At 72.8% G+C, this 55,754-nt stretch carries 50 protein-coding genes (2 of these 50 only partly in view); 6 read left to right on the plus strand and 44 right to left on the minus strand.

From position 1 onward, the window contains the following. The 5 genes in view from ACZ4MF_RS25530 to ACZ4MF_RS25550 are tightly spaced (each overlapping or abutting the next) and all read right to left on the minus strand, a layout consistent with a single transcriptional unit that may run on beyond the window. Positions 1 to 138, minus strand: the start of a protein-coding gene (locus tag ACZ4MF_RS25530; protein ID WP_467494249.1) for a condensation domain-containing protein. It extends 3,000 nt beyond the left edge of the window; the window shows 138 of its 3,138 coding nt (coding positions 1-138); the start codon lies at positions 136 to 138; the stop codon falls past the left edge of the window. Continuing rightward, positions 135 to 1,265 (minus strand): MupA/Atu3671 family FMN-dependent luciferase-like monooxygenase, encoded by a 1,131-nt coding sequence (locus ACZ4MF_RS25535; protein WP_467494250.1) that lies wholly within the window; start codon positions 1,263 to 1,265, stop codon positions 135 to 137. Before ACZ4MF_RS25535 ends, ACZ4MF_RS25530 begins: the two co-directional genes overlap by 4 nt. Continuing rightward, complete coding sequence (locus ACZ4MF_RS25540) at positions 1,258 to 4,239, minus strand: type I polyketide synthase (RefSeq protein ID WP_467494251.1); 2,982 nt, start codon at positions 4,237 to 4,239, stop codon at positions 1,258 to 1,260. The genes ACZ4MF_RS25535 and ACZ4MF_RS25540 overlap by 8 nt, the downstream gene beginning before the upstream one ends. Further along, positions 4,236 to 7,406, minus strand: a complete 3,171-nt coding sequence (locus tag ACZ4MF_RS25545) for a non-ribosomal peptide synthetase (RefSeq protein ID WP_467494252.1) — start codon at positions 7,404 to 7,406, stop codon at positions 4,236 to 4,238. Before ACZ4MF_RS25545 ends, ACZ4MF_RS25540 begins: the two co-directional genes overlap by 4 nt. Then, entirely contained in the window at positions 7,403 to 7,672 is a 270-nt protein-coding gene (locus ACZ4MF_RS25550; protein ID WP_467494253.1) for a phosphopantetheine-binding protein, read from the minus strand. The genes ACZ4MF_RS25545 and ACZ4MF_RS25550 overlap by 4 nt, the downstream gene beginning before the upstream one ends. 233 nt (positions 7,673 to 7,905) lie before the next feature. On the opposite strand from ACZ4MF_RS25550, the gene ACZ4MF_RS25555 reads away from it, so the two are divergent. Then, a complete protein-coding gene (locus tag ACZ4MF_RS25555; protein WP_467494254.1) occupies positions 7,906 to 11,031 on the plus strand; it encodes a non-ribosomal peptide synthetase in 3,126 nt (1,041 codons plus the stop codon). Between the two features lie 54 nt (positions 11,032 to 11,085). Continuing rightward, a complete protein-coding gene (locus tag ACZ4MF_RS25560) occupies positions 11,086 to 11,781 on the plus strand; it encodes a thioesterase II family protein (protein ID WP_467494255.1) in 696 nt (231 codons plus the stop codon). Positions 11,782 to 11,847: 66 nt separating this feature from the next. On the opposite strand, the gene ahcY is transcribed toward ACZ4MF_RS25560, so the two are convergent. The 10 genes from ahcY to ACZ4MF_RS25610 all read right to left on the minus strand — a co-directional run bounded on the left by ahcY (position 11,848) and on the right by ACZ4MF_RS25610 (position 22,841). Continuing rightward, positions 11,848 to 13,257, minus strand: coding sequence for an adenosylhomocysteinase (gene ahcY, locus ACZ4MF_RS25565; RefSeq protein ID WP_467494256.1), 1,410 nt, complete (start codon positions 13,255 to 13,257; stop codon positions 11,848 to 11,850). Continuing rightward, positions 13,235 to 14,149, minus strand: coding sequence for a methylenetetrahydrofolate reductase [NAD(P)H] (gene metF, locus ACZ4MF_RS25570; RefSeq protein WP_467494257.1), 915 nt, complete (start codon positions 14,147 to 14,149; stop codon positions 13,235 to 13,237). The genes ahcY and metF overlap by 23 nt, the downstream gene beginning before the upstream one ends. Next, positions 14,146 to 17,610: a methionine synthase gene (gene metH / locus ACZ4MF_RS25575; RefSeq protein WP_467494258.1), complete on the minus strand. Its 3,465-nt coding sequence runs from the start codon at positions 17,608 to 17,610 to the stop codon at positions 14,146 to 14,148. Before metH ends, metF begins: the two co-directional genes overlap by 4 nt. Further along, a complete protein-coding gene (locus ACZ4MF_RS25580; RefSeq protein WP_467494259.1) occupies positions 17,607 to 18,608 on the minus strand; it encodes a carbohydrate kinase family protein in 1,002 nt (333 codons plus the stop codon). The genes metH and ACZ4MF_RS25580 overlap by 4 nt, the downstream gene beginning before the upstream one ends. Positions 18,609 to 18,714: 106 nt before the next feature. Further along, positions 18,715 to 19,923, minus strand: a complete 1,209-nt coding sequence (gene metK / locus ACZ4MF_RS25585) for a methionine adenosyltransferase (RefSeq protein WP_467494260.1) — start codon at positions 19,921 to 19,923, stop codon at positions 18,715 to 18,717. A 74-nt stretch (positions 19,924 to 19,997) separates the two neighbouring features. Continuing rightward, positions 19,998 to 20,177, minus strand: coding sequence for a hypothetical protein (locus ACZ4MF_RS25590; protein ID WP_467494261.1), 180 nt, complete (start codon positions 20,175 to 20,177; stop codon positions 19,998 to 20,000). A 58-nt stretch (positions 20,178 to 20,235) separates the two neighbouring features. Beyond that, complete coding sequence (locus tag ACZ4MF_RS25595; RefSeq protein WP_467494262.1) at positions 20,236 to 21,147, minus strand: alpha/beta hydrolase; 912 nt, start codon at positions 21,145 to 21,147, stop codon at positions 20,236 to 20,238. Between the two features lie 44 nt (positions 21,148 to 21,191). Then, positions 21,192 to 21,341: a hypothetical protein gene (locus ACZ4MF_RS25600; RefSeq protein ID WP_467494263.1), complete on the minus strand. Its 150-nt coding sequence runs from the start codon at positions 21,339 to 21,341 to the stop codon at positions 21,192 to 21,194. Further along, complete coding sequence (locus ACZ4MF_RS25605) at positions 21,338 to 21,595, minus strand: acyl-CoA carboxylase epsilon subunit (protein WP_467494264.1); 258 nt, start codon at positions 21,593 to 21,595, stop codon at positions 21,338 to 21,340. The genes ACZ4MF_RS25600 and ACZ4MF_RS25605 overlap by 4 nt, the downstream gene beginning before the upstream one ends. Before the next feature lie 148 nt (positions 21,596 to 21,743). After that, a complete protein-coding gene (locus tag ACZ4MF_RS25610) occupies positions 21,744 to 22,841 on the minus strand; it encodes an NAD(P)/FAD-dependent oxidoreductase (protein ID WP_467494265.1) in 1,098 nt (365 codons plus the stop codon). Between the two features lie 196 nt (positions 22,842 to 23,037). Here ACZ4MF_RS25610 and ACZ4MF_RS25615 point away from each other — a divergent pair, with 196 nt between their 5' ends. After that, on the plus strand, positions 23,038 to 23,493 hold the full coding sequence (locus tag ACZ4MF_RS25615) for a MarR family winged helix-turn-helix transcriptional regulator (RefSeq protein ID WP_467494391.1): 456 nt from the start codon (positions 23,038 to 23,040) through the stop codon (positions 23,491 to 23,493). Positions 23,494 to 23,500: 7 nt separating this feature from the next. Here ACZ4MF_RS25615 and ACZ4MF_RS25620 read toward each other — a convergent pair whose 3' ends face one another. From ACZ4MF_RS25620 to ACZ4MF_RS25730, 23 genes are all read right to left on the minus strand, one after another. After that, on the minus strand, positions 23,501 to 24,625 hold the full coding sequence (locus ACZ4MF_RS25620) for an acyl-CoA dehydrogenase family protein (protein ID WP_467494266.1): 1,125 nt from the start codon (positions 24,623 to 24,625) through the stop codon (positions 23,501 to 23,503). Next, a complete protein-coding gene (locus tag ACZ4MF_RS25625; protein ID WP_467494267.1) occupies positions 24,622 to 25,254 on the minus strand; it encodes an antibiotic biosynthesis monooxygenase in 633 nt (210 codons plus the stop codon). The genes ACZ4MF_RS25620 and ACZ4MF_RS25625 overlap by 4 nt, the downstream gene beginning before the upstream one ends. A 14-nt stretch (positions 25,255 to 25,268) precedes the next feature. Beyond that, entirely contained in the window at positions 25,269 to 25,850 is a 582-nt protein-coding gene (locus ACZ4MF_RS25630) for an NADPH-dependent FMN reductase (protein ID WP_356030354.1), read from the minus strand. A 100-nt stretch (positions 25,851 to 25,950) separates the two neighbouring features. Next, positions 25,951 to 26,739: an SDR family oxidoreductase gene (locus tag ACZ4MF_RS25635; RefSeq protein WP_467494268.1), complete on the minus strand. Its 789-nt coding sequence runs from the start codon at positions 26,737 to 26,739 to the stop codon at positions 25,951 to 25,953. Between the two features lies 1 nt (position 26,740). Further along, the gene (locus tag ACZ4MF_RS25640; protein WP_467494269.1) at positions 26,741 to 27,415 is read right to left on the minus strand and encodes an antibiotic biosynthesis monooxygenase; all 675 of its coding nucleotides are present in this window, start codon (positions 27,413 to 27,415) and stop codon (positions 26,741 to 26,743) included. Positions 27,416 to 27,425: 10 nt separating this feature from the next. Beyond that, the gene (locus ACZ4MF_RS25645; RefSeq protein ID WP_356030358.1) at positions 27,426 to 28,196 is read right to left on the minus strand and encodes an SDR family NAD(P)-dependent oxidoreductase; all 771 of its coding nucleotides are present in this window, start codon (positions 28,194 to 28,196) and stop codon (positions 27,426 to 27,428) included. A gap of 209 nt (positions 28,197 to 28,405) precedes the next feature. Next, positions 28,406 to 29,347 (minus strand): LLM class flavin-dependent oxidoreductase, encoded by a 942-nt coding sequence (locus tag ACZ4MF_RS25650; protein WP_467494270.1) that lies wholly within the window; start codon positions 29,345 to 29,347, stop codon positions 28,406 to 28,408. A gap of 50 nt (positions 29,348 to 29,397) precedes the next feature. Continuing rightward, complete coding sequence (locus tag ACZ4MF_RS25655; RefSeq protein WP_467494271.1) at positions 29,398 to 30,066, minus strand: hypothetical protein; 669 nt, start codon at positions 30,064 to 30,066, stop codon at positions 29,398 to 29,400. 42 nt (positions 30,067 to 30,108) lie between these two features. Then, positions 30,109 to 31,134 (minus strand): methyltransferase, encoded by a 1,026-nt coding sequence (locus ACZ4MF_RS25660; RefSeq protein ID WP_467494272.1) that lies wholly within the window; start codon positions 31,132 to 31,134, stop codon positions 30,109 to 30,111. Positions 31,135 to 31,186: 52 nt separating this feature from the next. Next, complete coding sequence (locus ACZ4MF_RS25665) at positions 31,187 to 32,410, minus strand: MFS transporter (RefSeq protein ID WP_467494273.1); 1,224 nt, start codon at positions 32,408 to 32,410, stop codon at positions 31,187 to 31,189. Continuing rightward, entirely contained in the window at positions 32,407 to 33,174 is a 768-nt protein-coding gene (locus ACZ4MF_RS25670; RefSeq protein WP_467494274.1) for an SDR family oxidoreductase, read from the minus strand. The genes ACZ4MF_RS25665 and ACZ4MF_RS25670 overlap by 4 nt, the downstream gene beginning before the upstream one ends. Positions 33,175 to 33,214: 40 nt before the next feature. Then, positions 33,215 to 35,203, minus strand: a complete 1,989-nt coding sequence (locus ACZ4MF_RS25675) for an SDR family oxidoreductase (RefSeq protein WP_467494275.1) — start codon at positions 35,201 to 35,203, stop codon at positions 33,215 to 33,217. Then, positions 35,200 to 36,681, minus strand: a complete 1,482-nt coding sequence (locus ACZ4MF_RS25680) for an FAD-dependent monooxygenase (RefSeq protein ID WP_467494276.1) — start codon at positions 36,679 to 36,681, stop codon at positions 35,200 to 35,202. The genes ACZ4MF_RS25675 and ACZ4MF_RS25680 overlap by 4 nt, the downstream gene beginning before the upstream one ends. Continuing rightward, entirely contained in the window at positions 36,636 to 37,520 is an 885-nt protein-coding gene (locus ACZ4MF_RS25685; protein WP_467494277.1) for a 4'-phosphopantetheinyl transferase family protein, read from the minus strand. The genes ACZ4MF_RS25680 and ACZ4MF_RS25685 overlap by 46 nt, the downstream gene beginning before the upstream one ends. After that, a complete protein-coding gene (locus ACZ4MF_RS25690; RefSeq protein ID WP_467494278.1) occupies positions 37,501 to 38,442 on the minus strand; it encodes an aromatase/cyclase in 942 nt (313 codons plus the stop codon). Before ACZ4MF_RS25690 ends, ACZ4MF_RS25685 begins: the two co-directional genes overlap by 20 nt. A 20-nt stretch (positions 38,443 to 38,462) precedes the next feature. Continuing rightward, the gene (gene fabG, locus ACZ4MF_RS25695) at positions 38,463 to 39,248 is read right to left on the minus strand and encodes a 3-oxoacyl-ACP reductase FabG (protein WP_467494279.1); all 786 of its coding nucleotides are present in this window, start codon (positions 39,246 to 39,248) and stop codon (positions 38,463 to 38,465) included. Between the two features lie 101 nt (positions 39,249 to 39,349). Then, positions 39,350 to 39,613, minus strand: coding sequence for an acyl carrier protein (locus tag ACZ4MF_RS25700; RefSeq protein WP_467494280.1), 264 nt, complete (start codon positions 39,611 to 39,613; stop codon positions 39,350 to 39,352). Between the two features lie 57 nt (positions 39,614 to 39,670). Continuing rightward, complete coding sequence (locus ACZ4MF_RS25705) at positions 39,671 to 40,885, minus strand: ketosynthase chain-length factor (protein WP_467494281.1); 1,215 nt, start codon at positions 40,883 to 40,885, stop codon at positions 39,671 to 39,673. Beyond that, entirely contained in the window at positions 40,882 to 42,153 is a 1,272-nt protein-coding gene (locus tag ACZ4MF_RS25710) for a beta-ketoacyl-[acyl-carrier-protein] synthase family protein (RefSeq protein WP_356030378.1), read from the minus strand. Before ACZ4MF_RS25710 ends, ACZ4MF_RS25705 begins: the two co-directional genes overlap by 4 nt. Beyond that, on the minus strand, positions 42,150 to 42,479 hold the full coding sequence (locus tag ACZ4MF_RS25715) for a TcmI family type II polyketide cyclase (protein WP_467494282.1): 330 nt from the start codon (positions 42,477 to 42,479) through the stop codon (positions 42,150 to 42,152). The genes ACZ4MF_RS25710 and ACZ4MF_RS25715 overlap by 4 nt, the downstream gene beginning before the upstream one ends. Before the next feature lie 214 nt (positions 42,480 to 42,693). Further along, positions 42,694 to 44,277 (minus strand): acyl-CoA carboxylase subunit beta, encoded by a 1,584-nt coding sequence (locus tag ACZ4MF_RS25720; protein ID WP_467494283.1) that lies wholly within the window; start codon positions 44,275 to 44,277, stop codon positions 42,694 to 42,696. Positions 44,278 to 44,312: 35 nt separating this feature from the next. Continuing rightward, a complete protein-coding gene (locus tag ACZ4MF_RS25725; protein WP_467494284.1) occupies positions 44,313 to 44,972 on the minus strand; it encodes a TetR/AcrR family transcriptional regulator in 660 nt (219 codons plus the stop codon). Further along, positions 44,875 to 46,230, minus strand: coding sequence for an MFS transporter (locus ACZ4MF_RS25730; RefSeq protein WP_467494285.1), 1,356 nt, complete (start codon positions 46,228 to 46,230; stop codon positions 44,875 to 44,877). Before ACZ4MF_RS25730 ends, ACZ4MF_RS25725 begins: the two co-directional genes overlap by 98 nt. A gap of 312 nt (positions 46,231 to 46,542) precedes the next feature. Between ACZ4MF_RS25730 and ACZ4MF_RS25735 the strand changes: the two genes are divergently transcribed. After that, positions 46,543 to 47,421, plus strand: coding sequence for a hypothetical protein (locus ACZ4MF_RS25735; protein ID WP_467494286.1), 879 nt, complete (start codon positions 46,543 to 46,545; stop codon positions 47,419 to 47,421). A 289-nt stretch (positions 47,422 to 47,710) separates the two neighbouring features. Here ACZ4MF_RS25735 and ACZ4MF_RS25740 read toward each other — a convergent pair whose 3' ends face one another. The 4 genes from ACZ4MF_RS25740 to ACZ4MF_RS25755 form a co-directional block, all read right to left on the minus strand. After that, a complete protein-coding gene (locus ACZ4MF_RS25740) occupies positions 47,711 to 49,480 on the minus strand; it encodes an acetyl/propionyl/methylcrotonyl-CoA carboxylase subunit alpha (RefSeq protein ID WP_467494287.1) in 1,770 nt (589 codons plus the stop codon). Between the two features lie 71 nt (positions 49,481 to 49,551). After that, entirely contained in the window at positions 49,552 to 50,544 is a 993-nt protein-coding gene (locus tag ACZ4MF_RS25745) for an aldo/keto reductase (protein ID WP_356030388.1), read from the minus strand. Positions 50,545 to 50,657: 113 nt separating this feature from the next. Continuing rightward, positions 50,658 to 51,590 carry an NAD-dependent epimerase/dehydratase family protein gene (locus ACZ4MF_RS25750; protein ID WP_467494288.1) on the minus strand — a complete coding sequence of 311 codons (933 nt, stop codon included), beginning with the start codon at positions 51,588 to 51,590 and terminating at the stop codon, positions 50,658 to 50,660. Between the two features lie 25 nt (positions 51,591 to 51,615). After that, positions 51,616 to 52,539 carry a ScbA/BarX family gamma-butyrolactone biosynthesis protein gene (locus tag ACZ4MF_RS25755; RefSeq protein WP_467494289.1) on the minus strand — a complete coding sequence of 308 codons (924 nt, stop codon included), beginning with the start codon at positions 52,537 to 52,539 and terminating at the stop codon, positions 51,616 to 51,618. 467 nt (positions 52,540 to 53,006) lie between these two features. Here ACZ4MF_RS25755 and ACZ4MF_RS25760 point away from each other — a divergent pair, with 467 nt between their 5' ends. Beyond that, positions 53,007 to 53,777: a response regulator transcription factor gene (locus tag ACZ4MF_RS25760; RefSeq protein WP_356030391.1), complete on the plus strand. Its 771-nt coding sequence runs from the start codon at positions 53,007 to 53,009 to the stop codon at positions 53,775 to 53,777. Between the two features lie 175 nt (positions 53,778 to 53,952). Beyond that, positions 53,953 to 54,606, plus strand: coding sequence for a ScbR family autoregulator-binding transcription factor (locus tag ACZ4MF_RS25765; protein ID WP_467494290.1), 654 nt, complete (start codon positions 53,953 to 53,955; stop codon positions 54,604 to 54,606). Positions 54,607 to 54,653: 47 nt separating this feature from the next. On the opposite strand, the gene ACZ4MF_RS25770 is transcribed toward ACZ4MF_RS25765, so the two are convergent. Together ACZ4MF_RS25770 and ACZ4MF_RS25775 are read right to left on the minus strand one after the other, a co-directional pair. Further along, on the minus strand, positions 54,654 to 55,268 hold the full coding sequence (locus ACZ4MF_RS25770) for a TetR family transcriptional regulator (protein WP_467494291.1): 615 nt from the start codon (positions 55,266 to 55,268) through the stop codon (positions 54,654 to 54,656). A gap of 283 nt (positions 55,269 to 55,551) precedes the next feature. Continuing rightward, on the minus strand, positions 55,552 to 55,754 hold the 3' portion of the coding sequence (locus ACZ4MF_RS25775; RefSeq protein ID WP_467494292.1) for a hypothetical protein. It continues 184 nt past the right edge of the window; only the last 203 of its 387 coding nucleotides appear in the window; its start codon lies off the right edge, out of view; the stop codon is at positions 55,552 to 55,554.

The following is a 55,754-nucleotide window of genomic DNA, read 5'->3' on the forward strand; positions in this document are numbered from 1 at the left end:
GAAGCGGTCGCGGGGGCCGGGCCGGGGGCGCAGCGCGGGGCCGTCGGCGGCGGCCAGCCGGCCGGCGAGCGCGGCCCGCTGCTGGGGGCTGAGGCGGGCGAGGCGGGCGGCCAGGCGCTGGTCCGTGGGCGCGCTCATGCGGTGGTCTCCAGGGCCGGGGCGGTGATGTGCAGCAGGGCGGGCAGGGCCTGAAGGACGTCCGCGGCGGGCAGCCCGAAGTCGATCAGGCAGCCCACCTCGTCGGCGCCGGCCGCGGCCAGCTCGGCGAGGACCGCGCGGGCCTTGGCCGGGGTGCCGAGCAGCGAGGGCCCGGTGAGGAAGTCCAGGTAGGCGCTCTCCAGGAGCACCTCCTCGTCGGTGCCGGCCGTCTGGTTGCGGAAGGACCGCAGGTAGGCGTGCATCGCGGGGCGCAGATGGTCCTCCAGGCCGGGGCGGTCGCTGACGTAGGCGTGGGCCATGACGACGACGTCTCCGGTTCCGGGGTGGCCGGCGTCCTGCCAGGCCTGGCGGTAGCGGGCGATGTTCTCGCGCAGGGCGGCCAGGGTCTGGCCGAGCAGGGCGGTCATCACGCCGTAGCCGGCGCGGGCGGCGTCCAGGAAGGTCTGCGGGGTGCCGGTGGCGGTCAGCCACACCGGCAGCTCCTCCTGGACGGGCCGGGGCCGGGTGGCGACCTCGGTGGTGGTGCCAGCGGTGGAGACGAACGGCAGGGCCGCGCCCCGCCACAGCGCGCGGACCTCCTCGATGGTGCGGGCCGTGGTCGCGCGGCGCCCGGCGTAGTCCTCGCGGGCCAGGACGAAGTCGTCCGGGTGCCAGCCGCTGGCGAAGGAGATGCCGGCGCGGCCGCCGGAGAGGCCGTCGACGACGGCCCAGTCCTCGGCGATACGGGCCGCGTGGTGGAGCGGGGCGGCGACGCTGCCCGCACGGATGCGCAGGTTGCGGGTGGTGGCGGCGACGGCGGCGGCGAGTACGGCGGGGTTGGGCGAGAACCCGCCGAAGTCGACGAAGTGGCGTTCCGGCAGCCACACCGCGTGCGCTCCGGCGGCGTCCGCGGCGGCCGCCGCCCGGAGCACGAACGTGTAGTACGCGGCGGCGTCGGCGTGGTCGGCGCTGGCGAAGAAGTAGAGGCTGCGGCGCAGCCGTTCGGGGATCTCGGGCGGGCCGGACTCGGTCGCGGGGCCTTCGGCCCGGCGGGCCCGCAGGCCCGCGCCGAGGCGGCGGCGCTGTTCCGGGGTGAGCGCGTCGAGGCGCTTGGCGAGGTCACTCATGATCGCTGGTTCCGTCCTCGCTCTCGATCTCCTCCAGCAGCCGCAGCAGCGCATCGTCGTCGCGCTGGGCGACCAGTTCCTCGACGCGGGCGCTGAACCCGGCCAGGGAGGAGTGCTCGTACAGGTCCTGGAGCCGGATCTCCACCAGCAGGGCGTCGTTGACGACGCTGACCAGGTTGGCGGCGTGCAGGGAGGTGCCGCCGAGGTCGAAGAAGTTGTCGTCGGGGCGCAGGTCCCGCACGCCGAAGGCGTCCTGCCAGATGGTGCGGATCTCCCCGGCGGTGGTCGCCTGCGCGTCCTGCCGGTCGGCCGGTGCGGCCGGGTCCGGGATCGGCTCGGGTGCGGACCCGGGGGCGTCGACCCAGTGGCGGTCGTCGGCGAACGGGTAGGCGGGCAGGGCGAGGACGTTCGCGGGCGGCGGCGGGCCGGTGAGGGTGTGGCCCGCGGTCCACAGCGCGGCGAGGGCCTCGCGCCACCGGGCGTTCTCGTCCGCGGCCGGTCCGCCGGACGCGTCGACGACGAGGACGTCCTGGCCGGCGGCACGGGCGGCGCGGCGGACCTCGGCGGTCCCGGCGCGGGCCCGGTGCAGGCCGAGGACGGTGTCCGGCGCCGCGTCGAGCAGCGTGCGCACGGCGTCGGCGAAGCGGACGGGCTTGCGCAACTGGCTTCCCCAGTAGGCCGGGTCGACCGCCTGGGCGTCGGTGAGCGGCGCGCCGGTGAGGCCGGAGACGATCGGCACGCCCGGTGCGCTGAGGCTCAGCGTGGCCACGAACTCCTCGAACTCGGCGGCGGCCCGGGCCATCGACCGGGAGTGGAAGGCACGGCCGGCCGGCAACCGCGTGGTACGCACCCCGGCCCGGCGGCAGCGCTCCTCGAACGCGGCGACGGCGTCGGCGGGGCCCCCGCACACGGTGTTGGCGGGCCCGTTGAGGACACAGACGTCGACCTCCAGTCCCTCGGCGAGGTGTACGGCCCTTTGCTCGTCGGCGCGCACCGCGGTCATGGCGCCGGGCTGCGCGGCGGCCATCAGGCGGCCGCGGCGCACGATCGCGGCGGCGGCGTCGGCGACGGTGAACACTCCGGCGTGCGTCGCGGCGGTCAGCTCGCCGACGCTGTGTCCGAGCAGCAGCCCGGGGACGAGGCCGTACCGGGCGGCGTGGCGCAGACCGGCCAGGCCGAGGACGAAGAGCAGGGGCTGGACGACCGCGGTGTCGCGCAGGCGTACGTCGTCGGCGGCCCAGCCGGGGGCGTCGGCGAGGCCGGGTCCCCCGGCCGCGCGGACCGCGGCGGCGAGCTCGGCGAGATCGGCGGCGAACCGCCCGTCCGCCGCGGCGAGCCCGGCCCCCGCGCCGGCCAGGTCGACGCCCTGGCCCGGCAGCACGACGGCGAGCAGCGGCTCGGCCGCGGCCTGACGGCCGCCACCGCCGTCGGCGGCGAGCGCCGTCAGGCCCGCGAGAAGCCGCTCGCGGGCGTCCGCGGGATCGGCGGGCAGGGCGAGCGCCCAGCGCTCCGGGAGGGCCCGGCGCCGGTGCCACAGGACGCCGGACAGTGTCCCGGCCGGTACGTCGGCGCCGGGTCCGGCGCACCAGGCGGCGAGGTCGGCGGCCTTGGCGCGCAGGGACCGCGGGTCCGCGGCGGAGAGCACGACGGTGTGCGGGGCCGGCGGTGTGTCGGGGGCGCTGTCGGCTTCGGGTGCGGCGGTGAGCAGCACATGGCAGTTGGTGCCGCCGAGTCCGAAGGAGCTGACGGCGGCGGTGCGGGGGGCGGCGTCGGGCCAGGGCCGGGACCGGCGCGGCACGGTGAAGTCCGGGTCGCCGAGGTCGGCGTCGGGGCCGTCGCCGGGCTGGGACGGGGTGGGCGGCAGCACGCCCGTCTGCACGGCCAGGATCGCCTTGGCGAGGCCGATGACGCCGGCCGCGGTGTCGCAGTGGCCGATGTTCGGCTTGACCGAGCTGAGTACCAGCGGGCGCCCGCCGCGCCGGCCGTAGACCTCGGCGAGCGCGGCGAGTTCCACCTGGTCGCCGAGGACCGTGCCGGTGCCGTGCGTCTCGACGTAGGCGACGTCGCCGGGTTCGAGTCCGGCGACGGCGAGCGCCTCGCGCAGCACCTCGGCCTGGCCCTGGGGGCTGGGTGCGGTCAGGCTCATGCGGGCGGCGCCGTCGTTGTTGACGGCGCTGCCCACGAGGTGGGCGCGGGCCCGCTCGCCGGTGCCGGGCAGATCGCTCGCGCGGCGCAGGACGACGACACCCGCTCCGCTGGCGGGCACGGTGCCGGCGGCGCCGCGGGTGAAGGCCCGGCAGCGGCCGTCGGCGGAGGTGATGCCGCCCTCGACGAACTCGTAGGTGGGCTCGGCCGCGGGGTGGACCGTGGCGCCGCCCGCGATGGCGATGTCGCACTCGTGGGTGAGGAGGCTGCGGATGGCCTGGTGCACGGCGACCAGGGAGGTGGAGCAGGCGGTCTGCACGGTGACGGCGGGGCCGGTGAGGCCGAGGCGGTAGGCGAGGCCGGTGGCGAGGAAGTCCCGCGAGTTGCCGAGGGCGAGCTGCTCGGCCCCGAGGGCGCGCACCGTCTTCTCGTCCTTCAGGACGTGATCGCGGTAGTACGTCTCGCTGCCGCAGCCGAGGAACACACCGACGCGGTCGGTGGTGCGCGCGGGGTCGACCCCGGCGTCCTCCAGGGCCTCCCAGGCCAGTTCGGTCAGGACGCGGTGCTGGGGGTCGATCGCGGCGGCCTCGGTGGGCAGCAGGCCGAAGAGCCCGGCGTCGAACCGGTCGAACCGGTCGATCTGGCCCGCGCGCAGGCGCCCGTCGGGGTCGGGGCCGGGCAGGGCCACGACGCCGCCGACGACGCCGTCCCAGAACGCGCCGGGGCCGGAGCTGCCCGTCACCCGCAGGGCGAGGCCGGTGACGGCGACCGCCTCCGGGGTGCCGGAGTCCTCGTACGGGTGGGTGTCGTGGTCGGGGGACTCGCTCACGCTTCCTCCTGGGGGGCGGGCCGGCCGACCGGCTGGGTGATGACGGCCGCGAGGCGGCGTGGGGTCGGGTTGCGGAAAATGTGCTTGAGCCGGGAGCCGGGGAAGCCGCTGGAGCGCTGGAGGGCGTTCAGCCGGACCGCGAGCAGCGAATTGCCGCCCAGCTCGAAGAAGTTGTCGTCCCGGCCGACCGGGACGCCGAGCAGTTGCTGCCACAGCTCGGCGATGCGCTCGGGCACCTCCGGCTCGCCCGCGTCGTCGGCGGGCCGCGCGGGGGCGGCTTCGTGCTCCGGCGGCGTGCCGGTGGCGCGGGGCGGTGCGGGTGCGGGCAGGCGTGCCGCGTCGAGCTTGCCGTTGACCGTCAGCGGCAGCGCGGCCACCGGTGTGAGGGTGGCGGGCACCATGTAGTCGGGCAGCCGCTCGGCGAGCCATCGGCGCAGCTCCGGCAGGTCCGCGTCGCCGACGGCGGGGACGAGGTAGGCGTCGATCCGTGCGGTGGCGGCGTCGTGCGCGTCGCGGACCACGGCGGCGGCGCCGCTCACCGCCGGGTGGGCGAGCAACGCGCCGCTGATCTCGCCGAGTTCGATGCGGTGGCCGCGGATCTTGACCTGGTCGTCGAGGCGGCCGAGGTGTTCGAGCTGTCCGTCGGGCAGCAGCCGGCCGCGGTCGCCGGAGCGGTACAGGACCTCTTCGTCGATGCCGACGGCGGCGCCGGTCAGGAAGCGTTCGGCGGTCAGCTCGGGGCGGTCGAGGTATCCGGCGCTGACACCGTCGCCGGCCACGTGGATCTCGCCCGGCACCCCGGGCGCGACCGGACGGCCCGCCTCGTCGAGGACGTACAGGCGCCAGCCCGGCAGGGCCGGCCCGACCGAGCGGGTGCCGGCGAGGGCGTCCGCGCGGGACAGGTCGCGCCAGGTGCAGTGCACCGTGGTCTCGGTGATGCCGTACATGTTGACCACCCGGCACGCCCGCTGCGGGTAGCGGTCCAGCCAGGGCAGCAGCATCCGTGCGTCGAGCGGTTCACCGCCGAAGATCAGCAGGCGTACGGCGAGCGGCTGCGGCGCGGCCGCGTCGGCGGCGAGCAGTTGCGCGAAGGCGGAGGGCGTCTGGTTGAGGACGGTGACGCCCTCGGCGGCCAACAGCGCGTGGAACGCCTCCGGGTCGCGGGCCGTCTCCTGCGGTACGACGACGAGGTGACCGCCGGTCAGCAGGCAGCCCCAGATCTCCCAGACGGAGAAGTCGAAGGCGAAGGAGTGGAAGAGCGACCAGACGTCGTCCGCGCCGAGGCCGAAGCCCTCGGGGCCCGCGGTGGCGGCGAGCAGCGCGGCGACGTTGCGGTGGCGCACCAGGACGCCCTTGGGGGTGCCGGTGGAGCCCGAGGTGTGGATGACGTACGCCACCCGCTGCGCGTCCGGTGCCGGCAGCGGGGTGTCGGCGCTGCGGGGGGCGGCATCGACGGGGAGCAGTTTCAGGCGCTCCGGGAGCGGGGCGGGTGCGCCGTCGGTCACGGCGGCGGCGATCTCGGTGTCCTCGGCGATGAAGGCGAGCCGTTCGGCCGGATAGTCCGGGTTGAGCGGTACGTAGGCCGCGCCGGCCTTGAGGACGGCGAGCAGCGCGACGACGAGGTCGGCGCCGCGGCGCAGGCTGACGCCGACCCGGTCCCCCGCGCGGACCCCGGACTCGGCCAGGGAGCGGGCCAGGGACGTTGCGCGGTCGTCGAGTTGACGGTACGTCAGGCGTTGTTGGGGGCCGCAGCTGACGGCCGGGCGGTCCGGCTGCCGGGCGGCCTGGGCGGCGAACAGCGCCGCGAGGTCGCCCTCGGCGGGCGCCGGTGCGGGGACGGCGGGCGGCGCACCGTCCGCGCGGGGATGCCGGGGGAGGTCGGGGAGGGTGGGGAGGCGGTGCACGGGGGCGTCGGGGGATTCGGCCATGGCGACGAGAGTGGCCTCCAGTTGGCGGCAGAAGCGTTCGGCCGCGGCGCCGTCCACCTCGGACGCGCGGTAGCGGAGCAGGCCGCGCCGGTCGCCGCCCAGGTCCTCGCGCAGGTAGAGGGCGAGGGGGAACTGGGCGGGCCCGAAGCCGGGGTCGGGCAGCGGGGTCGCCCGCACGCCGGTGCCCGGGCCGCCGTCGAACGGTGGCAGGGTGCGGCATGCGACGACGACCAGGCTGAACCCTGCGCGCTCGGTGGCGGGCAGGACGGCGGAGAGCGGCAGATCGGCGTCCCGGTAGGCGGTCATGGCCCGCCGGTGGGTGCGGCGTACGTAGTCGGCGACGCTCGGCGGTCCGCTCTCCTCGGCGTCCTCGGTGTCGACGGGGACCGGCACGGTGGCGTTGAAGTAGCCGACGGCGCCGGCGTGCCGGGAGGCGCGGCGGGAGACGACGGTGCCGAGCACGGGCCGTGCGGTGCCGCTGTTGCGGCTCAGGACCAGTCCGGCGGCGGCCAGCGTCAGCGACAGGCGGGTGACGCCGAGACGGGTGGCGAGCGCGCCCGCGGCGTCCCACACCACGTCGCCGATCCGCAGCGGCACGGCCTGCGCGTCCGGCGCGTCGCCCGGACCGTGCGCCGTACGCGCCCAGTCCATGGGGACGCGGACCCCGGCGGTGGCCAGGTCACCGGCGAGCTCGGCGGCGCGCTCGCGGCGGGCCGCGGGCAGCTCCTGCCGGGTCTGCGCCCATGCGGCGAAGGACTGCTCGGGCAGGGGCGGGCGGTCACCGAGCAGCCACCGGGCGACGACCTCCATCGAGGTCTCGTCCACGACGAGGTGATGAGCCGTCAGGCACAGGTGGGCGACGTGCGGGGTGTGCCGTACGAGGACGGCCCGCACCAGGGGGCCGTCGTCGAGGTCGAACGGGCGGGTGGCCTCGCGGCGCATCCGGGCCCGGGCCAGCGGTCCGTCGGGATCGTAGGGGCCGTCGGTCACGAAGAGGCGCGCACGGCGGCGGGCCGGCACCAGCTCCGGGCCCCGCTCGCCGTCGGCCACCCGGCAGTCGAGCACCGGGTGGGCGGCGAGCAGGGCGTCGAACCGGGCGCGCAGCGCGTCCGCGTCGAGCGGCCCCTCGACCCGCACGAAGAGCGCGCAGACATAGGTGGACGCGGCCTGCGCGGCACGGTCGGCCAGGTACAGGTCGACCTGCCCGGGGGTGAGGGGCAGTGACACCGCGGCGGTCACGACGCGGCGGGGCCGAGGGACCGCGCGAGGGCGGCGGCGTCCGGCGCGTCCAGAACGTCCAGGTACTCGATCTCGCGACCGGTCAGCGCGGCGAGCCGGTCCGCGAGGAGGACCGCCTTGAGGGAATCCCCGCCGTTGGCGATAAAGCTCGCCTGCAGGTCGGCTTCCGGCCCCAGGAAATCCTTCCAGATTTCCTGGACATCTACCTCTGGACGCCCGCCGTGACCACCATCGGAAGCGATATCGGATATTCCGTCAACGGACATCTAAGAACCCCTGTCGATCGGCTCGGACCTGGTGCGGACCTCGGTTGTAGCACACCGTGGACACGCTCTTCGATTCTTTTGCCGGGGGCAATGCGAAAATCGTCAGACGCAGGTCAATCAATGTCATATCCCGGATAATTCCCGGCCCGCGCGGCGCAGACTATCCATTTCCTGAATCCCCTGCTGCACAATCGGAATTCAGGGTCTCCGCACCGCAGAGGACAGGACGCCGCATGCAGAATCCCGCGACTCCCGGGCAGCTCCGCTTCTTCGTGCTCGACATGCAACAGCCCCGGCCGGCGATCGTGCACCGCCTGGCCGTGTCCGGCGCGCACGGCGCGGTGGACGCCGACCGGCTGGCCGGCGCCGTGCGTGCGGTGCTCCTCGCCCAGCCCGCGCTGCGCGTCTCCCTGCACATGACGGCCGACGGCCTGGTGCAGCGCGTCCATCCGGTGGCCGACGTACCGTTCGACGTCCGGCCGCTGCCGGCCGACGACGGGGCGGCCGACCGGGTGGTGGCCGGACAACTGGACGCTCTGGGCGCCCCGTTCGACCACGCCGGGGCGCCGCTGTGCCGGGTCGTGCTGCTGCACCGCGCCGACCGCGCGCATCTGCTCTTCGCGGTCCATCACGGCGTCTTCGACGACGGCTCCGCCCCGGCCCTCCTCGCCTCGCTGACCACCGCCCACGGCCTCGGCCCCGAGCAGCTGCCCGCCGCGCAGTCGCCCTCCTTCGACCTGTCCGGGCACCACCTCGCGACCTTGCGGGACTTCTGGACCACGACGCTCAAGGACGCGCCCGACAACTGCACCCTGCCGCAGCTCACGCCGGGGGCGGACCGCACCCGCGCCGAGGTCGCGACCCGGCTGCCCGACGACCTCACCGACCGGATGCGGCGCCGCACGGCGCTGACCGGAGCCAGCCCGTTCACCCAGGTCATGAGCGCCTTCGCCTGGGTCGCGGGCTGGTACGGCGGCACCGACGACGTGGTGATCGCCACGGTCAGCGGCGCGCACCGGGACGCCCAGGGCGTCTCCGTGGTCGGGTGTCTGCAGAACACGGTCCCGGTCCGCGTCGACCTCGCCGGCGCCACCACCGAGGACCTGCTGGAGCGCACCCTGGACGCGCTCTCCGACGCCGTCGACCACGCCGAACTGCCCATCGAGGACATCCTGGCGGCGACCGGAGCCCCGCGGCACCCCGACGGCAAGCCGTTCACCCAACTGATCTGCACCCAGGGCGAGTTGGCCACCGAGGCGGTGGACGCGAGCGGGCTGCGCTGGCTGCTGGAGCCGCCCGCCTCGGACCAGGTCGAGTACGACCTGAGCGTGACGTTGCTGCACGCCCCCGACGGGGCACAGCACCTCGTCGTCGCCCACCCCGAGAGCGCGCTCGACGCCCGCGTGGCCGAGCGGTTCCTCTCGCATCTCGTCGCCGCCCTCGACGCGCTCGGTGCCGACGAGCACCGGCCGCTGACCGAGCACGACCTGCTCACCCCCGCGGAACGCGCCGAGCTGGCCGGGCTGTCCGCCCCCGCCCCGGCCGCCACCGGGATGCCGGTGCACCGCCTCGTCGAGGCCCGCGCCGCCGCCCGCCCGTCCGCCGTCGCCGTGCGCACGGGCGAACGGGAGCTGGACCACGCCGAGGTGACCGCCCGTGCCCAGGGCCTCGCCGCCGCGCTCATCGAGGCCGGCGTCCGGCCCGGCGACCGCGTCGGGATCCACCTCGACCGCTCCCCCGACCTGGTGACCGCGATCCTGGCGACCTGGTGGGCGGGCGCCGCCTATGTGCCGCTCGACCCGGACCACCCCGCCGAGCGGTTGCGCTACGTCCTTCACGACGCCGAACCCGCCGCGCTCATCGCCACCGCCCCGCTGCTGCCCGGCATACCCACCGTGGCCCCCGACGCCCGTGCGGCGGCGCCCGCCGCCTGGCCGCGGACCGCGGCCGACGCACCCGCGTACGTGATGTACACCTCGGGGTCGACCGGCCGCCCCAAGGGTGCCGTGGTCCGCCACGACAGCCTGTGCGCCCTCTTCGCCGCCCTCGACACGCAGTTCGCGGGCGGGCCGTCCGTCGTGCTGGCCGCCACCGGGTACGCGTTCGACATCAGCCTCGTCGAGCTGGTGTGGCCCCTGACCTGCGGTCGCACCCTTCATCTGACCAGTCACCGCACCGTGGTGCAGGACCTGCCCGACCCGGCCGGCGCGTTCTACCAGTGCACCCCTTCGGCCGCCCGGCTGCACACCGCGTCCCCGCAGGGCCGCCGCTTCCTGTCCCGCCTCGGGGCGCTGCTGCTCGGCGGCGAGCCCTTGGACGCGGACCTCGCCGCCGACCTGGCCGGCCTCGTCCCCGGCCCCGTCCTCAACGGCTACGGTCCGACCGAGGCGACCGTCTACACGACGTTCTGGCGCGTCGTGCCGCACGCGCCCGTCCGCATCGGCCTGCCGCTGCCGGGCGTGCGCTGCCACGTCGTCGACCCGCACGGGCGCGACCTGCCGCCCGGCTGCCCCGGCGAACTGCTGATCTCCGGCACCGGTGTCGGCGACGGCTACTGGCGCCGCCCGGAGCTGACCGCCGAGCGCTTCCCCGTCCTGCCGGGGGCCAGGGGCGCCACCGGCTACCGCAGCGGCGACCTGGTCTCCTTCTCCCCCGGCGCCGGCCTCGCCTTCCTGCGCCGCGCCGACCAGCAGGTCAAGGTCCTCGGCCAGCGCGTCGAGACCGGCGAGATCGAGGCGACGCTGCGCCGTCAGACCGGCGTGCGGGACGCCGCCGTCGCGCTGCTCCCGGACCGAACCGGGGTGGTGGCCTTCGTCGTCCCGGACGGGGCCGAGGGCGTCGAGAGCGGCCTCGTCCCCCGCGCCCTGCCCGCCGAGGCCGTGTCCGGACTGCGGCGTGAGACCGCGCGGTGGCTGACCGGGGCCATGCTGCCCACCGCCTGGTTCGCCGTCGCGGAGCTGCCCCGCTCCCCCAACGGCAAGCTCGACCGGCAGGCCCTCGCCGGCTGGGCCGCGGACTCCGCCCCCGCCCCGCACCCGGCGGCGCCGGTGACGGGCAGCGCCGCGCAGGCCGTGACCGAGGTGTGGGAGCGGATCCTCGGCGCCCCGGTCACCGACGCCGGCGCCACCTTCTTCGCCCTGGGCGGCACCTCGTCCGGCGTCCTGCGCGCCCTCGCCCAACTCCGGCCCCGCTACCCGAGGTTGCACGTCGCCGATCTCTTCCGGCACACCACCGTGCGCGGCCTCGCCGACTTCCTCGACCACCTGGACGCCCCGGCCGACGCCCCGCCGGCCGACACCGGCCGGGGAGCCCGCCGCGCCCGCGCCCTCAGCCGGTGGGCAGGAGCGGGCCGGCGCTGATCGCCGGCCCTCGCCACACCCGCGCCACGCAGTCCGTCCCCCTGGAGGAGCACGATGCCCCTGTCCCTGATGTGCCTGCCCTACGCCGGAGCGGGGGCCGGCGTCTTCCGGCCCTGGCAGGACGACCCCGAGCTGCCGTTCCGGGTCGTGCCGGTCCAGTTGCCGGGGCGCGACGAGTGGTTCGTCGAGGACCCCTGCTCCTCGATGCCGGAGGCGGCCCGGGTGTGCGCCGACCAGATACGCCGCTCCGCCGCCGACGGGCCGTACGCCGTCTTCGGGCACAGCTTCGGTGCCCTGCTCGCCTACGAGACGGTCCGGCTGCTGGCCGCCGAGGGGGCACCGCTCCCCGAGCGGCTCGTCGTCAGCGGCGCGGCGGCGCCGGGGCTGCCGCGTCCCCGTATGGACGGCGCCCTCCTGGACGACGAGGCCTTCGTCGCGAGGCTGCGCCACCTGGTCGGCTACGACCACGACGCCTGGCACGAGCCGGAACTGCGCGAGCTGCTGCTGCCCGCCCTCCGCGCCGACCTGGAGATCCAGGACGGCTACGTCCCCTCTCCCGGCCCGGCGCTCAAGGTCCCGGTGACGGTGCTGCGGGGCACCGAGGACTCCCTGGTCGGGCGCGCGGACGCGGCCCGCTGGGCGGAGTGCGCCGCCGCGGGCGCCGATCTCGTGGACGTTCCGGGCGGGCACATGTACTTCACCGAGGACTGGGCGCTGTTGTGGAAGACGCTGGGGTCGGTGCTGATCTGACGCCGGAAACGACGAAAGGCGCCCCGCCGGGAGGCGGGGCGCCTTTCGCTGTCGTGCGGTGGGTGCTCAGTAGCGGTAGTGGTCCGGCTTGTACGGGCCCTCGACCGGTACGCCGATGTAGTCGGCCTGTTCCGGGCGCAGGGTGGTGAGCTTGACGCCGAGGGCGTCGAGGTGGAGGCGGGCGACCTTCTCGTCGAGGTGCTTGGGCAGGGTGTGCACGCCCACGGGGTAGTCACCGGCCTTGGTGTAGAGCTCGATCTGGGCCAGGGTCTGGTCCGCGAAGGAGTTGGACATCACGAACGACGGGTGACCGGTGGCGTTGCCCAGGTTGAGCAGGCGGCCCTCGGACAGCACGATCACGGTCTTGCCGTCCGGGAAGGTCCAGGTGTGGACCTGCGGCTTGACCTCGTCCTTGACGATGCCGGGGGTGGCGGCGAGGCCGGCCATGTCGATCTCGTTGTCGAAGTGGCCGATGTTCCCGACGATGGCCTGGTGCTTCATCCTGGCGATGTCGGACGCCATGATGATGTCCTTGTTGCCGGTGGTGGTGACGAAGATGTCGGCGCTCTCGATCACCTCGTCGAGGGTCGTCACCTGGTAGCCGTCCATCGCCGCCTGGAGCGCGCAGATCGGGTCGATCTCGGTGACGATCACGCGGGCGCCCTGGCCGCGCAGCGACTCCGCGCAGCCCTTGCCCACGTCGCCGTAGCCGCACACGACCGCGGTCTTGCCGCCGATCAGGACGTCCGTGGCGCGGTTGATGCCGTCGACCAGCGAGTGGCGGCAGCCGTACTTGTTGTCGAACTTCGACTTGGTCACCGCGTCGTTGACGTTGATCGCGGGGAACAGGAGTGCGCCCTCGCGGTGCATCTCGTAGAGGCGGTGGACGCCGGTGGTGGTCTCCTCGGTGACGCCGCGGATGCCGGCGGCGATGGCCGACCAGTCCAGCGTGGTGTTCTGAAGCAGGGAGCGGACGACGGCGAGTTCCTCGCCCGCGGCCTCGGGGAGGTTGCCGGTCTTCTGGTACTCGACGCCCTTGTGGACGAGCAGGGTGGCGTCACCGCCGTCGTCGAGAATCATGTTGGGGCCGTCGCCGTCGGGCCACGTCAGGGCCTGCTCGGTGCACCACCAGTACTCCTGCAGCGTCTCGCCCTTCCAGGCGAAGACGGGGATGCCGGCGGCGGCGATCGCGGCGGCGGCGTGGTCCTGCGTGGAGTAGATGTTGCAGGACACCCAGCGGACCTGCGCGCCGAGCGCGACGAGGGTCTCGATGAGGACCGCGGTCTGTACGGTCATGTGCAGCGAGCCGGTGATCCGGGCACCGGCCAGCGGCTGGGCGTCGGCGTACTCACGGCGGATCGCCATCAGGCCGGGCATCTCGTGCTCGGCCAGGGTGATCTCCTTGCGGCCGAACTCCGTGAGTCCCATGTCGGCGACCTTGTAGTCGGTGAAGTCAGCGTTCGGCTGAGAGGACATGCTCGGCGCTCCTAGTGCTGTGGGTGTGCTGGATGTTCTGGTGGATCTCAAGCGTCGCGAGGGACTTGTTGAGCGTGATGTAGTGCAGGCCGGGCGCACCCTCGTCGAGCAGCCGGGCGGCCATGGCGGTGGCGTGGTCGACACCGATGCGGTGCCCGGCGGCCGGGTCGTCCTTCGCCGCCTCCAGGCGGTGGGCCAGGTCCTCGGGGAAGCAGGCGCCGCTGAGCTGCGCGAAGCGGCTGATCTGCCGGACGTCGGTGGCAGGCATGATCTCGGGGATGACCGGGGTGTCGCAGCCGGCCGCGGCGACCCGGTCCCGCAGCCGCAGGTAGTCCTCCGGGTCGAAGAACATCTGGGTGATCGCGTAGTCCGCGCCCGCCCGGCACTTGGCGACGAAGTGCCTGATGTCGCTCTCCCAGTCGGGCGAGCGCGGGTGGCGCTCGGGGAACGCCGCCACGCCGATGCCGAAGTCGCCCAACCCCCGTACGAGGGAGACGAGTTCATGGGCGTGGGTGAGGCCTTCCGGGTGCGGGACCCAGGGTGCGTTCGGGTCACCCGGCGGATCGCCGCGCAGCGCGAGGACGTCCCGGACGCCCGCGTCCGCGTACTGGCCGACGATGTGGCGCAGTTCGGCGACCGAGTGCCCCACGGCCGTCAGATGGGCGACGGGCCGCAGGGTCGTCTGCGTGGCGATGCGCTTGGTCACCTCGACCGTACGGTCCCGCGACGAGCCGCCCGCGCCGTACGTCACGGACACGAACGTCGGCGACAGCGGCTCGATACGGCGGATCGCGTTCCACAGGGTGCGGGCGCCCGCCTCCGTCTGCGGGGGGAAGAACTCGAAGGAGAAGGAACGGGCCCCGCTCGCGAGGACGTCGCGCACCGTGCTCATCGGCGGCCTCCCGCGTTGAAGTAGCTCGCTTCCGGGTGGTGGACGACGATGGCGTCCGTGGACTGTTCGGGGTGCAGCTGGTACTCCTCGGAGAGGTGGACCCCGATCCGCTCGGGCCCCAGCAGTGCGGCGATCTTGGCCCGGTCCTCCAGGTCGGGGCAGGCCGGGTAGCCGAGCGAGTAGCGGCAGCCCTGGTACTCGGTGCGCAGCATGCCGTCGATGCCGGCCGGGTCGGCGCCGCCGATACCCCACTGCGCGCGGACCCGGGCGTGCCAGTACTCGGCCAGGGCCTCCGCCAACTGCACGGACAGGCCGTGCAGTTCGAGGTAGTCACGGTAGGAGTCGGCGGCGAACAGCTCGGCGGTGGCCTCGCCGATCCTGGATCCCACGGTGACCATCTGGAGGGCCAGGACATCGGTCTCGCCGGACTCCTCGGGGCGGAAGAAGTCGGCCAGGCACAGGCGGCGGCCCCGCTGCTGGCGGGGGAAGGTGAAGCGGGTCCGTTCGCCGCCGTCCTCGTCCAGGACGATCAGGTCGTCGCCCTTGGACACACAGGGGAAGTAGCCGTGGACCACGGCCGCCTCCAGCAGGCCGTCCGTCTGCAGCCGGTCCAGCCAGCCGCGCAGCCGCGGCCGGCCCTCCGCCTCGATCGTCTCCTGGTCCTTCAGGCCCCACTGGCCCTTGAACAGGGCCGTCTCGTCCAGCCAGGACGCGTACTCGGCGAGCTGGATGCCCTTGACGACCCTCGTCCCGAAGAACGGGGGCTCGGGCACCGGGTTGTCGACCGCCACGTCGCTGCGCCCGGCCGGCTCCGGCTCCCGCACCTCGATCAGCGGCGTCTGGCTTCTCGGCACACGGCGCTGCTTGAGCTCGGGCAGACGCGCGCCGGGCACCCCGCGCTTGACCGCGATCAGGGCGTCCATCAGGCGCAGCCCCTCGAACGCGTCGCGGGCGTAGCGGACCTCGCCCTCGTAGATCTCGTGCAGGTCCTGCTCGACGTAGGCGCGGGTCAGGGCGGCCCCGCCCAGGATCACCGGGAAGCGCTCGGCGAGCCCGCGGCCGTTGAGCTCCTCCAGGTTCTCCTTCATGATCACGGTGGACTTGACCAGGAGGCCGGACATGCCGATCACGTCGGCCCGGTGCTCCTCGGCGGCCTCCAGGATCGCGGAGACGGGCTGCTTGATGCCCAGGTTGACCACGTTGTAGCCGTTGTTGGACAGGATGATGTCGACCAGGTTCTTGCCGATGTCATGGACGTCGCCGCGCACCGTGGCCAGCACGATGGTGCCCTTGCCCGCCCCTCCTTGGCCGTCGGCCACCTTCTCCATGTGCGGCTCCAGGTAGGTCACCGCGCTCTTCATCACCTCGGCGGACTGCAGCACGAACGGCAGCTGCATCCGGCCGGAGCCGAACAGCTCACCGACGACCTTCATGCCGTCCAGGAGCGTGTCGTTGACGATGTCCAGGGCGGGCCGCGTGCCGAGGGCGTCGTCGAGGTCGGCCTCCAGGCCGTTCTTCTCGCCGTCGATGATGCGCCGCTTGAGCCGTTCCTCCAGCGGCAGCGCCGCCAGTTCCTCGGCCTTGCCCGCCTTCAGCGACTTCGCGGTGGCGCCCTCGAAGAGCTGCATCAGCTTCTGCAGCGGGTCGTAGCCCTCCGCGCGCCGGTCGTAGATCAGGTCCAGGGCGGTGGTGACCTGCTCCTCGTCGAACCGCGCGATCGGCAGGATCTTGGCGGCGTGCACGATCGCCGAGTCCAGACCCGCCTTGACGCACTCGTCCAGGAACACCGAGTTGAGCACGATGCGGGCGGCCGGGTTCAGACCGAAGGAGATGTTCGACAGGCCCAGGGTGGTCTGCACATCGGGGTGGCGGCGCTTGAGCTCGCGGATCGCCTCGATGGTGGCGATGCCGTCCTTGCGGGACTCCTCCTGACCGGTGCAGATGGTGAAGGTCAGGGTGTCGATGAGGATGTCCGACTCACGGATGCCCCAGTTCCCGGTCAGGTCGGCGATCAGCCGCTCGGCGATCTCCACCTTCTTCTCGGGGGTGCGGGCCTGCCCTTCCTCGTCGATGGTCAGCGCGATCAGCGCGGCGCCGTGTTCCCGGGCCAGCTCGGTGACCTTCGCGAAGCGGGACTCCGGGCCGTCGCCGTCCTCGTAGTTGACGGAGTTGATGACCGCACGGCCGCCGAGCTTCTCCAGCCCGGCCCGGATCACGTCGACCTCGGTGGAGTCCAGGACGATGGGCAGCGTGGAGGCGGTGGCGAGGCGTCCTGCGAGCTCGTTCATGTCCGCGACGCCGTCGCGGCCCACGTAGTCCACGCACAGGTCGAGCAGGTGCGCGCCCTCGCGGATCTGCTCCCGCGCCAGCTCCACGCAGTCGTCCCAGCGGGCCTCCAGCATCGCCTCGCGGAACTTCTTCGACCCGTTCGCGTTCGTCCGCTCGCCGATCGCCAGGTACGACGTGTCCTGCCGGAACGGCACCGTCTGGTAGAGCGAGGCGGCGCCCGGCTCCGGCTGCGGTTCGCGGGCGGGCGGCGTCAGCCCGCGGACCCGCTCCACCACGGCACGCAGATGCTCCGGCGTCGTACCGCAGCAGCCGCCCACCAGGGACAGACCGTACTCGCGCACGAACGTCTCCTGCGCGTCCGCCAGCTCCGCCGCGGTCAGCGGGTAGTGGGCGCCGTCCTTGGTGAGGACCGGCAGGCCGGCGTTCGGCATCGCCGAGAGCGGGATGCGGGAGTGGCGGGAGAGATGGCGCAGGTGCTCGCTCATCTCGGCCGGGCCGGTCGCGCAGTTCAGGCCGATCATGTCGATGCCGAGCGGCTCCAGGGCGGTCAGGGCCGCGCCGATCTCCGAACCCAGGAGCATCGTGCCGGTCGTCTCCACGGTGACCGAGCAGATCAGCGGAACGTCCTTGCCCAGCGCGTCCAGCGCCCGGCGGGCGCCGATGACCGACGCCTTGGTCTGCAGCAGATCCTGCGTCGTCTCCACCAGCAGGGCGTCCGCGCCACCGGCGAGCAGGCCCTCGGCATTGCGTTGGTAGGCGTCGCGCAGCGTGGTGTACGGGGCGTGGCCCAGCGTCGGCAGCTTGGTGCCCGGCCCCATCGAGCCGAGCACCCAGCGCTGCCGGCCGGTCGCCGCGGTGAACTCGTCGGCGACCTCGCGCGCCACCCGTGCGCCCGCCTCCGACAGTTCGAAGACCCGGTCGACGATGTCGTACTCGCCGAGCGCCGCGTGGTTGGCACCGAAGGTGTTCGTCTCGACGCAGTCCACGCCCACCGCGAAATACGCCTCGTGGACGGAGCGCACGATGTCGGGGCGGGTGACGTTGAGGATCTCGTTGCACCCCTCCAGGTTCCGGAAGTCCTCCAGGGTGGGATCCTGCGCCTGCAGCATGGTGCCCATCGCACCGTCGGCCACCACGACTCGGGTGGCCAGGGCTTCGCGGAGGTCTGTCATGGCGTGCCGTCCAGGGCTTCCAGGGTGTGCAGAGCGGGGGCCAGTTCGCCGGCCGCGGCCGCGCCGTAGGCGCGTTCGGCCGTGGCCAGCAGGTCGTGCCGGTCCACGCGGTAGGTCTGCGAGCCGACCGTCGACAGGGCCGCCGACGCCACCACGCAGCCCAGGCGGGCCGCGGCGGGCAGCGGCAGGTCGTGGCCGAGCGCGGCGAGGAAACCGGCCCGGAAGGCGTCGCCCACCCCGGTCGGGTCGGTGATCGGCGCGTCGGGGACGGCGTCCACGATGAGCGGGGCGTGCCCCGCGCGGTCGATGCGCACTCCGGCGCCGCCCAGGGTGGTGACCCAGGCGCCGACCCGGGCGAGGACGTCGCCCCGGTCCCAGCCGGCGCGTTCGAGGAGCAGGGCGGCCTCGTACTCGTTGGTGAACAGCCAGCGGGCGCCGTCCACCAGATCGCGCACCTGTGGGCCGTCGAGGCGGGCGAGCTGCTGGGAGGGGTCGGCGGCGAAGGAGAGGCCGAGGTCACGGCACTCGCGGGTGTGGCGGAGCATCGCCTCCGGGTCGTCGGGGCCGACGAGGACCAGGTCGGGGCGCGGCCGCCCGTGGAAGGACCGCGCCAGGTCGATGTCGCGGGCCTCCTGCATCGCGCCCGCGTAGAAGGCGGCGATCTGGTTGGCGTCCTCGTCGGTGATGCACATGAAGCGGGCGGTGCCGCGCTCGGCCGAGACGTGGACGGCGCCGGTGTCGACGCCGTGCTCCTTGAGCCAGACCTCGTACTCGGCGAAGTCGGCGCCGACGGCCCCGACGAGCAGCGGGTCGAGGCCGAGGCAGCCGAGGCCGAAGCAGATGTTGGCGGCGACCCCGCCCCGGCGCACGTCGAGCGCGTCGACCAGGAAGGACAGGGAGACATGGGCGAGTTGGTCGGGGATGAGCTGGTCCGCGAACCGCCCGGGGAAGACCATCAGATGGTCCGTGGCAATGGATCCTGTCACCGCGATACGCACATGAACTCCTGAACTCCTGAACGTCTTTCGGGTGGCGGGCGCCGGACGGGCCGGGCCCCGCCACCCTCGGGACGCGTGATTCCTGGGGGTGGATTCGGACAGGGCGTCAGATGCCCGCGGCGGCCCGGAGCGCCTGGGCCCGGTCGGTGCGCTCCCAGGTGAAGTCGGGCAGCTCGCGGCCGAAGTGGCCGTACGCCGCCGTCTGGGAGTAGATCGGGCGGAGCAGGTCGAGGTCACGGATGATCGCGGCGGGGCGCAGATCGAAGACCTGGGCGATGGCCTGCTCGATGGACTCCTGGGGGGCCTTCCCGGTGCCGAAGGTCTCGACGAACAGCCCGACGGGCTCGGCCTTGCCGATGGCGTACGCGACCTGCACCTCGCAGCGGGAGGCCAGGCCCGCGGCGACCACGTTCTTGGCGACCCAGCGCATCGCGTACGCCGCCGAACGGTCCACCTTGGACGGGTCCTTGCCCGAGAAGGCGCCGCCGCCGTGCCGGGCGTAGCCGCCGTAGGTGTCGATGATGATCTTGCGTCCGGTCAGGCCGGCGTCGCCCATCGGGCCGCCGATCTCGAAGCGGCCGGTCGGGTTGACCAGCAGGCGGTAGCCCTCGGTCTCCAGCTTGATGCCGTCCTCGGCGAGCGCGGCGAGGACGTGCTCGACGACGTGTTCGCGCACGTCCGGGACCAGCAGCCCGTCCAGGTCGATGTCCGGGGCGTGCTGCGAGGAGACGACGACGGTGTCCAGGCGGACCGGCCGGCTGCCCAGGTACTCGATGGTGACCTGGGTCTTGCCGTCGGGGCGCAGGTAGGGGACGGTGCCGTCCTTGCGGACCTCGGTGAGGCGCCGCGACAGGCGGTGCGCCAGCTCGATCGGCAGCGGCATCAGGGTCGGCGTCTCGTCGGTGGCGTAGCCGAACATGATGCCCTGGTCGCCGGCGCCCTGGGCGGCCAGTTCGTCGCCGGTGCCCTCGACGCGGGACTCGTAGGCGGTGTCGACGCCCTGCGCGATGTCCGGCGACTGGGCGCCGATGGACACCGACACACCGCAGGAGGCGCCGTCGAAGCCCTTCGCGGAGGAGTCGTAGCCGATCTCCAGGATCTTGTCGCGGACGAGCGTGGCGATGTCCGCGTACGCGGTGGTCGTCACCTCGCCGGCGATGTGCACCTGACCGGTCGTGATCAGGGTCTCCACGGCGACGCGCGCGGCCGGGTCCTGGGCGAGCAGGGCGTCCAGGACGGTGTCGCTGATCTGGTCGGCGATCTTGTCGGGATGGCCCTCGGTCACGGACTCCGAGGTGAACAGACGGCGGGACATGTCTCTCCAGGAAGGTGGGTGGTGGCGGTGGATCGGTGGGTGGGTGCGTGCCGGACGGGGCACGGACACGGCTCTCAGTCGGTGCCGCGGAAGATCGACGGGTCCGGAGCCTCGTGCTCCTCCCCCGCGAGCAGTGCGGGCCGTACGACCGCTCCGGCGAGGGAGCGGGCGCGGGCGCGGGCGGGACCGGTCTGTGCCAGGACGTGCTCGGTGTCTTCAAGAGGCTCAAGAGTGTCAAGCGTGTCGATGCTCATCTCTGCCTGTCTCCGGGTGACTTCGGCGGCTTCGGCGGTACGTGTCCCCGATCGGGGCTCACGCCGCGGGGACCGGTCGGCTCACCGGCCGGGCGGGCTCCGCGTCCTTGGCGAGCAGACAGTCCTCCAGGAAGCCGAGGGCCTTGAGGTGGTAGGTGCGGGCCGCCCAGCCGAGGCTCAGGTTGTGCCCGGCGTCCGGCTGGTGGGCGATCACGGTGGTGGGGGCGGCCAGCGGGCGGCGCAGGGCGGCCAGGGCGTCGTCGTCGAACAGCCACCACTGCTCCTGCTCGGCGAAGGTGAACCGGACCGGGACCCGTACCCGGCGGGCGATCCGCGGGTACATGCCGGGCCACAACGGCCCCTCGCACGCCTCCAGTTCGGGCACCGGCGACACGAGGTGGCGGCCCTGCCGGAAGGCGTCCGGCGGGTAGAGCCGCAACGAACCCCAGTGGCGGCGCCAGTCACCGTGGCCGTGCCGGCCCGGCAGCTGGTCGGTGCGTACGGCGAGGCGGCTGCCGAGGCCGGAGATGTCCAGGCCGATCAGGCCCTGGCCGCGCTCCTCGGCGGCCGCGGCCAGGGCGAGCTTGCCGCCGTTGGAGTGGGCCACGAGGAAGATGCCCGCGCCGGTGTCATGGGTGGCGGCGAAGTGGGCGAGGCCGTCGTGCAGGGTCGCCGCCTGCTCCGCCAGGCGCTGGCCGCGCGGCAGGTGGGGCGCCGAACTGCCGTAGCCGGGGCGGTCGACGGACAGGACCGTGTAGCCGAGGCCGGCGCCGAGGGAGAGCAGCGACAGTCCGGGGCGGGCCCGGCTGTCGAAGTAGCCGGCCCGCATGCCGCCGCCGTGCACCGCGACCACGACGGCCCGGGGCCGGCCGGAGGGCGGCTCGGCGATCAGTGCCGACAGCGGGATCCCGGCGGCGTCGAGGGTGATCTCGCGGGCCCGGACGGCATCGGTGGTGGGCAGCTGGGCCATGGGATCAACAACTCCGGGCGGTAGGTGGTCCCCGGGTGCCGCCCTCATCTCCTGACCGTCGCCAGGCACCGGGCGAGGCGGCGGCGGACCAGGCGGCGGACGAAGTGGCCGACGGGGGCGCCGGGTTCACCGGGGTGCGGCAGTGCGGCGCGCGCGGCGCAGGCCGGGGGTGCGCTGACGTCGGTCGCGCTCATCGTCGGTGTGCGTCGTCGCGCCAGCTACGCGGTGTGCCGGCGCGGGTGCGCCGTTCGAGGCGCCGCCAGAGTGCGGTGCGGCGTGCGGGCTCGGGGCCCTCGGCGTGCTCCTGCTCCGGGCCGACGGCGGCCGCGCGGGCGAGCAGCACGGCGGTGAGCGCGGCGAGTTCGGTCGCGTCGGGGCTGCCCTTCTCGATGCGCAGGACGGGGCCGGTGAGGTCCATGGTGTCCGGGGTGTCCGTGGACGGTGGCATGGGCGTCGTCTCCGTGGTCGTGGGAACGGGTCGGGAAACGCGAACGCCGCACGAACTCGCCGGTCCCGACGGGGGATGGAGGAACCGGCGAGCTCGCGCGGCGAGCTCGGGTGGTGCGGTGGTGCGGTGGAGCGGGGCGGTCGCCGGATCAGGCGGCCGTGGGGCCCAGCTGGCCGACGAAGCGGCCGGTGAACAGGTCCTGGCCCTTGAACTGGGAGACCATCTCGGCCGGGGCGACGAACGGGCCCTCGGGCGAGGGGAGCTGGCCGACGCCGCCCTCGCTGCCGAGCGGCAGGAGGATCATCGGGAAGCCCAGCGGCTGGTAGGTCTCCGTCGGCTCCTCGCCCTTGATCTGGGCGATGATGTTCTTGGCGACGACCTCGGCGTGCTGCATCGCGTAGCCGGCCATCTTGGCCTCGGCGACGTCGGTGATGTCGCCGACCGCGTAGACGTGGTCGTGGCCCTTGACGTTGAGCTTCTCGGTCACGGGGACCTGGCCCTGCTCGGTGAGGGCGGTGAGCTTGCCGTCGGCGAGGTAGTCGTTGTTGATGGTCGTGCCGAAGGCGCGGTACCAGACGTCGGCGGTGATCTCGTCACCGGCGGTCGTGGTGACGGTGAAGGAACCGGCCTGGCCGGAGGCGGTGGCCGGCTCGGCCGTCAGGCCGGTGCCGAGGCGGACCTCGATGCCCAGGGCGGCGAGCTGGCCGTGCAGGTCCTCGACGACCTCGGGCTTGAAGCCGGGGAGCAGCTCCTCGGCCGGGTCGACGATGGTCACCTTCTTGTCCGGCCAGACCTGCTTGATCTCACCGGCGAGTTCGAGGCCGACCGGGCCGGCGCCGAGGATGAGGACGTTGTCCGCCTGGAGCAGCTCCTTGTGCGAGGCACGGAAGTCCGCGAGCGCCTCCTCCACGGTGGCGGCGGCGGGGTTGGCCGGGTAGGCGTAGCTGGAGCCGGTGGCCAGGACCACGTAGTCGGCCGCGACGTGCTTGCCCGAGGCCAGGGTGACGCCGGTGGGGTCCACCGAGACGGCGCGGTCCTGGATGACCTGGCCCTCGGTGAGCAGCGTCTTGAACGGGAAGAACATGTTGGGCGCCCACTCGGGCTGGGCCAGTGCGCGCAGCGACCCCGCCACGTTGGCGAAGGCGTCACGCGGGTCGATCAGGACGACCTCGGCCTCGGACTGAAGGGCCTTGGCCACCGCGGCGCCCCCGTAGCCTCCGCCGACAACGGCGACTTTACGACTCATGATTCACGCTCCACAAACCAAAGAAATTGCGTCGGGCACTGCTCAAAAACGCTAGTGATTCGTACTGCGAACCACAATGCAGAAGAAGTTCAGGAACTACATATCCCCGTTAAGAACTGGAAGTTCTTGCTACGAACTTTCGATATTCGGGTGCTACGCTGCATCCGTGGCCAAGCGTGAAGACGACGACGGCACGATGGGGCTCGCGGCCGCACTGGTGCGGTCGTCGTTCCTGGTCAACGCCGTGTATGCCCAGGTGAGCCGTGAGCACGGCCTGACGCCGCAACAGGGTCAGCTGCTGTGCGTGTTGATGGCGCAGCCGTACGGAATGAGCGAGCTGTGCTCGATGCTCGGACTCGCCAAATCGAGTCTGACCGGTCTGGTGGACCGCACCGAGAACAACGGCCTGGTACGGCGCGAGAGCGATCCGCACGACAGCCGCGCGGTGCGCGCGGCACTCACCGCGCGCGGCGCACGCCTCGCCGACCGCTTCTACACCGACGCCTGCCGGCGCATCGGGCAGCTGCCGGCCGGTCTCGACGCCGAAGGACGGGACGCCCTCGCCGCGCTGCTCGGCCGCGTCGTGCGGGACAACGACGGCCCCGTGGTCTTCGTCGAACCCGGCCACGGGGCTGCCGCGGTCCGCGGCTGAGGCGCCCTCAGGCCGCGATCAGCCGCTGCGTGTAGGCGAGCGCGGCCGGCTCGAACTGCAGGGCGGCGTGCGAGCCCGCCGCGTGGACGTCCCGCCAGATGCGCTGCATCGGGTGGGAGGTGGCCTGCCCGCGGGTCCCGGTCACGTGGAACAGCCGGTCCACCGCGCCGACGAGCAGCTCCACCGCGAGCGTGGCGTCACGGTGGTTGCGCACGGCCGCGCCGCCCTCGGCGAGCCCGCCCCCGTCGGCGGTCCCGGCGACCCGCGCGAGCAGCAGCGCCGCCGCGTCGATCTCGCCCGCCGCGCGGGTGTAGGCGATACGGGCCGTGTCCCGGGCCGCCGCCCGGGCCCCGCTCGGCTGCTTGCCCAAGTGCTGCTCGACCAGGCGCAGCGCGGCGCGGGCCGCGCCGAGGACGGGCGCCGCGAAGGTCAGCCCGTTCACCGCGAACAGCGGTGCCGCATGCGCCGGGGACCCGGCCGGCTCCGGCAGGCTGCCCTGGCGCATGTCGTCCCAGACGAACGAGCGGTACCGCGGCACGAACGCCCGCTCCACCAGCAGGGTGTGGCTGCCGGTGGCGCGCATGCCGAGCGTCGACCAGGACTCCTCGTGCGTGAAGGAGTCCCTGGGCACCGCGAACACCCGGATCGAGCGGTCGCCCTCGCGCGGCGGCGCCGAGCTGAGCAGCGCCCAGTCGGCGAACTCGACGCCGCTGACGTAGAGCCACCTGCCGGACAGCGACCAGCCGCCGTCCACCTCCTCGGCCTCGACGCCGGCCGCGACCATCGAGCTCACGAGGCGGGTGCCGGGGCCCTTCGCCCAGACCTCCTCGCGGCCCTCCTCCGGCAGGAAGGCGCTGAAGCGCCCGTTGTACGCCCACAGGGAGGCGAGCCAGGCGGCGGACGTGCAGCCCTCGCCGATCGCGGCGACGGCCCGTGTCACCGCCTCGAACGTGGCCCCGGTGCCGCCCTGCCCCGCCGGGGCGAAGGCGCTGGTGAACCCGGCCGCGGCCAGGGCCTCGACGGTGTCCCGGGCGAGGCGCCCGGCCGCGTCCGCGCTCTCGGCGCCGCGGCCCGCCGCACCGGCCGCGGTGTCGAGCGCCCCGGCGTCGTGCCATGCCGACCCGCCGCTCACACCCGCTCCCTGATGTACTCGATCTCGCTGAAGTAGAGCTCGGCCCGCACGCCGTCCAGGTCGTCGAGGGCGGACGGCTCCTTGGGCCGCGCGAGGAAGGCGCGGAAGCTCTCCTCGTCCTCCCACTGCGCGTACTTGATGACGTGCTCGCCGGACAGACCCCGGTGCACGGCGTGCGACACATGGCCCGGGGTGGTCGCCAGCTCCTCGGGGTCGTACGTCATCTCCTTGAGGACCTGCGTCTGGTCCTCGGGCGCCGACGTGACCACGATGACCACGGTGAAGCGCGGCTCGTCGAGGCTGATGCGGGGCTCGGGGTGCCAGGTGTGGACGACCTCGCAGGGGATGTTGTCCAGGCGGGAGACGCTCAGGGCGCCGCCGAGGCGGCCCTTGGTGGCCCGCTCGCTCATGAACGCGTCGTAGGCCTCCTCGCTCTCCCACTGCGCGTAGTTGACCACCGAGCGGCCGTCGAGCCCCCGGTGGAAGTTGCCCGAGACCAGGCCCGGCTGAACGTTCGCCGGCGGCAGGCTGCGCCACTGGTCGAACAGCACCTGCTGCCCGTCGGGGCCCTCGGTGTGAAAGATGTTGAACAGCGTGAAGTAGCCGTCCTCCACCCTGATGAGACTCATGACTCTCCCTGGTTTCAGGCGACGTAGGGACGCGCGGTGCGGGCGTCCTTGAGGGCACAGGCCCACCACTGGAGCTTTTCGAGCATGGCCTTGGCCGGGACGGCGGCGTCGGGCGCGCGCAGCACGCCGTCGTCGCCGATGTGCTGCCACACGCCGTGGAAGCTGACCGTGTCGCGGATCGTGGCCGCGTGCAGCTCCGCGAAGACCAGGCGCAACTGCTCGACGGCCCGCAGCCCGCCGGACAGACCGCCGTAGGAGACGAACGCGACCGGCTTGGCCTGCCATTCGGCGCGGTGCCAGTCGATCAGGTTCTTCATCGGGGCGGTGAAGCTGTGGTTGTACTCCGGCGTGACCACGACGTACGCGTCCGCCGCGTCGAGGCGTGCGGCGACGGAGGCGAGCAGCTCGGCGGACTCGCCCCCGGGCTCCTGCGTCAGCGACAACGGCAGCTCCACGTCGGCCAGATCGAGGACGTCGACGTCGTACATCGCGCAGGCCTCGGCCTCCTCGACGAACCAGCGCGCGACGGCCGGACCGGTGCGGCCCACACGGGACGAACCGATGATCACGGCAAGGCGCAGTGTTTCCTCGGACATGTTTTTCCTTCCTGTGAGCCCGAACCGGATACGGCGAGGGCAGCGGCGGCACGGGTACGGGGCGGGGCAGGCGCCCCGCACCCGTGCGGACGGCCCGTCGTCAGGCGTGGGCGCCGTGGCGGATGGCGCGCATCTGGGCCACCCACACGTCGGCGTCCTCGGCCCGCTGCCGGAAGGAGTCGGCCGAACCCTGGTGCGTGAAGACGTGGATCCGGTTCTCCTCGATCGCCTCGAGGGCGGCCTTGGCCACCTGCTCGGGCTCAAGGACCTCGGAGACCTCCTTCAGCTTGGCCAGCTGCTCGTTGCTGCTGACGCTGGCGGCCAGCATCGGGGTGTTGACCGCCTGGGGCATCAGACACGAGACGCCGAGACCGCGGTGGCCGTACTCGACGGCGAGGTACTCGGCGAACGCGACGGCGCCCATCTTGGCGACGGAGTACGGCGCCGCGCCGAACGCGGTGAGCACCCCGCAGGCCGCGATCGTCTGCACCAGGTGCCCCCGGCCGGCCTCCAGCATGGCCGGGACCACGGCGCGGGCCGCCCACACGTGCGACATCATGTTGACGTCGAGGGCGCGCTTCCAGTCCTCGTCCGATGCGTCGTGGCTGCCCGTCACGGTCAGCCCGGCGTTGGAGACGAAGATGTCGACGGAGCCGAACCGCTCCCGGGCGCGGTCGACCAGGGCCTGGATCGACGCCTCGTCGGCGACGTCGGCCACCACCGCGAGCGCCTGGGCGCCGATGCCGGCGGCGACCTTCTCGGCGCCCTCGGCGTCGATGTCGGAGACGACGACGCCCCGGGCGCCGGCGGCGGCCAGGGCCTCGGCGATCGCCTTGCCGATGCCGCTCGCGGCGCCGGTGACGACGGCGACACTGCCTTCGATCTTCATGTCACACGCTCCCGAACGGGTTGGTCATCACGTAACGCCACTCGCCCCGGGCGTTCTTCTTCAGGACGTCGAGGCCACGTCCGGTGCCGGTCATCTCGGGCTTCGAGGGCACCGTGATGCTCCAGTCGACGACGAGCGCTGCGGTGTCGCCGACGACGTAGCTCTCGGCGACCTTGGCCGACAGCTGCGGGTCCAGCTTGAGGAACTCGACGACGGCGGCGCGGTGTTCGTCGCCGCTGACGGCCTTGCCGGGCTCCCAGACGGCCGCGGCGCCCGGCGCGTAGACCGCCATGATCGCGTCGATGTCGCGGGCGGCGTAGGCGTCCAGGTACTTCTGGTTCATCTCGGCCGGGTCGGCGGCCTCGGCCTGCTCCGGGGCACCGGCGAGCGTCAACTGCCGTACCTCCAGCTCCTTCTGGAGGTAGGCGTCGCGGCCGGCCAGGAACTCCTTCATGTACGGCTGCCCGAGGTGGCGGGCCAGGTCCTTGCGGGTCGCCCAGATCTCGTAGAACACGAAGAGGTTCGGGTCCTGCGCGTCCTGGTTGATCCAACTGCCCAGGCAGCCGGGCTCGGTGCGGGAGCGCTCGGCGAAGGAGACGAGCAGCGCGCCCAGCTCCGCCGCCTTCTCCGGCTTGGCGTGGGCGAAGCCCACCGCCGACTGGATCTCGTTCTGCATGATGGGCTCCTCAGCCGAGAAGGGTGCCGCCGGTGGCGTCCACGAACGAACCGGTCATCCAACGGGCCTCGTCCGAGGCGACGAACGCGACGATGTCGGCGACCTCGTCCACCTGGCCGACCCGGTCGAAGGCCGACAGCGCGGACATCTGCTTGACGGCCTCGGGGTCCTCGAACACCGGGTCGCCGTTGTTGGTGACGCCCGGGGCGACCGTGTTGATGGTGATGTTGCGGGGCGCCAGGACCGGCGCCATGTGCAGGGTGATCTGCTCCAGGGCACCCTTGCTCATCGCGTACGCGATCTGGATCGGGAACGCGGAGTGGGTGACGCCGGACGACACGTTGACGATGTGGCCGCCGTCGGGGATCAGCTCAAGGGCCTTCTGGATGAGGAGGAAGGGCGCCTTGGCGTTGATGTTGTAGCAGTTGTCGAGGATCTCCTCGGTGACCGCGGCGGGGCCGGCGCCCGCGAAGCCGGTGGCGGCGGCGTTGTTGATCAGGATGTCGAGCCGGTCCGAGCCGGTGAGCTCGACCAGGCCCGCCCGGGTGCCGTCCAGGAGCTGCTCGATCGCGCCCGGCGTGCCGAGGCTGGCCTGCACGGTGAAGGCGCGGCCGCCGGCCTCCTCGATGAGCGCCACGGTCTCCTTCGCCGCGGTCTCGTTGCCGGAGTAGTTCACCGCGACGACGGCACCGTCCTGCGCGAGCCGCAGGGCGATGGCACGCCCGATGCCCCGGCTGGCGCCGGTGACGAGCGCCGTCTTGTTCTCAAGCCTGCTGGTCATGGAAAGTCCTTCGAGAGGTGGAGAAAGGTCGTTGGGTGGTGTGTGCCGGGCCGGGGGGCCGAGCGCACCGCTGGACGCGCCGCGACGGGCCGCCGTGCGTCTGCGGCGCCGTCGTGGCTGGCCGCGCCCACGCGGCGGAGCCGCATATCGATGGAGCCCCGCGCCCCTCGGGGGCGCGGTCGAACCGCAGCGGACTTCGCCGGCCGCGCTCAGCCGGCGTGCCTGGCGACGGCCTCGCGTACGGCCGGGGCGATCTCGCCGGCCCAGTGGCCGAGGGAGGTCGGGTCCGGGGTTCCGCCGCGGGGCGAGAAGAGCATGAAGCCCGCCGCGCCGTGCTCGACGACCGCCGCGGTCAGCTCCTCGGTCCACTGCTCGACGCTGCCGCCGATCCAGCGTCCGTCGCCGTCGCGCGTCCTGGCCAGCGGCCGTTCGGTGATCTGGCCGGGGAAGTTGAAGACGGTGCGGACCTCGCGCGGGTCACGGCCCGCGGACCGTGCCGCCTCGTCGACGACCGGGCGGGACGCGCGGTAGCGCGCGCTCAGCCAGTCGGCCGCGTGGCCCGGGATCCAGCCGTCGGCCACCCGGCCGGTGGCGGCGAGGGACTTGGGGCCGACCGATCCGGTCCACACCGGGGGCGCCGCGACAGGGGCCGGTTCGATCTGCTCGACGTGGTAGTGGCGGCCCTTGAAGGTGACCGGCGGGCCGCCGCCGGACAGCTTCCTGACGAGGACGATCGCCTCCTCGAAGGCCTCCACGGCCTGGGCGGGGGTGAGCGGTTCTACGCCCATGTCGGCGATCCGCTCCCACAGCCCGCCGGCGCCCATGCCGAGCACCACCCGGCCCTCGGAGAGCGCGGACAGGGTCGTCACCGTCCGCGCCAGCATGGCCGGGGGCCGCGTCGGCAGATTGCTGACGTTGGCGAACCCCGCGAGGTGCTGGGTGCGGCCGACGACGAAGCCGACGGTGGCGTACGCGTCCAGGCGCTGCCCGATGTAGGGGTGGTCCGACAGTGAGAAGAGGTCGAGCCGTTCCCGGTCGGCCAGTTGGGCCATCTGGAGCAGCACCGGCATGTCGCCGATGACGCTGTGTGCGCCGAAGCCGAAGACGACGTCGCGCGCGGACAGTGCCGTCCGTGTGGTCGGGGTTGCCAAGGGGGTGCCCTTCGATTCTCTTCGGGTGTAAGGGTGTAAGGGTGTACGGGTCAGTTCGTACGGGTGGCGTGGAACTCGTAGCGGCGGCCCGCTCCGGCCTCCGCCTGCCCCATGTACTCCAGGAGCGGCTCGATCTCCGCCTTGATGTGGACGAGCGCCTCCGCCTCCGAAGCCCACTCGGACAGCAGGAAGATCCCGTCGTCGTCCGCGCTGACGTGGAAGTTGGCCGCGATCGCCCCGGGGTAGGCCCGGTCCTCGCCGACGGTCTTCTCCTCGGTGCCGAGGAGCCCGTCGACCCAGGCGCGCGCCGTCTCCCCGTCCCGCATGGCGAAGAAGGCGGCCGGGTAGCAGCCGACCGGCGGGAGCGGGTCGGGCAGCACGGTGGGCTGCACCCTGCGGTACAGCCGGAACGCGGCGGGCTCGCCCGGCTCGTAGCCGAGTGCGCGCCAGTTTGGGCGCAGCGCCTCGAAGGCCGTGCGCGCGCTGTCCTCGGCGTCCGCCGTGAACTGGGCGTAGATCAGCAGCGATGTGCCGTCGGTGCCGTGGAACAGGGACACGGACGCGAGGCCCTCGGGCCACGGTGCGGACTCCCAGTGCGCGAGGACCGCGGCCCCGGCGTCCCGCAGGCGCTCGGGGTCACCGCCGGTGACCTCCTCCACCAGGGCGGTGGCGATGTCCGGGCGGCCTATCTCCGGCCGGACGTACGACGTGGTCGGCATCGTCGACTCCTCAGGTGTGCGCTGTCTTCTGCGGCCGGGTGCTCAGGCGGCCTTGCGGCCGATGACCAGGACGTCCTCGTGCAGCCCGTCGACCTCGACGGTCTCGGGCGTGAAGCCGGCCTCGCGCAGCCAGCCGTGCAGTTCGTCGGCGGAGTACTCATGGCCGCCGCGGGACCACACGAGCATGGTCAGACCGGCCAGGGCGCCGTGCATCGACGGCTGTTCGCCGCCCGCCATCGGGTCGTAGACGAACACGGCGCCGCCCGGCTCCAGCGCGTCGTAGGCTCGCTTGAGCAGGGCGATGCGGTCCTCGACGCCCCAGTTGTGCAGGACGTGACCGAAGACGAGGACGTCGGCCTGCGGCAGCTCGTCCTTGAAGAAGTCGCCGCCGTGGAAGGTGAGTTCGCTGTCGCCGAGCCGGGCCATGTGCCGGTCGAAGGCGGACCGCAGCGGCGGCAGGTCGAAGACCGCGCCCTTCAGGTGCGGGTTGTGCTTGACGACCTCGTGCGCGAAGTTGCCGCGGGCGCCGCCGATGTCGACGAAGGAGGTGTAGCCGCTCCAGTCGATGCGGCTGAGGGCCTGCGCGATCGGCGCGCTCAGCAGGTCCATGCTGTCCAGGAACCCGTCGGTGGCGTCGGCGTCCGCGTACAGCGTGTCGTACGGGTTGCCCGCGACCGCGGCCTGGTTCTGCGGCTTGCCGGTGCGCAGCGACTCGGCCAGGCCCTGCCACGCCGGGTTCAGCTCCTGCTCGCAGAAGTGCAGGTAGCCGCCGAGGTAGGCGGGGCGGCCCTTGACCAGGAACGCGTCGCTGACCGGGGCGTTGGTGAACGTGCCGTCGGCCGACTCCAGCAGGCCGAGGTGGACGAGTCCGGCGAGCAGGTCGTTCGCGCCGCGCTCGACGAGGCCGAGCCGCTTCGCCAGTTCGGCGGTCGTGACCGGGCCCTTGGACACTTCGGTGAACAGGTCGTACTCGACGGCCGCGAGCAGGATCCGCGACTGCCAGGAGCCGAGGATCAGACCCATGATCGGGCCGGGGTTCACGGAGTTGTCGGGCGTGTCGACTGCCATGGCAGTGAGCCTCCTTGAGGTGATGGAGCGGGTGGGTACCGAGGAAACGGGGTCAGCCGGCCGTGGTGGCAGGGGCCGGGCGGCGCACGAGCGCGGCCGCGAGGCCGAGGGCGCCCACCGCGGTGACGAGCGCCAGCGCGGGCCGCGGGCCCGTGGCCCGGGTCAGCAGCAGGGTGACGAGCGGCAGCAGCAGTGCGGCCCCGAGCTGCACGAACGCCTGGTACAGCGCCACGGCCGCGCCCCGCTGGGCCGGGTCGAGGCCGGCCGTCGCCTGGGTGTTCAGGGCGACGAACGCCAGACAGAACCCGGCCTCGACGAGCAGCTGGACGGGCAGCATGCCGAGGGCGTAGCCGCTGTCGGGGCGGGCCAGGTACAGGAGGTGGCCGAGCAGCGGGAAGAGCGCACCGAGCGTGACGAGACGGCGGCTGCCGTGGCGGGCGATGAGCCGGCCGGCGAACGGCACGCTCAGCGCCAGCGGCACGCAGGCGGGCAGCAGCGCGAGCGCGGAGCGCCAGGGCGACCAGCCGAACGTGTCCGCCATCTGGAAGACCATCACGACCAGCAGCGCCTGGTAGGTGCCGTTGAGGCAGGCGGCGCCGAGCGCGGAGCGCAGCAGCGGGCCCCGCTTCAGGAGCGCCGGGCTCGGCAGCCGCGCCGGGCCGCCGCCCTGCTCGCGCGGCAGCACGTACGCTCCCGCGGCGAGCAGCGCCAGGGCCACCGGCGCGGGGAAGACGAAGACCCAGCGCCAGCCGGTCGCCAGCAGGCCGCCGGCCAGCAGCAGCCCGGCGGTGAAGCCGGCGGCGCCGAACAGCGAGTACACCGACAGGGCCCGCCGTCGCTGCGGGCCCTCGGGGAACAGGTCGTTGATGATGGCCAGGCCGGTCGGCGCGGTCAGGGCGGCGCAGCAGCCCTTGACGACGCGGACGGCGACCAGCAGTGCGGGGCCGCCGGCCAGGCCGCCCGCCAGGGAGGCCAGGGCGAACAGCAGCATCGCGCCCAGGTAGGCCCGGCGGCGCCCGATGCGGGCGCACAGCACGGGGCCGAGCAGCAGCAGCGCGGCGAAGCCGAGCGCGAAGCCGCTCATCAGCCACTGGGCGCTCCACGGGGTGAGGCCGAACCGGGCGGCGAGCGTGGGCAGGGCGATGAGGAGGACGGACACTTCGATCGCGTCGAGCAGCATGTTGCCGGAGAGCACGAGGAGCCGGGACCACTGGCGGGCGTCCCAGGCCTCCTGCGCCCGCGGGGCGGGCGCGGCGGTGGCGGCGGGCGCGGTCACCAGTGCAGCACCTGCCCCTCGGGCGTGCCGTTCTCCCCGAGGAAGGTGGCGGTGGGGCCGTCGTCGGGGAGGGTCGCGAGCAGGACCGGGATGCGCGCGCCCTGCTCGGTGGTGAGCCGGCCGTGGTGGCCGTTGATGTCGGTGGCCACGAAGCCCGGGGACGCCGCGTTGACCAGGATCCCGGTGCCGCGCAGCTCGTTGGCGTACGCCAGGGTGACCGCGTTCAGGGCGGTCTTGGACGACGCGTAGGACAGCAGCGTCGAGGGGAACTCGCCAGGCGGGTGCTCCCCCGTCTGGTCGACGTTCTCGGCGGCCGACGTCAGCGAGCCGATGGCGCTGGACACGTTGACGATCCGGGCACCGGGCGCCTTGCGCAGCAGCGGCAGCAGGGCGTTGGTGACCGTGATGACGCCGAAGACGTTGGTCTCGTAGACCGTGCGCACCTGCTCGGCGGGGGTCTGGCTGGGCGGCTGCATGGGGCCGCCGACGCCGGCGTTGTTGACCAGGACGTGCACGGCGCCCGCCTCCTCGGCGAGCCGCTCGGCGGCGGCCTTGGCGGAGGTCTCGTCCGTGACGTCGAGGTGCAGGAACCGTACGTCGAGGCCGTCGGCGGCCAGCTCGTCGGCGGCGCGGCGGCCGCGCCGCTCGTCGCGGGCCCCGAGATAGACGGTGTGGCCGCACTCGGCGAGCTGCCGGACGATCGCGCGGCCGATCCCCTTGTTGGCTCCGGTGACGACGGCGACGCGCGCGGGGTGGGCGGACATGTAGGGCCTCTCACATGGGATGGGTGGGGACGGCCGCGCCTCAGCCGAGGAGGGTGCCGCCGGTGGCGTCGATGAAGGCGCCGGTGATCCAGCGGGCCTCGTCGGTGGTCAGGAAGGTGATGACGTCGGCGACGTCGCCGGCCTCGCCGACCCGGTTGAACGCCGAGAACTTCGACATCGCCTCGACGGCCTGCGGGTTGTCGAAGATGGCGCCGCCGTTGTCGGTGATGCCCGGGGCCACGCTGTTGATGGTGATGCCGCGCGGCGCGAGGATGCGGGCCAGCTGGAAGGTGAGCTGCTCGATCGCGCCCTTGGTCATGGCGTAGGCGACCTGGTCGGGCACGGAGGTGCGGGTGACGCCGGTGGTGAGGTTGACGATGCGGCCGCCGCTCGGCATCTGCCCGATGGCCCGCTGCACGATGAAGTACGGCGCCTTCGCGTTGACGGCGAAGTAGCGGTCGAACTCCTCGGGGGTGAGGTCCTCGGGCGCCGAACCCGTCGAGGTGACGGCCGCGTTGTTGACCAGGATGTCGAGGCGGGTGTCGCCGGTGCGCTCCTTCAGGCCGCGCTCCAGACCGAGGAAGAGTGCGTGCACGTCGCCGGGGACGCCGAGCTCGGCGCGCACGGTGAAGGCGCTGCCGCCCTCCTTCTCGATGAGCTCGACGGTGTCGTCGGCGGCCTGCTCGTTCGCGGTGTAGTGCACGGCGACGAGCGCGCCCTCGCGGGCGAGCCGGATCGCGGTCGCCCTGCCGATGCCGCGACTCGAACCCGTCACGAGGGCCGTCTTGTCGGTGAGCCTGTCCACGGTTGACCTTCCGGGTTGGTGGGTGTGCGGGAGCCGTGCCGGCGGGGCGCTGCGCTCCGGGCGCGGCGGTTCGGTCACGTCGAGGCCGCTGATCATGCGGGCGAGGTGCCGGCGGACGGGCGCCTGGCCGAGGAGTTCGCCGAAGACGTCGCGCAGCGCGAGCACGTCCTCGGTGCCGAACAGCAGCCGGGCCTGCGCGTCGATGTTGGCCAGGGTGCGTGCCCCGGCCGGGTGCCGTTCGGCGTGGTAGGTGTCGAGCAGTGCGGGCGCCGCAGCGCCGGTGGCGACCCGGGCCAGCTTCCAGCCGAGGTTCGCCGCGTCCTGCAGCCCGAGGTTGACGGCCTGCCCGCCGACCGGCATCTGGCGGTGCGCGGCGTCGCCGGCGAGCAGCAGCCGGCCGCGCCGGTACTCGGTGACCTGCCGGGAGACGGTGCCGAAGCGGTTCAGCCAGCGGGCCTCGCCGTGCCCGATGTCCTCACCGGTCACGGCGGCCCAGGCGGCGGCGACCTGCTCGAAGGTCACCTCGCCGGCCGGCTGCTCGCCGAAGCGGTGGACCATCAGCCGGGTGGTGCCGTCGGGCCTGCGGTAGGCGGTGGCGATGCCGCCGGGGAAGCGTTCGAGCCGCCGGTTGGCGATCTCGATCCCGGCGACGTCGGCGCGCAGCATCACCTTGTCGGCGTCGTGCCCGTCGGAGGTGAAGCCGCCGAGCTCACGCACCGTGCTGTGCTCGCCGTCGCAGCCGGCCAGGTAGGCGGCCTCGATGGTGTACGTGGCGCCGGGCGCGCCGCCGACGGCGGGCCCGCGCACCTCGACGTGCACGCCGTCGTCGCCGGCGCGCAGCCCGGTCACCGTGTGGCCGCGCCGGACGTCGGCGCCCGACTCGACGGCGTGGGCCTGCAGTTCGGTCTCCAGGTGGTGCTGGAGGCACTCCCACTGACCGGCGTACGGATGCGACGGGTCGGCCTCGGCGAGGTCGAGGCGCAGGCCGCCGAAGTGGCCGGGGCCGACCGGGGGCAGCTCGCCGAGCCGGGGCAGGAAGCCGCGGTCGGCGAAGATCTCCATGGTCCGCGCGTGCAGGATCGAGGCCCGTGACTCGCCGGTGGGCTCGGCCAGTTGCTCCAGCACGATGACGTTCGGGGCGTCCGCGCCGCCCGCCCGCAGCTCGGCCGCGAGGAACAGGCCCACCGGGCCCGCGCCGACGACGAGCACATCGGTGCGGGTCATCGGCGCGCCCCGAGCGCCGGTCCGAACCAGCGGGTGAGCGAGGAGCGCAGGTCGCGGTGGCTGCCGGGCGCGGCCCAGGCGACGTAGCCGTCGGGACGCAGCAGTACGGCGCCGGTGCCCGCGAGCGGGCTGTCGGCGGGGACCGGGTCCGGGGTCGCGGTGACGATGTCGACACGGTCGCGCCAGGGCTGCGCGCGGCGGCGCAGCACGGCGTTGTCGCCGAGGTCGAGCAGGACGCCGCGGCCCGTGCGCAGGAGTTCGGTGCTGCTGGTGCGCCGCTCCCCCCAGGTCACCGGCAGGTGCGGCAGGCGCCGGCCGAGCAGCGGGCTGGATCCGCCGCCGACGTCGTAGCGGATGTCGAGGCCGCTGACCTTGGCCGCCAGGTGCCGGGTCACGCCGGGGACCCGGACCAGTTCGGCCAGGACGTCGCGCAGCGGTGCGGACTCCTCGCCGCCGAGGATCAGCAGGCTCTGCGCCCGGGTGTTGGCGAGCAGACCGCGGCCCACCTCGTGGCGCTCGGTGTGGTACGTGTCGAGCAGTTCCTCGGGGGCGTCGCCGCGCAGCACCGCCGCCAGCTTCCAGCCGAGGTTGTGGGCGTCCTGCACGCTGGTGTTCATGCCCTGCCCGCCGGCCGGCAGATGCACGTGGGCGGAGTCGCCGGCCAGCAGGACGCGGCCGCGCCGATACTGCGTCACCTGTCGCGCGGCGTTGCCGAAGGCGCTGACCCACACCGGCTCGGCGTGGCTGATGTCGATGCCCGTGAGCCGCTTCCACACGTCGGCGACCTCGGCGAACCGCGGTGCCTCGGTGCGCTTTCGCGGGGGCACGCCGTGCTCGCCGACGATGATCCGGTGGATCCCTCCGGCGAGCTTGGCGACCATCACGAAACCGCCGTCGATGTGCTCGCCGGTCATCCGCGGCTCCAGGTCGACCCCGCGCAGGTCGGCCAGGAGCATCTCGGTGGTGGTGGCCGTGCCCGGGAAGTCGAACCCGGCCGCCTTGCGGACCGCGCTGCGTCCGCCGTCGCAGCCCACGAGATAGCGGGCGCGCAGCGTCTGTTCGCCCTCGGGGCCGCGCACGGTGACCTCGACGCACTCGCCGCTCTCCGCGTACGAGACGAACTCGTGTCCGCGGCGGATGTCGGCGCCGAGCTCGCCCGCCCAGGCCTCCAGGGCCTGCTCGGTCACCGACTGCGGCACCGTCTTGGCGGCCTCGTGGAAGGCGCCGAGGACGCCCATGTCCAGCGGGATGCCACCGAAGTGGCCCATGCCGCTGGTCTCGTAGTCCCCGAGCCGGCGCAGCAGTGCGCGCTGGTCGAAGACCTCCATCGTGCCGATGGTCAGCCCGATGCCCCGGGACTCGCCGGTGCGCTCGGGGTGCCGTTCGAGCACCGTGACGTCGATCCCCGCCAGGCGCAGTTCCCCGGCGAGCATCAGCCCGGCGGGTCCCGCTCCAACAACGACCACCGAAGCGTCCATGAACCTCTCCTTCTCAAAGCCAGTAGCGGAGCCGCGGACAGCGGCAGGCCCGCCGCGCCGTCGTACAGGCACGCCACGGGCAGCGAGCGCAGCGTGACGATCGGCTCCGCGGACGCGGACAGCGCGGCGGCGGCGGCGTGGTGCGGTCCGGCCGGCACGTTGCCCACGATCCAGCCGGCCGGGCCCGGCGGGGCGCCGGACCGGGGTGTGACTCCCAGGTAGTCGCGTGCGGGGCTGCGGGCGAGCCCGGTGCCGAGTCCCTTGAGATACGCCTCTTTACGGGTCCACAGCTGCGCGAAGACGTCGGGCCGGCGGGCTTCGGGGAAGTCCCTCAGTTCCTGCCATTCCGCCCGGTGCAGTGCGGGCCCGCACACCCGCACCGTCTCGGTCGTCGGCGTGCGCTGCACGTCCACGCCGAGGACGGTGGCCGCCGTGCCGATCAGCACGAGGCCGTGGCTGTGCGAGAGCGAGAAGTGGACCGGCAGCGGCGGGTCGCGCAGCACGGGCCGCATCGTGCGGTACGCACGGGCCGGTGCGGGCTCCTGGCCCAGCCGCAGCCGCTCGGGCGGGTATCCGGTGGCCTCCGCGAGGACCCGGCGCAGCGCGATGTGCGCGGACAGGTACTGCACGCGGTCCGTGGGCCGTACGAACAGCTCCGCCCGCCGCAGCTCCGCGGCGTCCAGCTCGCGCACCGCGAGCCGGGCCGCCGCCGGGCTGTCCGGCGCCGGCGGGCGCAGCAGCCAGAGCGACAGCCGCGGCGGCTCGCGCAGGACCGGGATACGCGGCGGCTGTGCGAACCGGTGCGGTGGACCGCCCGGTTCAGCCCCGGGCCTCGGCATAGGCCTTGGCGTGGCCCAGCGTTGCCAGGCTGTTGGTGCTGAGCGCGCTGTGCACGTACGCGCGGGCGTCGGCGACGGTGGCGTCCGCGCCGAGGACGCGGGCGATGTTCTCGGTGTTGAGGGTCACCGTGTGCTGCGAGGACGCCCGGACGCCGGTGTCGGTCTCGGTGAACGTCCAGTAGCCGGTGTGCAGGGTCATCAGCGCCGGAAGTGTCACCTGCTTGTAGGCGATCTTGTGGTGCGGGAAGGTCACCCGGTACGACTTCGTGGTGTGCACGGAGCCGTCCTTGGCGCGGGTGTCCATCTCCAGCGTCTGCAGTCCGGGGGCTTCCTCGTCGAGGCGGACGGTGGCCACGTGCGGCAGCCGCTGCGACCACAGGTTCGCCTCGTTGATGAAGGCGTAGACGTCCTTGGCGGAGCCGGCGATCTCGACGGAGTCCTCGAAGGAGAACGTCAGGTCGGCCTCGGTCTCGGCGTGCACGCGCTCGACGTTGGTGCGCAGCGCCGCCAGTTCGGAGCGCGAGTTGCGGTCGACGGCCTCGTCGATCCACTTCAGGCCTTCGGGGTCGTCGTCGACGGCCCGGTAGTCGTGCAGCAGCCGGATCCGCGACTCGGTCGCGGAGAGGGGCTCGATGATCCAGGTGCCGCCCATGGACGCGACCGGCGGCGTGGACACCTCCTGGCGGAAGGTGATGCGCAGGTTCTCCGGGTCCAGGGTGCGGTGCGACGTCCAGTTCTTGGGCTCGCCGTTGGCGGTGGCCCAGATCTGGATGCGCTCCTCGCGCTCGCCTCGCTCGGCGTGCTCGACGTGGATGGTCGGCGGGAAGATCCGCGGCCAGTTCTCCACGTCGGCGATCAGCCGGAAGACCGTTTCGGCCGGCGCGGCCGCGGTGATCTCGTGCTCGACCTCACGGATGGTCATGGTCAACTCTCCTTGGGGTCCTAGAAGTTGCCGAGTCCGCCGCAGACGTTGAGCGCCTGCGCGGTGATGGACGCCGCCGTGTCGGAGGCGAGGTAGCCGACCAGACCGGCGACCTCCTCGGGCGTCGAGTAGCGGCCGAGCGGGATCTTGGCCTGGAACTTCTCCAGGATGGCGTCCTCGGTGGTGTCGTACGCGGCCGCGTAGCCCTGGCGCACCCGCTGCGCCATCGGCGTCTCCACGTACCCCGGGCAGACCGCGTTGACGGTGATGCCGGTGGGGGCGAGCTCGTTGCCGAGCGCCTTGGTGAAGCCGACGACGCCGTGCTTGGACGCCGAGTACGGGGCACCGAGGACGACGCCCTGCTTGCCCGCGGTGGAGGCGATGTTGATGATCCGGCCGCGGTTCTTGTGGCGCATGCCGCCGGTGTTGAGCACCTCGCGGGTCAGCCGGAAGACGCTGTTGAGGTTGGTGTCGATGACGTCGTGCCACAGCTCGTCGGTGATGTCGGCGGTGACGCCGCCGCCGCTGCGGCCCGCGTTGTTGACCAGTACGTCCACGGTGCCGAAGGTGTCGACGGCGGCCCGCACGAAGGCGCGCACGCTGTCCGCGTCGCGCACGTCGAGGGTCGTGCCGTCCACCGCCAGGCCCTCGGCCTGGAGCTCCTTCACGGTCGCGGCGACGTCGTCGGCGCTGCGCGCGCCGATGAACACCTGGTGGCCCTGCTCGGCCAGGAGCCGGGCGGCGGCGAGGCCGATGCCGCTGGTGGCTCCGGTGACCAGGGCGGTCCGCTGCTGCTGATCTGACATGGGTGACGTCTCCAGTGGGAGGGAATGCGGGCCCGCCGGGCGGTGCGCGGGGCACCGCCCGGCGGGAGATGGGCTGTGGGGGGCTGCGGAGCGGCGGCGGGTCAGACCAGCGCGGTGAGACCGCTGTTGACGGCGTCGATCAGCAGCCGCGGGGTGTTGGCGATGCTGAGGATCTCCTCGTCGAGGGAGATGCCGTACTCGCGCTCGATGCGCCCGCCGGTCTCCAGCAGGGCCAGCGACTCGTAGCCCAACTGCTCGAAGTCGGTGTCGAGGATGTCCCCGTCGAGGCTGTAGGAGTCGTCCTCGCCCGCCGCCTCGATCAGGATGCGGCGCAGGTCGTCGACGGTGAAAGCCTGCTCGGCCATGGTGGTTCCTTTCCTGTTGCGCCGGCGGTGCCGGCCGGTGTGGTGGCGGTGGGGGTGTCAGTCGGCGGAGCGGACGACCAGCGCGGAGTTGAAGCCGCCCAGGCCCCGGCCCAGCACCAGCGCGACACGCACCTCGTGCGTGCGCGGGTGGCCGACCACCAGGTCCAGGCCGTAGTGCTCGGCCGGCCTGGTGTTCATGGTGGGCGGGATCAGGCCCTCTTCCATGGCGAGGAAGACCGTCGCCAGGTCGAGCGCCCCGGCGGCGGAGTACAGGGCACCCGTCGTGGTCTTGGGGACGGTGACGGGCACCTGCTCCCGGCCGAACACCGCGTTCAGCGCGTCGGCCTCGATACGGTCGAGGTCGGGCACGGCCGCGCCGTCGGCGAAGACCACGTCCACGTCGCGGGCGCTCACCCCGGCGTCGGCCAGGGCGATCTCGATGGCCTTGCGCAGCGCCGGCGGCCGGCCGCTGCCCGGCTTCGGGTCGAAGGTCGCGCCGTAGCCGGCGATCTCCCCGTACACCTTGGCACCGCGCACCCGGGCGGCGTCCTCGCTCTCCATGACGAGGATGGCGCCGCCCTCGCCCGGGACATGGCCCGAGGCCCGGTCGTCGAAGGGCACGTAGGCGGCGGCCGGGTCGGCCTGGGTGGTGACCCGGCCGCTGGTCAGCTGCGCCACCCAGCCCCACGGGCACAGGGAGGCGTCGACGGAGCCGGTGACGACGAGCGGGGTGCCCTTGCGCACGTGGCGGCGCGCCTGTGCGACACAGTCCAGACCGCCGGCCTGCTCGCTGACGACGACGCCGCTGGGGCCCTTCATGCCGTTGCGGATGGAGATCTGGCCGCTGTTGACGGCGTAGAACCAGGCGAACGACTGGTAGGCGCTGACGTACTCGCTGCCCTGGCTCCACAGCCGCTCCAGCTCGCGCTGGCCGAACTCGAAGCCGCCGGACGCGCTGGAGGTGACCACGCCCATGTCGAAGGCGGGCAGCCGGGCGGGGTCCACCCCGGCGTCCTGGATGGCCCAGTCCGCGGCGACGAGCGCGAGGCGCGTCATGCGGTCGGTCTGCGGCAGCAGCTTGCTGGGCAGGTGCTCGGAGGCCTCGAAGCCGTGGATCTCACCGGCGAGCTGGGCCGGGTACTGGGCGGGGTCGAAGCGGGTGATGCGCCCGATGCCGCTCTTGCCGACGCGGGCGGCCTGCCAGTACTCCTCGGCACCGAGCCCGTTGGGTGCGACCACGCCGAGGCCGGTCACCACTACAGAGGCGCTCATGCGGCGGTCCTTTCCGGGCGGGCGAGGACCATCGCGCTCTGGAAGCCTCCAAAGCCACTGCCGACGGTCAGCACGGCGTCCGTCTGGTGGTCCCGCGCGGTGACGGGCACATAGTCGAGATCGCATTCGGGGTCGGGGGTGTGAAGGTTCGCCGTCGGCGGCACCACGTTGTGGGTCATCGCCAGCGTCGAGGCGGCGATCTCGATGGCGCCGATGGCGCCCAGGGAGTGGCCGACCATGGACTTGATGGAGCTGACCGGCGTGGCGTACGCGTGCTCGCCGAGGCTCTTCTTGAACGCGGCGGTCTCGTGGCGGTCGTTCTGCTTGGTGCCGGAGCCGTGCGCGTTGATGTAGTCGATGTCCTGGGCGTTCATCCGCGCCTCGTCGAGCGCGACGCGGATGGCCTCGGCCATCTCCGCGCCGTCGGGGCGCAGACCGGTCATGTGGTACGCGTTGGAGCGGGTCGCGTAGCCGGCGATCTCGGCGTAGATGCGGGCCCCGCGCCGGCGCGCGCTCTCCAGCTCCTCCAGGACGAAGAAGGCGGTGCCCTCGCCGAGGACGAAGCCGTTGCGGGTGCCGTCGAACGGGCGCGAGGCGCGCTCCGGCTCGTCGTGGCGGGGCGTGGTGGCCCGGATCGCGTCGAAACACGCCATCGTGATCGGCGAGATCGGGGCGTCGGTGGCGCCTGCGACCAGCACGTCGAGGGAGCCCTCCCGGATCAGCTCGACGGCGTAGCCGATGGAGTCGATGCCGGACGTGCAGCCGGTGGACACCACGGCGTTGGCGCCCTCGGCGCCGACGGCCCAGGCCACTTCGGCGGCGAACGAGCTGGGCACCAGGTGGTTGTGCAGATGCGGGACCGCGTACGTGTGGTCGACCAGGTTCAGCCGGCCGTCGTCGCTGACGACCCGGTACTCCTGGTCCAGGCCCATGGTCGCGCCGACGGCGGTGCCGACGGTGACGCCGACCCGGTGCGGGGCGTGGTCCGCGAGGTCGAGGCCGCTGTCGGCCACGGCGCCGCGGGCGGCGACGACGGCGAACTGGCCGGCCCGGTCCATCCGCCGGATCTCCTGCGGGCTCAGACCGTGGGCCTCCGCGTCGAAGTCGACCTCGGCGGCGACCCGGGAGCGGAAGGGCGACGGGTCGAAGAACGTGATGCCGCGGGTCGCGGTGCGGCCCTCGCTCAGCAGCGACCAGAAGGCGTCGCGGCCGACGCCTCCGGGGGCCAGGACCTCCAGGCCCGTGATGACTACGCGTCGGCCGCTCACCGCGGGTCCTCCCAGTGGTAGAAGCGGGTCGCCATGGCGTCGGCGGGCGAGCGCCAGGTCGCCGGGTCGTACGCCTCGATGAACGGCTTCAGGTCGTCGCTGATCCGCACGAAGCGCGGGTCGGTCTTCGCCTCCTCGATCTGCTCGCCGCCGTTGTCGGTGTCGAAGTCCTGGAGGTGGAAGTAGAGACCGCGGTAGTGGAAGAGCTGCCGGCGGCGCGTGCCCATCCGGTGCGGCATCTCGGTGGCATCGAACGCACGGAACAGATCGGCCACGTTGCCGCTCGTTCCGGGATCCATCCGTGCCACGATCAGGTTGCTGTGCATGCGATTGTTCTCCAAGTGGAAAGCCGTACGGCGGACTGGAGTTTCACGTGTCGTCGACGGTTCGACAGCGAGAGGGCCGGAACCGGACAGGAAAGAGGGCGCTTTCGGTCCACCGGGTGCGGTGACAAAGCGCCGGACTCTGACATGTATCTTCTTCGGCGACTCCCCCGTTTTCAAGGGGAATCACTACAGATCCAGGTGCAGAAACTGCAGGTTATTGCGGGGCGTTGCCGTGCTTGCGCGAGGGCAGGTCCGCGTGCTTGGCGCGCAGCATGGCGAGCGAACGGATGAGCACCGAGCGGGTCTCGCGCGGGTCGATGACGTCGTCGATGAGTCCGCGCTCGGCCGCGTAGTAGGGGTGCATCAGTTCGTTCTTGTACTCCTCGATGCGCTCCTTGCGCACGGCCTCGGGGTCCTCGGCGGCGTTGATCTCCCGCCGGAAGATGACGTTCGCCGCGCCTTCGGCGCCCATCACCGCGATCTCGTTGGTCGGCCAGGCCAGCGCCAGGTCGGCGCCGATGGAGCGGGAGTCCATGACGATGTAGGCACCGCCGTAGGCCTTGCGCAGCACCAGGGAGATGCGCGGCACCGTGGCGTTGCAGTACGCGTACAGGAGCTTGGCGCCGCGCCGGATGACGCCGTTGTGCTCCTGGTCCACGCCGGGCAGGAAGCCGGGCACGTCGACCAGGGTGACCAGCGGGATGTTGAACGCGTCGCAGAACTGCACGAAGCGGGCGCCTTTCTCGGACGCGTCGATGTCGAGCACTCCGGCCATGGCGGCCGGCTGGTTGGCGACGATGCCGACGACGTGCCCGTCGAGGCGTGCGAAGGCGCAGACGATGTTCGTGGCCCAGGCCGGGTGCACCTCGAAGAAGTCGCCGTCGTCGACGACCTCCTCGATCACCTTGCGGATGTCGTACGCCTGCCCGGCACCGGCCGGGACCAGGTCGAGCAGCGCGTCGTTGACCCGGTCGACGGGGTCGCCGCAGCGCTCCACGGGCGACAGTTCGCGGTTGTTGGCGGGCAGCAGCGAGAGCAGGTAGCGCACGTCCTCGATGCACTCCTCCTCGGTGTCGTACGCCACGTGCGCCACGCCCGAGAGGGCCGAGTGGACGTCGGCGCCGCCCAGGCCGTTCTGCGAGATCTCCTCGCCGGTGACCGCCTTGACGACGTCGGGCCCGGTGATGAACATCTGCGAGGTCTCCCGGACCATGAACACGAAGTCCGTGAGCGCGGGCGAGTAGGCTGCGCCGCCCGCGCACGGGCCGAGCATCACGGAGATCTGCGGGATCACCCCGGAGGAACGGGTGTTGCGCTGGAAGATGCCGCCGTAGCCGGCGAGCGCGGTGACGCCCTCCTGGATACGGGCGCCGGCCCCGTCGTTGAGCGAGACCAGGGGGGCGCCCGCCGCCTCGGCCAGGTCCATGATCTTGTGGATCTTCTGGGCGTGGGCCTCGCCGAGCGCGCCGCCGAAGATCCGGAAGTCGTGCGCGTAGACGAAGACGGTGCGGCCGTGCACGGTGCCCCAGCCGGTCACCACGCCGTCGCTGTACGGCCTCTTGTCCTCCAGCCCGAAGCCGCTGGCCCGGTGCCGGCGCAGCGGTTCCACCTCGTTGAACGAGCCCTTGTCGAGGAGCAGCGAGATCCGTTCCTGGGCGGTCAGCTTGCCCTTGGCGTGCTGGCGTTCGGTGGCCGCCGGGTCGGGGCCCTGCCGGGCGGTCTCCTTGATCTCGGCCAGTTCGTCGACGCGGGCCTGGATCGAGTCCTGCGGTGTGGCTGGTGTGGCTGGTGTGGCCATGGTGTTCCCCACCTCCATGGGTCGCGGTCGTTGGATCAGCGGTCGGCTCCGGGCCGGTACAGCCGGACGAAGTCCGCGACGCCGGCGCGGACGATCGCGTCGCGCTCGAAGTCGGCCAGCGGCAGGGCCCCGTGGAAGGAGCCCTGGACGACGCCGCCGGCGACCAGCTGGATGAAGCGCTCGGCGGCGTGCTCGGGGTCGTCGAAGGAGAGCAGTCCGCGCTCGGCGAGGCGGGCGAGGCGGCGGGCGAGTTCGCGATTGGCCTGCCGGGGCCCCGCGGTGCGCCACATCTCGACCACCCCGGCCGGCCACGAGGCGACCTCCGCGGCCAGGTGCCGCACGATCGCGAAGTGCTCGGGGAAGGCGGCGAGCGGCGTCAGCCAGGCGTGGCCGAGCTCGACGAGGTCCTTCTCCAGATCGGTGATCTCGGCGAGGTGCTCCTCGGCGATGACGGTCAGCGAGGCGGCCACGGCGGCGGCGCCCTCCAGCAGGACGGCGAGCAGCACCTGCTCCTTGCCCTTGAAGTAGTGCGTGACCGTGGCCTCGTCGCGGCCGCACTCCATGGCGATGTCCAGGGCGCTGGTGTGGGTCCAGCCCTCACGGGCGAAGACCGCGCGGGCCGCCTGGACGATGTCCCTGCGCTCCTCCGCCGAGCCGGCCTGTACCGGGGTGGGGGTCGCCTGCTGAATCGTCATCGTGTGTTCCTCCGGGTGAGGTGCGGATCGTGTCGGGCGTACGGGAACGAGGCTCGGTGCGCAGTCGGGCGACAAGCACGGCGACGGCGGCGAGCAGTGTGGCGCCGCCGCCCGCCAGGAGCCCGGAGCGCGCGCCGAACCGTTCGCTGAGGGCGCCGACGAGCAGGGCGCCCAGGGGGGTGGTCCCCTGGAACACGAGCGTGTAGAGGGCCATGACCCGGCCCCGGTAGGCGGGGTCGGTGCCCAGTTGGATGTGGTGGTTGGCGGCCTGGGCGAAGAAGAGGCAGCCGAAGCCGGTGCACAGCAGCAGTACGGCGGCCCACCGGTAGGTGGGGGCGAGCCCGGCCGCGCACTCCAGGGCCCCGGCCCCGAGGGCCGCGCCGATGACGAGGGCGGCCGGGGGCCGTCCGCGCCGGCGTGTGGTGACGAACGCCGCGAGCAGCGAGCCCACCGCGAAGGCGGTGGTCAGCAGCCCGAACTCGGCGGCTCCCGCATGGAATTCGGTCTTGGCGAGCAGGGGCAGGGTGAGTTGGAAGTTGAAGCCCAGCATGCCGACGACGGCCACCAGGACCATCGCGAGCAGCAGGTCGCGGCGGGCCATCAGGTGCCGTACGCCGTCCATGACGGGTGCCCGCGCGGGGCGCTGCGCCGAGCGGTGCAGCTCCGCGGGACGCATCGCGCGCAGGGCGGCGACGGTCGCCAGGTAGCTGACCGCGTTGAGCAGCATCACGGCCGCGGTGCCGAGCCGGCCGATCAGCAGGCCCGCGCACGCGGGTCCCGCCACCCGGGCGACGTTGAAGTACGCGGCACTGAGCGCGGACGCGTTGGGCAGCAGGTCGGCGCCGACGAGTTCGCTGACGAAGGACATCCGGGTGGGCACCTCGACCGCGTTGACGAGGCCGAGCCCGAGGGCGAACAGGCAGACGTGCCACAGGCCGGCCGCGCCGGTCAGCACGAGGACGGCGAGTGCGAGCGACAGGGCGCCCGAGGCGAGGTTGGCGGCCATGAGCAGGCGGCGCTTGTCGTGCCGGTCGGCCAGCGCGCCCGCGTAGAGGGTGAGCAGCAGCAGGGGCGCGAACTGCAGGGCGGTCACGACGCCGAGGGCGGCCGCGGAGTCGCCGGTCAAGGAGAGCACGAGCCAGTCCTGGGCGACGACCATCATCCAGGTGCCGGCGACGGAGACGAGTTGTCCCGCCGCGAACAGCCGGAAGTTGCGCACGGACAGGGACTGGAACGTGCCGGCGTTGGGTGATCTCATCTCATCCCTGGGCGAGGAGAATACGGGCGCACGGCAAGGGAATCTGCCATATATCTTCTTCACCCCCGGCCGGCCGGTCAATGATTCTCATGTCAGATCCCGGTCAGGCCATGTCAGGAATGAGCGGTTCCGTAGCGGGAGGTGAATTCGCGTCAGGGAAATGAAAAAGTCCCACTGAGATTCATCGGATTCGGTCACGTATTACAGGTGACATTCCCCGGGTCTTGCGGCGCGGAGAATCGCGGAAATACCGTTCTCGGGTCCGAAGGCGTCTCCGACCGGAGGTCGCCGAGACTCAGGGGGGTATGCAAGATGTCCGTGGTGACGACCGTCTGTGTGGGAACCGGCTGTGTCCGGCGCGAGGCCGCGGGCCGGGCCAGGCGCCCGGCCGCGCCCGCCGGCCGCCTGTGCCCGGACTGTCATGAGCGCCTGGTGCGGGAGCTGAACCGGCTGCCGGAGCTGTACGAGGAGTGCGCACGCCGTCTCGACGGCAGCGGCGGCGAGCGGGCCGTGGAGAAGACCTCCGGCGGTCCGCTGCCCGGCATGCCCTTCAACCTCCGGGCGGCGGAGGTGCGGACCTCGATCCTCGCGGTGCTCAGCGCCTGGGCGAGCCTGGTGCTGGAGGAGCGGGACCTGGCCGGTCCGCGGCGGGCCGTCGGCCCGCTGGTGCAGTTCCTGACCCGGCACTGCGGCTGGCTCGCGGCGCACGACGCGGCGGGCGAGGTCTGCGCCGAGATCTCCCGACTGGTGCGCAGCGCACACAACGTGATCGACCCCGCGATGACCCGGCGCATACCGGTGGGCGACTGCGTCGAGCCCGGCTGCTCCGGCTCGCTCACCGCGCTCGTACGGCCCCGGCGTCCGCAGCTGCCCGCCACGATCGCCTGCGACGCCGACGAGGCGCATCACTGGGTGGGGCACGAGTGGCTGCAGCTCAGCCGCCGCCTCGCCGCGGCCGGGGCGACGGCGGTGGAAGCGGCCCCCGCGCAGGCCGACGAGGCCGCGGACCGGGAGCCGGAGGTGCGCTGGATGACCGCGGCGGACATCTCCCGGCTGTGGGACATGCCGCCGGGCAGCGTCTACCGCCGCGCCAGCACGCAGAAGTGGCGCCGCCGCAGCCGTTCCGGCCGGACGTACTACCACGCCGGAGACGTCTACGAGACGCTGCACGGACGGGACGCGGCGGCGTAGGCGCTCCGCTGGAAGTGCCGGACGGTGCACGTCGGTCGTCTGCGGCGCCGACGTGGCTGGTCGCGCCCGCGCGGCGGAGCCGCATATCGATGGAGCCCCGCGCCCCTTCGGGGCGCCGCCGAACCGCCGCGGACCTCGCCGGACCCCCACCGGACGTCGCGAGGCCGCCCTTCGGGCGACGACGGGAAGGTGACGACAGGCCCTGGCGCCGCCGGGACGACACACAGGGGCTCCTGACGATTCGTCAGGAGCCCCTGTGCGCACGACGGGTGGTGGGACGGGTGGTGGTTCAGTCCGCGATCTCGCAGATGGCGGCGCCGGAGGTGACGGACGCGCCGATCTCCAGGGACAGCCCCTTGACGGTGCCCGCCTTGTGCGCGTTCAGCGGCTGCTCCATCTTCATCGCCTCCAGGACGACGACCAGGTCGCCCTCCTCGACCTTCTGGCCCTCCTCGACGGCGACCTTGACGATGGTGCCCTGCATCGGGGAGGCGAGGGTGTCACCGGAGGCGGCCGGACCGGCCTTCCTGGCGGCACGCCGCTTCGGCCTGGCCCCGGCCGCAAGGCCCGTACGCGCCAGGGACATGCCCAGCGAGGACGGCAGCGAGACGGCGAGGCGCCTGCCCCCGACCTCGACGACCACGGTCTCGCGCCCGGCCTCGTCGTCCTCCGCGTCCGCCGGGGCGGCGAAGGCGGGGATGTCGTTGACGAACTCGGTCTCGATCCACCGGGTGTGGATCGTGAACGGCTCGTCGGAGCCCGTCAGTTCCGGCGCGAACGCCGGGTCGAGCACGACCTTGCGGTGGAAGGGGACCGCGGTGGCCATGCCCTCCACGTCGAACTCGGCCAGCGCGCGCGAGGCCCGCTCCAGTGCCTCCTTGCGGGTGCGGCCGGTCACGATCAGCTTGGCGAGCAGCGAGTCCCACGCCGGGCCGATCACCGAGCCGGCCTCCACACCCGCGTCCAGGCGCACGCCCGGGCCCGCGGGCGGGCGGAAGACGCTGACGGTGCCGGGGGCGGGCAGGAAGCCCCGGCCCGGGTCCTCGCCGTTGATCCGGAACTCGATGGAGTGACCGCGCAACTGCGGGTCGCCGTAGCCGAGTTCCTCACCGTCGGCGATACGGAACATCTCACGCACCAGGTCGATGCCGGCGACCTCCTCGGTGACCGGGTGCTCGACCTGCAGACGGGTGTTGACCTCCAGGAAGGAGATCGTGCCGTCGCTGCCGACCAGGAACTCGACCGTTCCCGCGCCGACGTAACGGGCCTCCTTCAGGATCGCCTTGGAGGCGCGGTACAGCTCCTCGACCTGGGCGTCGGTCAGGAACGGGGCCGGGGCCTCCTCCACCAGCTTCTGGTGGCGGCGCTGCAGCGAGCAGTCACGGGTCGAGACGACCACCACGTTGCCGTGCCGGTCGGCCAGGCACTGCGTCTCCACATGGCGCGGCTTGTCCAGGTAGCGCTCCACGAAGCACTCGCCGCGGCCGAACGCCGCAACCGCCTCGCGCACCGCCGACTCGTACAGCTCCGGCACCTCCTCCAGGGTGCGGGCCACCTTCAGACCTCGGCCACCGCCGCCGAAGGCCGCCTTGATGGCGATCGGCAGGCCGTGCTCCTCGGCGAACGCGACGACCTCGTCCGCGCCGCTGACCGGGTCCGGCGTGCCGGCCACCAGCGGGGCACCGGCGCGCTGCGCGATGTTCCGCGCGGCGACCTTGTCACCCAGGTCCCGGATGGCGTGCGGGGGCGGGCCGATCCAGATCAGCCCGGCGTCCAGCACGGCCTGGGCGAACTCCGCGTTCTCCGACAGGAATCCGTAACCGGGGTGGACGGCGTCCGCGCCGGAGTCCGCGGCGGCCCGCAACACCTTGGCGATGTCCAGATAGCTGGTCGCCGGGGTGTCACCGCCCAGCGCGAAGGCCTCGTCCGCGGCGCGCACGTGCAGCGCGTCCCGGTCCGGGTCGGCATAGACGGCAACGCTCGCGATCCCGGCGTCCTGGCAGGCCCGGGCCACGCGGACAGCGATTTCGCCACGGTTGGCGATGAGCACCTTGCGCACGACGCGTCAACTCCCCCGAGATTTCGGATACTTACGGCCGGTCCCGTCCTGTGGACGTGGCTGCTGGGCGCTCACCACGCGTAGGCCTCGGGCGCCGGCTTGGCCCCGTTCGGGCCGGGCGGCGGGAAGAGCTGGTCCAGCCTGGCCAGGGTGTCGGCGTCGAGCGTAATCGTCAGCGCGCGCAGCGAGCTGTCGAGCTGCCCGGCCGTACGCGGGCCGATGATCGGGCCCGTCACCCCGTCCTGCGCGAGCAGCCAGGCCAGTCCGACGTGCGCGGGGTCCTCGCCGATCTCGGCGCACAACTTCTCGTAGGCCTCGACGGTGTCGCGGTGCTGGGCGAGCAGGCCGGCCGAGTGCCCGGTGCTGCCGCGGGCCGCGCCGCCCTCCTTCAGCTTGCGCAGGACGCCGCCGAGCACACCGCCGTTCAGCGGCCCCCAGGGGATCAGGCCGATGCCGTAGTGGCGTGCCGCGGGCAGCACTTCGAGCTCGACCCAGCGGGTCATCAGGTTGTACCTCGACTGCTCGCTCACCAGGCCGAGGAAGTGCCGCGACCGTGCGGCCTCCTGCGCCTGGGCCAGGTGCCAGCCGGCGAAGTTGGACGATCCGAAGTAGAGCACCTTGCCCTGCTGACGCAGGACGCTGAACGCCTCCCAGATCTCCTCCCACGGCGTGCTCCGGTCGACGTGGTGCATCTGGTACACGTCGATGTAGTCGGTCCCCAGGCGGGCCAGCGACGCCTCGCAGGCACGCCGGATGTTCAGCGCCGACAGGTACGACTCGTTGGGCCAACCGCCCGTCGGGAGATAGACCTTGGTGGCCAGCACGGTCTTCTCGCGCCGCCCGCCCCCGCCGCCGAACCAGCGGCCGATGATCGGCTCGGTGGGCTGCTCGCCCGGACGCGTGCCGTACACGTTGGCCGTGTCGAAGAAGTTGATGCCGCGCTCGTGCGCCCGGTCCATGATCGTGTGGCTGTCCGCCTCGGAGGTCTGCGTCCCGAAGTTCATCGTGCCGAGTACGAGCCGGGACACGGACAGTCCGCTGCGGCCGAGGTTGGTGTATTCCACGCGTGCCAGTCCTTACGGGTAGTGCTGGATCTGCGACCGCACACCGTGCCGGTGCGGTCGGGGCTTCGGGTGCCGCGCGAGTCCGGGCGGGTCGCGGGCGGCGCGCAGCGGGATCAGGCCGCTGCCGCCAGTTCGGCGTACCACTCGTTCATGCGCGCGGCGTCCGCGTCCCATCCTGGACCCGCCGGCCGGCCCAGGTCCGCCCAGAGCGGTGTGCTGTCGAACCAGTGGTCGGTGGCCAGCATGTCCAGGGCGCGGGCGAAGGCCCCGTCCTCGGTGGGCAGGGCCCGGGCCTGCGCGAGACCCAGGGTGCAGCGGGCCGGCGGCAGCGACGTGCCGGCGGCCACCGCGCGCAACAGCTCGCAGGCCGTGACCGGTTCGGGGTACGCGGCGTGGTAGACGGACGACGACAGCCGCTCGCGCGGGGCGTGGCCGAGCGCCACGAGCAGCGCGGCCAGTTCGGCCACGGCGATGACGGAGAGCCGGGCGTCCCAGCCGGTCGGGGTGCCGGGCAGCGTGCGCAGAAGTCGCCGCAGCCCGGGCACGACCCATGTGTCACCGGGCCCGTACACCAGGTACGGCCGTACGACGATGCCCCCGGCGGCCAGGACGGCGTCCTCGGCCTCGGCCCGGGTCCGCGACGTGGGCGACAGCGGCCTGCGCGGGAGCTGTTCGGGGCGGGCGCGGCGGAAGATGCCGCGCCCGTACACGGAGGCGGTGCTGAGGTACACGATGCGGGACACCCCGGCGCGCTGCGCGTCGGCGACGAGCGCGGCGGTTCCCCGGGCGTTGACGGCCTCGTTGGCCTCGGGGCTCCCGCCGATCTGCGAGGCGCAGTGCAGCACGACGTCGACGCCGTCGCACAGGCCGCGCAGGGAGTCCGGGTCCGCCAGGTCCGCCCGGACGATCCGGGCCCGGGCCGCGCCGGGTGCCCGGGGCGGCCTGCGGTGTGAGGTCAGGGTCAACTGCCCCGCCAGGCGGGCCGCTTCGCGGGCGACATGGGTTCCGATGAACCCGCCCGCTCCGGTGACCAGGAAGTTCGGCACGTGGGCGCTCCGATCGCGTCGGGGGTCAGTGGTTGCGGGTCCGCAGGGTGAGGCGGGCGTCGAAGACGGGCCCGCCGCTTTGCAGTCCGCGCACCCGGACCTGGACGTCGCCGGCCGCGTCGACCCCGGTCGGCTCGGCCTCCACCACGCAGGGCTCGTCGAGTTCGGCGTACCGCTCGAAGGAGCTGTCCAGGCCGATGACGAGGGTGTCGGGCATGCCGGTGACGGCGTGGGCGGCCTGCCGGGCGGCCTCCAGGAGCACCATGCCGGGGACGTGGTCCACGGGGTGGTCGAAGAAGATCGGGTGGTTGCAGTCGACGCGCAGCTCCCACCGGTTGCCGGCGCCGTCCGGGAGCTCGGACAGGACCACGTGCTGCGGGTCGGTGCGCCCGACCAGGGCCGGGTCGATCGGCAGCCCGGGCAGGCGGTCGCAGCGGGTGGGCCGCTCGCCGCGCAGGCGCCGGTAGACGTTCGGCCGTATGCAGCTCATGGTCGCTCCGGCGGTGGCCAGGGCCACGCCGTCGACCATCGCGGTCACCTCGTAACGCATGCCGGCGAAGCTCTTGCCCCGCCGCACGATGTCGTGGCACACCGCGTGCAGTTCGACCTCGGTCGGGACGGGCGTGGCGACGAACAGGGGCGCCGTGGCCGCGAAGAACATCGACCCCATGAGGAACTGGTTGCCGAACTCGACCCCGAACTCGGCGTGCGCGAGCAGGGCCCCCGTCTGGCGAACCGATTCGGCAAGGAGCATCGGGTCCTGGTAGCCGCCCGACTGGGCGAAGAGCGCGTGCCCGCGCGGCCACTGGGATCCCACCACGAAGGCATGGTGCGCGTCCGCCGGCCGCCAGCCGGTGAGCAGGACTTCGGAGACGGCGGCCCGGTGCACGTACTGGCGCGGGACGGTGGTGGTGAACGCAGTGAGCGCGGAGTCGAGCATCGCGGTCATGGCTGGCACTCCTGTCGGTAGTCGGGCAGGAGGGAGCTGACGTGTGGCAACAGCCCCCGGTCCACACTCCCAACAAAATACAGACAGGTCTGTAGGGGAAATCAAGTAAAAAGTTGGAGCCGGGCGCGTCGCAGAGCGGAAGGCCGGAGTCCGGAGAGAGCGGAAGGCGGGAATCCGCTCCTCTCGCACGCCCTGTGCGAGGAGGCCATCACGCAACGAGATCGAATAACAAACAATTTTGACTGTTCTTGGCCAACATACAGCAGCGGAGACCCCGCGTCGCGAACGCGTGACAAATCATCACTTTCCTACGATCGTACGAGGTCAGACGTCGCAAATCGAGCTGGAGCAGGCCATCCCGGCCACATTGACAATCAGACAAGTCTGTTTGGTATGTTCCCGGAGCACCTGAACTTCGACACGAGCATTTGCAGTCGGCCGACACCGGCACGCTCAAGGAGGACCAGTTGAACCAGCAGGTAGCCGACCTGTCCGACTCCCTCACCGTGCGGCACCACACCGTGCCCCAGCACGCCCACCCGGCCGCGCCGCGGCTGCACGTCCCGGTCGAGCACCCCGCCCTGCGCATCCTGGTCGTCGAGAACGAGGAGCGCTCCGCGAAGGCCCTGGTGCAGGACCTGATCCGGCGCGGGTACCGCGCCGACAGCGTGAACACCGGGAGCCAGGCCCTGCGCGTGCACCGCCAGGCCGACCTGATCCTGCTCGACCTCGACCTCACCGACCTCGACGGTCTGGAGGTCTGCCGCAGCATCCGCGCGATGAGCGACACGCCGATCATCGCCGTCACGGAGCGCGGCAGCGAGCTCGACCGGGTCCTCGGGCTGCAGGCGGGCTCGGACGACTACATGGTCAAGCCCTACGGATTCCACGAACTGCTCGCCCGCATAGGGGCGGTGATGCGTCGGGTACGGCCGTCCCCGACGGCCCGCACGATCGAGCACGGCCCCCTGCGCATCGACGCCGATGTCCGCAAGGTCACCCTGCACGGCCGCCCCGTCAGCCTCACGCGCAAGGAGTTCGACCTGCTGCACGCCCTCGCGATCCAGCCAGGCGCTGTGGTCTCCCGGCGGCAGCTCATGACCCAGGTCTGGGATGATGCCTGGTCACACAAGGGACGTACCATCGACACCCACGTCAGCAGCGTGCGCGGCAAGCTCGGATCCAGCCATTGGATCGTTACGGTCCGCGGTGTCGGTTTCCGTCTCGGCGGACCGTGACCGGGTGCCGTACCCACGCCCTGGTGCCGGCGGCGAGAGCCGTCGGCACCAGGGCGTTCGCCGGAACTGTGCGAGGTGTCCGGCTTTCCTCTCGCGCACCACTGGTGAGTCCCGCACATCCAAGTAGAATGCAGACTTGTCTGTATCGATAATTGGCTAGTGGCGAGGACCGGGCATGGCGAAGCAGGAACGCGGAACGCGATCGAGGCAAGCGATCCTGGCGGCCGCCGCCGAGGTGTTCGACCTGCGCGGATACGACGCCGCGAGTACGAACGAGATCCTGGCGCGCAGCGGACTGACCCGTGGCGCCCTGTACCACCACTTCCGCTCCAAGGAGTCGATCGCGGCGGCGCTGTTCGACGCGCACAGCGGGGCCCTCGCCGCCCCCGAGCGGTCCACCAAACTCCAGTCGATCATCGACCTGACCTTCGCCTTCGCGGCTCAGCTCCAGCATGATCCGGTGCTGCGGGCCAGCGTGCGCCTGGCGGTGGAGAAGACGTCGTTCCCGCGCCCGGCCAACACCCCGTACGAGCAGTCGACGGCGGTCATCCACGACCTGCTCGACCAGGCCCGGCAACAGGGCGAGACCCTGCCCGGCGTGGACCTGGCCGACGCCACGACCGTCATCATCGGCGCGTTCACCGGCCTGCAGGCGATGTCGCTCGTCTACACGGAGCGGGAGGACCTGCCCCAGCGCCTCGGCGCGATGTGGCGTTTCCTGCTCCCGGGCCTGGTCACGCCCGGCCTGATCGGCACCCTGCGCGTCACCCCGCCACCCGCGGCCGTCGTCGCCGACGACCGGGCCCGGGCCGAGGCGGCCGCCTCGTAGGACGCGTCGGGTCCGTACCCGGTCGGCGGCGGGCCGACGGGGCGGTGCTACTGGCCCGGCGCGCCCGCGACGGCGGCCGGCGAGAGTTCCGCCTCGCGGTCGGTGTCGCCCTGCGGGGCCTGCGCGAAGAGCGGCAGCAGCGTGTCCCATATCCGCTCGGCGCGCTCCTCGCCCCACCAGAGCTTGTCGGCGTAGCCGAGGGACTCCAGGCCCGCGGTGACCACGACCGCCAGGTCGGCGAGACCCGACCGGTCGGGGCTCGCGGGCGCCTGCGTCATCATCTCGGCGCGCACCCGGTCCAGCACTTCTTCCCGCAGCCGCGGCGGATCCTCGGTGCCGTCGGGCGCCAACCGCAGCCCCGCACGCACCAGTTGATCGTCCGTCAGGGCCTTGCCGAGGGCGATGCTGAAGCGCGCCGGGGCCTCCACGCCGCGCTGGGCGAAACTCTCGTCGGCCAGTGCGAGGACACGCTCCCGGGCCTGCGCGTGGACCTCCCCCACCAACTCCGCGATGGAGCGGAAATGGTGGTAGAGCGCGCCGCGGGTCACGCCTGCGGTGTTGCAAATGTTGACCAGTCCCGCGTCGGCGAGCCGGCGGGTCGCGATGAGTTCCACGGTGGCGCGCACGAGCGCCTGACGGGAAGTTTGCGACCGCTTCTGCATCGCGTATGCCCCTTGCCTGATACGACAGCCCTCAGAACAGCGGTGAGCAGACGCAGACGGGCGCCTCCTCCCGCGGCAACCATACAACCATGCCTGTTTCTTTGGGCACCCGCTGACAGCCTCAAGTAGCAGATTCTCCAGAGATGGCCGGTTACCGCTGGTGAGCGCCCTGTACAGGGAAGGTCCGCCCACCCGACCGGCTCGACCGACAAACAGGTCTGTTTGTTTTTTTCGAGGAACACGCGCGTGCCCCACGGGCACGCGCGTGTTCCTCGGGGTGGTCTCAGTCGCGGCCCTGCGCGGGCAGGGCGCAGGCGGGCTCGGTGGCCGGCACAGGACGCCGCCCGGCCGCGGCGCGGACGCCGGTGAGCTGCAGGACCAGGGCGACGAAGGCCGCCCCGGCCGCGCACAGCGGGAGCGTGGCGCCGCCGAGTCCGGTGGAGAAGGCGAGACCGCCGAGACCCGAGCCGACCGCGTTGCCGAGAT

It is taken from the genome of Streptomyces sp. NPDC025793, from assembly GCF_055558375.1.

Excerpts from the sequence above, each read along its gene's own strand:
- ACZ4MF_RS25535 (WP_467494250.1), bottom strand. The coding sequence starts at position 1,265 with ATGAGTGACCTCGCCAAGCGCCTCGACGCGCTCACCCCGGAACAGCGC.
- ACZ4MF_RS25550 (WP_467494253.1), bottom strand. The coding sequence starts at position 7,672 with ATGTCCGTTGACGGAATATCCGATATCGCTTCCGATGGTGGTCACGGC.
- ACZ4MF_RS25555 (WP_467494254.1), top strand. The coding sequence starts at position 7,906 with ATGCAGAATCCCGCGACTCCCGGGCAGCTCCGCTTCTTCGTGCTCGAC.
- ACZ4MF_RS25560 (WP_467494255.1), top strand. The coding sequence starts at position 11,086 with ATGCCCCTGTCCCTGATGTGCCTGCCCTACGCCGGAGCGGGGGCCGGC.
- ahcY (WP_467494256.1), bottom strand. The coding sequence starts at position 13,257 with ATGTCCTCTCAGCCGAACGCTGACTTCACCGACTACAAGGTCGCCGAC.
- metF (WP_467494257.1), bottom strand. The coding sequence starts at position 14,149 with ATGAGCACGGTGCGCGACGTCCTCGCGAGCGGGGCCCGTTCCTTCTCC.
- metH (WP_467494258.1), bottom strand. The coding sequence starts at position 17,610 with ATGACAGACCTCCGCGAAGCCCTGGCCACCCGAGTCGTGGTGGCCGAC.
- metK (WP_467494260.1), bottom strand. The coding sequence starts at position 19,923 with ATGTCCCGCCGTCTGTTCACCTCGGAGTCCGTGACCGAGGGCCATCCC.
- ACZ4MF_RS25590 (WP_467494261.1), bottom strand. The coding sequence starts at position 20,177 with ATGAGCATCGACACGCTTGACACTCTTGAGCCTCTTGAAGACACCGAG.
- ACZ4MF_RS25595 (WP_467494262.1), bottom strand. The coding sequence starts at position 21,147 with ATGGCCCAGCTGCCCACCACCGATGCCGTCCGGGCCCGCGAGATCACC.
- ACZ4MF_RS25600 (WP_467494263.1), bottom strand. The coding sequence starts at position 21,341 with ATGAGCGCGACCGACGTCAGCGCACCCCCGGCCTGCGCCGCGCGCGCC.
- ACZ4MF_RS25605 (WP_467494264.1), bottom strand. The coding sequence starts at position 21,595 with ATGCCACCGTCCACGGACACCCCGGACACCATGGACCTCACCGGCCCC.
- ACZ4MF_RS25610 (WP_467494265.1), bottom strand. The coding sequence starts at position 22,841 with ATGAGTCGTAAAGTCGCCGTTGTCGGCGGAGGCTACGGGGGCGCCGCG.
- ACZ4MF_RS25615 (WP_467494391.1), top strand. The coding sequence starts at position 23,038 with ATGGGGCTCGCGGCCGCACTGGTGCGGTCGTCGTTCCTGGTCAACGCC.
- ACZ4MF_RS25625 (WP_467494267.1), bottom strand. The coding sequence starts at position 25,254 with ATGAGTCTCATCAGGGTGGAGGACGGCTACTTCACGCTGTTCAACATC.
- ACZ4MF_RS25630 (WP_356030354.1), bottom strand. The coding sequence starts at position 25,850 with ATGTCCGAGGAAACACTGCGCCTTGCCGTGATCATCGGTTCGTCCCGT.
- ACZ4MF_RS25635 (WP_467494268.1), bottom strand. The coding sequence starts at position 26,739 with ATGAAGATCGAAGGCAGTGTCGCCGTCGTCACCGGCGCCGCGAGCGGC.
- ACZ4MF_RS25640 (WP_467494269.1), bottom strand. The coding sequence starts at position 27,415 with ATGCAGAACGAGATCCAGTCGGCGGTGGGCTTCGCCCACGCCAAGCCG.
- ACZ4MF_RS25645 (WP_356030358.1), bottom strand. The coding sequence starts at position 28,196 with ATGACCAGCAGGCTTGAGAACAAGACGGCGCTCGTCACCGGCGCCAGC.
- ACZ4MF_RS25655 (WP_467494271.1), bottom strand. The coding sequence starts at position 30,066 with ATGCCGACCACGTCGTACGTCCGGCCGGAGATAGGCCGCCCGGACATC.
- ACZ4MF_RS25660 (WP_467494272.1), bottom strand. The coding sequence starts at position 31,134 with ATGGCAGTCGACACGCCCGACAACTCCGTGAACCCCGGCCCGATCATG.
- ACZ4MF_RS25670 (WP_467494274.1), bottom strand. The coding sequence starts at position 33,174 with ATGTCCGCCCACCCCGCGCGCGTCGCCGTCGTCACCGGAGCCAACAAG.
- ACZ4MF_RS25675 (WP_467494275.1), bottom strand. The coding sequence starts at position 35,203 with ATGACCCGCACCGATGTGCTCGTCGTCGGCGCGGGCCCGGTGGGCCTG.
- ACZ4MF_RS25680 (WP_467494276.1), bottom strand. The coding sequence starts at position 36,681 with ATGGACGCTTCGGTGGTCGTTGTTGGAGCGGGACCCGCCGGGCTGATG.
- ACZ4MF_RS25685 (WP_467494277.1), bottom strand. The coding sequence starts at position 37,520 with ATGCCGAGGCCCGGGGCTGAACCGGGCGGTCCACCGCACCGGTTCGCA.
- ACZ4MF_RS25690 (WP_467494278.1), bottom strand. The coding sequence starts at position 38,442 with ATGACCATCCGTGAGGTCGAGCACGAGATCACCGCGGCCGCGCCGGCC.
- fabG (WP_467494279.1), bottom strand. The coding sequence starts at position 39,248 with ATGTCAGATCAGCAGCAGCGGACCGCCCTGGTCACCGGAGCCACCAGC.
- ACZ4MF_RS25700 (WP_467494280.1), bottom strand. The coding sequence starts at position 39,613 with ATGGCCGAGCAGGCTTTCACCGTCGACGACCTGCGCCGCATCCTGATC.
- ACZ4MF_RS25705 (WP_467494281.1), bottom strand. The coding sequence starts at position 40,885 with ATGAGCGCCTCTGTAGTGGTGACCGGCCTCGGCGTGGTCGCACCCAAC.
- ACZ4MF_RS25715 (WP_467494282.1), bottom strand. The coding sequence starts at position 42,479 with ATGCACAGCAACCTGATCGTGGCACGGATGGATCCCGGAACGAGCGGC.
- ACZ4MF_RS25720 (WP_467494283.1), bottom strand. The coding sequence starts at position 44,277 with ATGGCCACACCAGCCACACCAGCCACACCGCAGGACTCGATCCAGGCC.
- ACZ4MF_RS25725 (WP_467494284.1), bottom strand. The coding sequence starts at position 44,972 with ATGACGATTCAGCAGGCGACCCCCACCCCGGTACAGGCCGGCTCGGCG.
- ACZ4MF_RS25730 (WP_467494285.1), bottom strand. The coding sequence starts at position 46,230 with ATGAGATCACCCAACGCCGGCACGTTCCAGTCCCTGTCCGTGCGCAAC.
- ACZ4MF_RS25735 (WP_467494286.1), top strand. The coding sequence starts at position 46,543 with ATGTCCGTGGTGACGACCGTCTGTGTGGGAACCGGCTGTGTCCGGCGC.
- ACZ4MF_RS25755 (WP_467494289.1), bottom strand. The coding sequence starts at position 52,539 with ATGACCGCGATGCTCGACTCCGCGCTCACTGCGTTCACCACCACCGTC.
- ACZ4MF_RS25765 (WP_467494290.1), top strand. The coding sequence starts at position 53,953 with ATGGCGAAGCAGGAACGCGGAACGCGATCGAGGCAAGCGATCCTGGCG.
- ACZ4MF_RS25770 (WP_467494291.1), bottom strand. The coding sequence starts at position 55,268 with ATGCAGAAGCGGTCGCAAACTTCCCGTCAGGCGCTCGTGCGCGCCACC.